The sequence below is a fragment of the Brucella sp. genome (assembly GCF_032066345.1).
GTDB lineage: Bacteria > Pseudomonadota > Alphaproteobacteria > Rhizobiales > Rhizobiaceae > Brucella > Brucella pseudogrignonensis.
Window position 1 is genome coordinate 1 of the sequence record NZ_DAMBKZ010000025.1, and the last position, 46176, is coordinate 46176.

Consider the following 46176-nt stretch of genomic DNA (forward strand, 5'->3'; position numbering starts at 1 on the left):
CGGGAAAGCCGGAAGACACGCGCGTTGTCGTCGCCATGTCGGGCGGCGTCGATTCCTCTGTTGTGGCAGGCATTCTCAAACGTGAAGGCTATGATGTTGTTGGCGTAACGCTGCAGCTTTACGACCATGGTGCGGCAGTGCATCGCGCCGGTTCTTGCTGCGCTGGCCAGGACATTGAAGATGCCCGCCGCGTTTCAGAAAGCCTCGGCATTCCTCATTATGTATTGGATTATGAAGCACGCTTCCGTGAAGCTGTGATCGATCCATTTGCAAATTCCTATGTGAGCGGTGAAACGCCGATTCCATGCGTATCCTGCAACCAGACTGTAAAGTTTGCCGATCTTCTGCAGACTGCGCGTGAGCTTGGTGCCGATGCGCTGGCTACCGGCCACTATATTCGCAGCAGTCAGAATGGCGACCATCGTGCGATGTTCCGCCCTGTCGATTCGGACCGTGATCAGAGCTACTTCCTGTTTGCGACCACGCAGGACCAGATCGATTATCTGCGTTTCCCGCTGGGCCATCTGCCAAAGGCACAGGTTCGCGAAATCGCCGAAGAAATGGGCCTGACGGTCGCCAAGAAACAGGATAGCCAGGACATCTGCTTTGTTCCGCAGGGCAAATATTCCGACATCATTTCCAAGCTGAAGCCTGAAGCGGCAACGCCGGGCGATATCGTTCATATTGATGGTCGCGTGCTCGGTCGCCATGATGGCATTGTTCATTATACGGTCGGCCAGCGCCGCGGCATTGGTGTTGCAACCGGTGAACCGCTTTATGTGGTGCATCTTGATGCTGCCAATACGCGTGTGATTGTCGGCCCGCGTGAAGCCCTTGAAACCCATAAGGTTTTCCTGCGCGATGTTAACTGGCTCGGCGATGGTGCGCTGGACGCGCTGCCAAAGGGCGGTATTGAAGTCTTCGCAAAGGTTCGCTCCACACGTCCGCCACGTCCAGCTGTTCTGCATCATGCAGATGGCAAGACCTGGGTGGAGCTGGTCGACGGGGAAAGCGGTATCGCACCCGGACAGGCGTGCGTTCTCTATTCAGATGATTCGAACACTGCGCGTGTGTTTGGCGGCGGTTTCATCGGTCGCTCCGAACGTGAACCGCAGGCAGAAGAAATGCTGCGTCGTCTGGTTGCCAATACCTCAAAGGTATCTGCAGCTTAGAGCGCGACATATGCGTTTACAGCGGTCCAGTTAAGAAAGAATCGTTGGAACCGCTGTAACTGTTTGTTTTTACGCATTATCCGACGCAAAACCGCTTCGCACTTTTGCTGGAAATGCTATAAAATCAAAAGCCTCCGACATTGTTCGGAGGCTTTTTCATTTGAATAGTTATTGTTAATCGAAACGACTGAAGCGGGATAATGCTATGCCCGACGCCGTTGCCACGTTGAGGCTATCGAACTCTTTGGACATCGGTATGCGTGCCGTTGCTAATCGCTGTAATAGGTGAGGGGGCAAACCTTCGCCTTCCGTACCTAACAGCAAAGCCTGTTTTTTATGGTCCGGCGCCTTGAAGATGCTTGTTTCAGAAGAAGGGCTTAGTGCCAATATGTTGAAGTTGGCAGCTTGCAGCGCTGCAATGATCTCTTCGATAGAGGCACCGTGGAAATATGGCATTTTCAGCGTGGCACCAACAGAAACGCGAATGGCTTTTCGGTAAAGTGGATCGCAGCAGGTCTCATCCATAAGAACGCAATCTGCTTCAAATGCTGCCGCATTGCGGAAGATCGAGCCGACATTGTCGTGATTGGAAATGCCACACAGCACAACAACCAGAGCACTCTCTGGTAGCTGGCCGACCATTTCTTCAAGGGTTGGCTGAGTTTTGCGTCGTCCGACTGCGAGAATGCCGCGATGGACATGAAATCCCGCAACTTCATCCATAACAGATTGAGGCACAGAATAGACAGCGACGCCATCGGGACGCTGTTTTAATTGCTCCTCAAGCCCGTTCAGGCGATTTTCCAGAACGAGCAAGGATTCTGTTTGAAAGCGTGCATGAGAGGAGAACAGGACGTTAACGACCACTTTTCCCTCAGCGATGAAACGCTGCTGGCGGCCGACAAGATCTTTTTCGCGAATGTTCGTGTAGGGGGATAAACGAGCATCGGCAGAATCAGAGATGCTTACGACAAAGTCGTGCGATCCGGTTTGTTCCTTCATCGCACGACTTATGCCTCATATAGGTGCGTTATTGGTGAACGACCGCAGCAATCTCACGTCGACGCGGTGCAGGACTCATATAGAGACTTGAAAGCGTAGACAACATCAACTCGATGTGTGGTGAAGATACCATGTAATATATGGTTTGCGCGTCACGCCGCGTCGATACGAGGTCAAGTGCCCGTAGTTTTGCGAGGTGCTGGGATAGCGCGGATTGGCTAAGATCAATTGCTTTTGCTAAAGCACCAACAGACATTTCATTGTGAAGTAACTTGCACAAAATGAGTAGTCTTTTGTTGTTAGCAAGAGCTGAAAGAAAATCAGCCGCTTGATCAACATTTTCTATTAAATCAAAAAAATTATCTTCATTGGTCATTTGCAGTCATACCCCCGTAAGACAGCATTCGGTTAAAAAAATGCCTGTGGTTCATTGGCCGCAGACACCCCGAAATTAATACTATACCGAGAAATTGAAAAGGGCTTGCTTATATTAACCAGCTCAAAAAATCATCGATTTGTCCCAAAAATAGCAGGGTTTTGTTTCAGCGCTCGGCTTTGAACAAGCCTTGCAGCATTTTCATTGCGTTCTCACCAGAATCGGCCCGAGCGGAAAAATCAGAGCGGATGATGTGGTCACCACTCGACATATTGAAGCCGTCGGGATCGAAACTCGTTATCTTCCAGTTTTTTGCCACGTCTTTGTGACGGGCGGCGTGAAGATTGATTTCGTTACCATATTTGTTGTTGAGATCATCAATCGTGTCCTGTTCGGAAACCGCGATTGCGCCGACGCTCTCAGGCGGGTTTATGAGGTCGTTATCGGTCAGATTAAATGCCTTGCCGAAGCCGCCATTCAGGCTGGCAGACTCAATTGTCAGTCGGAAAAAGGCAAAGTCTCCCAGGTCGACATATAAAGCGCCCTTGGGATTATGGTTGAGATAACGCCGTCTTACACGAGGATACTCGCTAGAGCTTCGTTCAATTTTGTTGGCATTACAGTGAAGGGTGATGCGCGGATGGGCGAGCGGATCTCCCTTTCCTGCCTCACCAAGCAGCAGCGAGCAGGCGGGATTGGCGATTAACCCGGGGGTATGTGCTGCCAGTGCCGAAATGAGAATAATTGGCGTTCCGTCGATGTCCGTGGCGACAGCCACTCGGCTTGCAAGCGGTCTGCCCGTCTTGGGATCAAGAACTGCGATTGCGCCATAACGGGACGTGCGCAGCAAGGCTTTGGCCAACTGGATCGCTTCTGGCGTGGTGGGCCGAATAGGGCTTTTTTCTTCGGGCATGGAAAGCAGCTCAAATGTGAGTGAATTTATCCAGTTAATAGCTCATCCGCATATTGGAGTATAGAAGCGGATCAATTTTTGCTTATCGAAGAGTGATAGCCTGTAGCAATATCCAATCTTTTGCTAAATTATGTTTGGAGTACGAATGCATAATGTGCCGAACAGTACACCTCTGACGGGATGTCAGGTGGCTGTTGTCGCACATATTTTAGATGCGAAGATTATTATAATTCCATGCCGTTTAGCGCAATTTTCTAAAACCCAACGCTGTCATGGAATAAAAATCTAATAAAACTGGGTAAAATCGGTTGAGAATATGACGCGATTCTAAAAATTGCGCTTGCATTGTGGCAAGCCAAGCGTTTCGATAAGGTCCAATTGCGTGCTTAGGGTGCGCGCAATATTATTTTCCGTGGAGGCGGGCACTACAATGAAATTCTACCAGAAACTTTTGGCGGCAACTGCAGTTGTCGCTCTAATGAGCGGTGCTGCATCGGCTAAGACCTTTGTATATTGCTCGCCAGCATCGCCTGAGGGCTTTGATCCGGCAGCTTACACAGGTGGTGACACGTTTGATGCGTCGGCGCATCCGGTCTACAACCGCCTTGCAGAGTTCAAGAACGGCACGACCGAAGTCGTACCGGGTCTGGCAGAAAGCTGGGAAGTTTCGGAAGACGGTAAGGAATATACGTTCCATCTGCGTAAGGGCGTAAAGTTCCATTCGAGCGATTACTTCACGCCAACCCGTGATTTCAACGCCGACGACGTGATCCTTTCCTTCGACCGTATGGGTAACAAGGAAAACCCTTGGCACGAATATACGGCTGGCATTTCCTACGAATATTTCGATTCGATGGAAATGGGCTCGCTGATCAAGGAAATTCAGAAGATCGACGACAACACCGTCAAGTTCGTTCTGAACCGTTCGGAAGCTGCTTTCCTCGCCAATATCTCGATGCCTTTCGCTTCGATCATCTCGAAGGAATATACCGACAAGCTCGCAGCTGACGGTAAGAAGGACGATCTCAATCAGGTTCCTGTCGGCACTGGTCCTTTCCAGTTCGTAGCCTACCAGAAGGACGCTGTTGTTCGCTTCAAGGCTAACAAGGATTATTGGGGTGATAAGCCAAAGATCGACGATCTGGTTTTCGCAATCACGACCGATCCTGCAGTCCGCGCGCAGAAGCTCAAGGCTGGCGAATGCCACCTGATGTCTTATCCTGCTCCAGCAGACATCAAGGACCTTCAGGCTGATTCCAACCTTAAGGTTGACGAACAGGCTGGTCTGAACATTGCTTACTTCGCTTACAACACGACTGTCGCTCCATACGACAAGCCGGAAGTTCGTAAGGCACTCAACCAGGCTGTTAACAAGCAGGCTATCGTTGATGCAGTGTTCCAGGGTCAGGGACAGGTTGCTAAGAACCCGATTCCACCGACAATGTGGAGCTACAACGACAAGATCGAGGACGACAAGTACGATCCGGAAGCTGCCAAGAAGGCTCTCGAAGCTGCTGGCGTCAAGGATCTTAAGATGAAGCTCTGGGCAATGCCTGTGAGCCGCCCTTACATGCCAAACGCACGTCGTACTGCTGAACTCATGCAGTCCGATCTTGCCAAGGTTGGCGTAAGCGCTGAAATTGTTTCGATGGAATGGGGTGAATATCTCAAGAAGTCCGGCGAAAAGGACCGCGACGGTGCCGTCATCCTCGGCTGGACCGGTGACAATGGTGATCCGGATAACTTCCTCGGCACGCTTCTGGGCTGCGCCGGCGTTGGTTCGAACAACCGTGCACAGTGGTGCTACCAGCCGTTCGAAGACCTGATCCAGAAGGCAAAGGTCTCGACCAACCATGAAGAACGCGTCAAGCTTTATGAAGAAGCTCAGGTGATCTTCAAGGAGCAGGCTCCATGGAACACCATCGCTCACTCGACCGTATTCGTGCCGATGTCGGCCAAGGTTACGGGCTTCAAGCAGAGCCCGCTTGGTGATTATCGCTTCGAAGATGTCGATATCTCCGAGTAAAATCTAACAACACCAGCGGCCGGGTGTGGAGGTTTCCTCCGCACCCGGTCGGAGTTTTTGTATGTTTCGTTTTATATTAAACAAACTCATCTATCTGGTGCCGACTTTCATTGGCATCACGATCGTTGCTTTCGCATTCGTCCGCGTTCTACCGGGCGATCCCGTGCTGTTGATGGCAGGCGAACGCGGCGTCAGTCCTGAGCGCCATGCACAGCTGCTGGCTCAGCTCGGCTTTGACCGCCCGTTGTGGGAGCAATATATCAACTATGTCTGGAACCTTCTCAATGGTGACTTCGGCCAGTCTCTGGTCACGAAAAAGCCGGTTCTGACGGAATTCTTCGCCCTGTTCCCTGCAACTGTCGAGCTTTCAATCTGCGCGATTATCGTGGCTATCCTGGTTGGTATTCCTGCAGGTGTCATCGCAGCTGTTAAGCGCGGTTCATGGTTCGATCAGGGTCTGATGGGCATCTCGCTCGTTGGTTATTCGATGCCGATCTTTTGGTGGGCTTTGCTGCTCATCATCTTTTTCTCGGGCATGATGCAGTGGACGCCGGTTTCTGGCCGTATCTCATTGCTGTATTTCTTCCCGCCAGTAACGGGCTTCATGCTGATTGACAGCCTGCTGTCGGGTCAGAAGGGCGCTTTCGCTTCTGCGGCTTCGCATCTCATCCTGCCGACCATCGTGCTTGCAACGATCCCGCTTGCGGTGATTGCGCGCCAGACACGTTCGGCAATGCTGGAAGTGCTGGGTGAAGATTATGTGCGTACTGCTCGTGCAAAAGGCCTGCCGGTTCGCCGCGTTATCGGTCTTCATGCGCTGCGTAACGCAATGATCCCGGTCATCACCACCATCGGCCTTCAGGTCGGTGTGCTTATGGCGGGTGCTATCCTGACTGAGACGATCTTCTCATGGCCCGGAATTGGCAAATGGATGCTCGATTCCATTTCGCGTCGCGACTATCCGGTTGTGCAGAGCGGACTCCTGATTATCGCTTTCATCATCATGATCGTGAATCTGGTTGTCGATCTGCTTTACGGCCTGATCAATCCGCGTATCCGGCACAAGTGAGGGTATCATGACACACTCAGCAATTCAGCCGGAAGCCGTAAACGAAGTCGGAAAAATCCGTGCTTTGAAAGATTTCTGGTTCTATTTCAGCGTCAATCGCGGCGCTGTCATCGGTCTTTTCGTATTTCTGGCGCTTGTTATCGTTGCGATCTTTGCGCCGGTTCTCGCTCCACACAATCCTTCGGAACAGTTCCGTGACTTCATGCTGGCTCCTCCTTTCTGGGAACAGGGCGGCACAACGCAGTTCCTGCTTGGCACGGATGCTGTCGGTCGCGATATGCTGTCGCGTTTGATCTATGGCGCTCAGTATTCGCTGCTGGTCGGCTTTGTCATCGTCATCATTTCGATGTGCCTTGGCATCACCATCGGCCTTCTCTCCGGCTATTTTGGCGGCGGTGTCGATACGATCTTCATGCGTATCATGGACGTCATTCTGGCGTTTCCGTCACTGTTGCTCGCACTGGTTCTGGTGGCGATTCTGGGGCCAGGCCTCATCAACGCCGTTCTCGCGATCACGCTGGTTCTGCTTCCGCACTTCTCACGTCTGACCCGCGCCGCAGTCATGGCCGAAAAAGAACGTGAATATGTGACCGCAGCCAAGCTTGCCGGTGCAAGCAAACTGCGTCTGATGTTCAAGACCATTCTGCCAAACTGCCTTGCACCTCTGGTTGTTCAGGCAACCATGTCGTTCTCCAACGCCATTCTCGACGTTGCAGCGCTTGGCTTCCTTGGCATGGGGGCGCAGCCGCCGACACCGGAATGGGGCACAATGCTTGCAGAAGCGCGTGAATTCATCATGCGTGCATGGTGGGTTGTGACTTTCCCGGGTCTAGCGATCCTGATCACCGTTCTCGCGATCAATCTGGTCGGCGATGGTCTGCGCGATGCGCTTGACCCGAAACTGAAGAGGAGCTGATCGATGGCTCTGCTTGAAATCAAGAACCTTACGGTTTCGTTTGATACCTCGACTGGTCCGTTCAAGGCGGTCGACGGCATCGATATCTCGGTGGACAAGGGCGAAGTTCTTGCCATCGTGGGTGAGTCAGGCTCTGGTAAATCCGTTGGTATGCTTGCTGTCATGGGCTTGTTGCCCAAGACTGCAACCGTAACCGCCGACAGCATGACGTTTGACGGACAAGACCTGAAAGGGATGTCCGACAAGGAACGCCGCAAGATTATCGGGCGCGATATTTCGATGATCTTTCAGGAGCCGGTTGCAAGCCTCAATCCGTGTTTCACGGTGGGCTATCAGCTTGAAGAAGTGCTTAAGCGCCATATGGGGCTTAAAGGTTCTGCAAGCCGTGCCCGTGCGATTGAGCTGCTGGAACTCGTTGGCATCCGTGATGCTGCCGAGCGCCTGTCCAGCTTCCCGCATCAGATGTCTGGCGGTCAGTGCCAGCGCGTTATGATCGCGATTGCAATTGCCTGTAACCCGAAGCTGTTGATTGCCGACGAGCCGACAACCGCGCTTGACGTGACGATCCAGAAGCAGATCCTCGATCTGCTGATGCGTCTTCAGGTGGAGCACGGCATGGGCCTCATCATGATTACCCATGATATGGGCGTGGTTGCCGAAACTGCTGATCGAGTGATCGTGCAGTATAAGGGCCACAAGATGGAAGACGCTGACGTGTTGTCGTTGTTTTCCGCGCCAAAGCACCCATATACGCGTGCGTTGCTTTCGGCTTTGCCGGAAAATGCGACCGGCGACCGTCTGCCGACGGTTTCCGATTTCGTCTTTGCAAACAATGCCGCAGGAGAAGCGTGATGAGCGAGATCGTTCTCGAAGCGCGCGATATCAAGCGCGACTACCATGTTGGCGGCGGTCTTTTTGGCAAGCCCAAGGTTGTTCATGCCGTCAAGGGCGTGAGCTTCAAGCTTGAAAAAGGCAAGACGCTCGCAATCGTCGGTGAATCAGGTTGCGGCAAGTCAACGCTCGCCCGCATCCTGACCATGATCGACCCGCAGACCTCTGGCGATCTGATGATCGGCGGCAAGGATGTGAATATTGCCCGTGATGGTCTGACAGCCGAAATGCGCCAGAAGGTGCAGATCGTTTTCCAGAACCCTTACGGTTCGCTCAATCCGCGCCAGAAGATTGGTGATGTGCTGGCTGAGCCTCTGCTGCTCAACACCAATATGTCTGCCAAGGAACGTCGTGAAAAGTCGATGGAAATGCTGCTCAAGGTTGGTCTTGGCAAGGAGCATTTCAATCGCTACCCGCATATGTTCTCGGGCGGCCAGCGTCAGCGTATCGCTATTGCACGCGCATTGATGCTCAATCCTAAGCTGCTCATTCTTGATGAGCCGGTTTCGGCGCTCGATCTTTCCGTGCAGGCGCAGGTGCTCAATATTCTTGCTGATCTGCAGGAAGAATTTGGCCTGACCTACGTATTCATCAGCCACGATCTGTCGGTTGTCCGTTACATCGCTGATGATGTGATGGTGATGTATTTCGGTGAAGTTGTTGAATATGGCTCGCGTGACGACGTGTTTAACAACCCGCAGCATGACTATACGAAGAAGCTTTTTGCAGCCACGCCGCGTGCGGATGTGGATGCGATCCGCGCCCGTGTTGAAGCGCGTGCCGCTGCACGCGAGGCCGCACAGGCTTAAAGCCTTCAATCGATAATAAAAAACGCCGCCCTTTGAGGCGGCGTTTTTGTTTGAAGCCCTTGTTGTAGAGCGACTTTGTGCGCCCACAAGGGCGCACGGTACTCTATCCATTTGTTTTTACGCGCATCTTGTTCCAAAAACCGCTTCGCACTTTTCGGGATGCGCTCTAATGCTGACCACGTTGCTGGTGCCAGGCAAGGGCGCGCACAATGTCATCGGCGGCAATTTTGCCGATGATGGCGCCATTCTCGACAATCCCCACATCACCGCTGCTATCCGCAACTGCGCCCATCAGGTCGCGAATAAGGGTTTCGCGTCGAGCGGTTGCGGCAAAGGGGCGAGGTGCGGCAGTGCGGTCAAATGGCGTCATGATATCGCCTGCACACAAAACGCCGAGCGGGTTCATATGCGCTACGAAATCGGCGACATATTGATCCGCCGGCTGCAGAAGAATTTCCTGCGGCGTACCACATTGAACGATGCGACCGCCTTCCATGATGGCGATACGATTGCCGATTTTCATAGCTTCGTCGAGATCGTGGCTCACGAAAACGATTGTCTTCTTGAGCCGTGACTGGAAAGCCAGCAGTTCATCCTGCAAACGCGTGCGGATCAACGGATCGAGCGCGGAAAACGGCTCATCCATGAGCAGAATCGGTGCCCCGGTTGCAAAGGCACGCGCCAGACCAACGCGCTGCTGCATACCGCCGGAAAGTTCGCCCACCTTGCGCTTGGCCCAGTCCTGCAAGCCCACCAGTTCAAGCTGCTTGCGCGCTTGTGCCAGCCGCTCGTCCTTGCGCATACCGGAGATTTCCAGTCCAAACGCGACGTTCTCTTCAACCGTGCGCCATGGCAGCAGACCAAACTGCTGAAACACCATTGAAACGAGTTCCGTGCGCAGATGGCGAAGCGTTCCCCGATCTGCTTTGCCGACATCGATAGTTCGCTCACCATCACGCACCAGTACGCGGCCGCGTGAAATCGGGTTGAGCCGGTTGATGGCACGCAGGAGTGTTGATTTTCCAGAACCCGAGAGCCCCATCAGGACGAGAATCTCGCCTTCCTGAATGTTGAGCGCGCAGTCATGCACGCCCAGAACGAGATCGGTTTCAGCCTGAATCTCCGAACGTGAAGCGCCCCGGTCCGCGAGTTCCAGCGCGTTATCGACATTCTTACCGAAAATGATGCTGACATCTTCCAGTGCAATGATTGTCATGATCGGCTCCTATTTCTCGCGTCCGGCGCGGAAGATGCGGTCGAGCACGATAGCGACCACGACAATGACAAAGCCCGATTCAAAGCCCAGTGCGGTATTGACCGAGTTCAGGGCTCGAACGACCGGCACACCGAGGCCGTCAGCACCGACAAGCGCCGCAATCACCACCATGGAAAGCGACAGCATGATTGTCTGTGTCAGGCCAGCCAGAATTTGCGGCATGGCGTAAGGCAGCTCGATTTTCCAGAGAAGCTGTGTACGGGATGCGCCGAAAGCTTCACCGGCTTCGATCAATGACGAAGGTGTCGATGAAATACCGAGATGGGTCAGTCGTACCGGCGCGGGCAGCACAAAGATCGCGGTTGCCAGCAGGCCGGGCACCATGCCGATGCCGAAGAAGACGATGGCCGGGATCAGATAGACGAAGGTTGGCAACGTCTGCATCAGATCGAGAATCGGTCGCAGGACTGCATAAAGGGTGGGGCGGTGCGCTGCGGCGATGCCGAGCGGGACGCCAATTGCCATACAGAGGAAACAGGCCGACAGAACCAGCGTCAGTGTCTTGAGTGTGCCATCCCAATAGCCCTGATTGATGATGAACAGAAAACCCACGATGGTGAGGATCACCACCGAGATGCGGCGCTGGATAAACCAGGCGATCACTGCAAAAATGGCGATCAGGACGAGCGGATGCGGCAGTTGTAACAGATACAACAGGCCGTCGATAAGCCACTGCATAACCGCAGCCAGCCCATCGAAAAAGCCACCCATATTGTCCGTGAGCCAATCGACCACCGACTTTGCGGTGGGTCCGACCGGAATTTTATAGTCCGTCAGCCAGTTCAACGATTATGTCTCCTGCCGCGTTCTTTCAGTCGTGGAGCGTGGTGCGGCCTGTTTTATCAGATCGCTCGCTGCTCCAGCTGTTTATCTTAACGCGCATCCTGTCCGAAAACCGCTTCACCCTTTTCGGGATGCGCTTCGATAGTTTACCTACAAAAGAGTAGGCCGCGGTAATCCGCGGCCTGACTTTCTAAGGATTACAGGCCCAGTTCCGACTTAACGGCTGGCAGACCTTCCTTGCCGTCAACGGTGGTCACACCGTCAAGCCACTTGTCGAGCACAGCAGGATTTGCCTTGAGCCAGGCAGTTGCGGCCTTTGCCGGATCTTCGCCATCGTCGAGAATCTTGCCCATGATCTCGTTTTCCATTTCAAGCTGGAACTCAAGATTGGTCAGGAACTTGCCGACATTCGTGCATTCCTGCGTATAGCCAGCACGGACATTTGTTTCGACCTTCGCGCCACCAAGGTTAGGACCGAAGAAGTCGTCGCCGCCGGTCAGATAAGCGATCTCAAAGCGCTTGTTCATCGGATGCGGTTCCCAGGCGAGGAAGACGACCGGGTCTTTGCTTTTGATGCTGCGGGCAACCTGCGCCAGCATTCCCTGTTCAGACGATTCTGCCAGTTCGAACGACTTGAGGCCGAACGCATCCTTGCTGATCATGTCGAGAATCAGACGATTGCCGTCATTGCCCGGTTCAATGCCGTAAATCTTGCCGCCGAGCTTGTCCTTGAAAGTGGCGATGTCTTTGAAGTCCTTCAGGCCTTCGTCATAGGCATATTTCGGCACGGCGAGGGTGTATTTTGCGCCCGTCAGGTTGGTGCGGAGGGTTTCGACGCTCTTGTCATCCAGATAAGGCTTGAGATCAGCGCTCATCGATGGGTTCCAATAGCCGAGGAAAACGTCAATGTCCTTCTTGCTGAGCGACGCATAGGTCACTGGCACGGAAAGAACCTTGATGTCGGTCTTGTAGCCAAGACCCTTGAGGATCTCGGTGGCTACTGCCGTGGTGGAGGTGATGTCGGTCCAGCCCACATCGGAAAAGCGGACAGTCGAGCAGCTTGCAGGCTCCGCAGCCGAGGCGGTTGCGGGCAGCGCAAAGATCGCTGTCGTGATGGCTAACATACTCAAGGCATATTTGAGCGTAGGCGTCGAAGTGGACTTCATTTTTCTCTCCATTAACCGGGCCGCTTTAACGGTTGATTGTTTTTCCGGTTCCGGCTTTTAGCAAACACCAAAGATTTCGCCGATCAAGTACCATTGCGGCGAAAATATTTCTGATTGCGACTTTGGGGTGTGTTGTACTCGTTTTTCTGGACCGTCAGACAAAAGGTTCTGCAGATAAAGCGTTAAAAGCCGAAGCAGTGCGAAGTGGCGCCATGTTACGCACAGCCCGTCTTGTTTCAACCCATGAAGGCTTGAAAACACCCAATAAAGTCCGAACCTGTCTGGTTGATGGTTGTCGAAAAGCCTGACGCACTCTATTTGAGAAGTGTGAAACTTATCAGCATATGCTGCTTGGTAATCGGCAATTTTCCGGGTCTGTGATCCGGATGGGTAAAAGTGTCGGAGAGCCTGCAATTGCAGGTAACAGGAAGGATTCGTTACAGTGTGGAATGCAGTTCGGGGCGTTTTCTCCTTCCTTGGTCGTTTTATCGCGGCATTGGCCCGCGTGATTGCAGTGCCACTCGGCGGTCTGTGGGGACTTTTTCTCAAGTTGGGAAATTTGTGGAAAGTTGCGATTGCGGTGATCGTGATCGGACTTGGCGGCCTTTATGTCTATTTTATCTGGCAAACGCAGGTCTGGACCAACTTCAATCCTGATTATCCCGCCAAGTATAGCTACCAGAATGCTGTGACGCCTGGTGAAGTGGTGCAGACGACACCTCAGCCCCTGACCTCAACACCAGAGTCTGGAACGCCGGAGCCTGCAACCCCAACGCCTTCCGAAAACAGTGCGAGCGGGACAGACACCACGCCTGCAACGGGTGATGGTGACACGTCAACGCAGACACCGCCCATGCAGGCAGCGCAAATTCCGTCGACAGCGCGCAAGTGTTCTCCTTCCGCGATTGCTGAAGTCGCCGCTGATCTTACCGATTTCAATGTGAACCAGAACGCGTGGATTTCTTCCATGCTGCTCTACAAGGTTGGCTTCTTCGGCGTTGACTGGGATCGCACACCTTTCCTCGACAACAAGGCGTCGTTCCAGCGCGGTATCAATGCAGCTGTGCGCCGCACGGCAATCGAACTGGTGGACAATATCGGCCGTCTGCGCGGCACTTCGCAAATTGATGGCGACCTGCAGAAAGCACGCGGCAATCTGCAGTTTGCAGAAGACGCCTGGTATTTTGGCCTGAGCCCGTTTGGTCCAAAGACACCGACGCCGAGCTATTATCGTTCGGCGATCAAGGATCTGCGCTCGTTCAACACCCGTCTTGAAAACTGTCAGGCAACCTTTGATGCACGCGCCGATAATCTGATCCAGTTTGTTGATCGTATTGCAAGCGATCTGGGTTCGACCTCTGCAATCCTCAAGGATCGTGCCGAAAACTATCATGCCGGCTGGTTCGATACGCGTGCCGATGATCGCTTCTGGTTCGCCTATGGCCAGCTCTATGCCTATTACGGCCTGCTGCGTGCGTCGCATTCGGATTTCCGTAATGTATTGGCGGAAAAGCATCTTGATGGCGTTTGGGACGAAATGGAGCGGCAGCTGCGCTCGGCGCTCGATATGCAGCCATTCATCGTTTCCAATGGTAGCCCGGATGCTTGGTTTACGCCGTCACATCTGACGACCATGGGCTTTTACATCCTGCGCGTTCGCTCCAATCTGGTGGACGTGAAGCAGGTTCTGGAGCGCTAATTTCTAATGGAACTGCCATCACTATTGCGTCAGGCTGTGGACGCGTCGCTTGAAGGGGTGGCTCTGGCTGACCTCAAGCGTGCGTCTGAGGTTCTTTCGCGGCGCTATCGCGCGGAAACGCGCGATGGTCGTCTGCATATTTCGGATGAACTCGCCGCAAAAGCCTATCTGGCTGCGCGACTGCCTGCGACCTATGCGGCTGTGCGCGCAAGCCTTGAGAGTGTTGCTGAAATGTGCCCGGATTTTACCCCTGCCACCATGCTTGATGTTGGCTGTGGACCGGGGACCGCACTCTGGGCGGCACGCGGATGCTGGTCTGACTTGCAATCAGCCACGATGATCGAAGCAAGCCCGGCAATCCGGGCCGTGGGAAGCAAGCTTGCAGAAAATGTTGGGCTTCAAACCGAGTGGCGTGCAGGCGATCTGGTCAAGGAAAAGATCGATTTTCCGCAAGCCGATCTCGTGACGATTGCCTATGTTCTGGACGAACTCGCTCCCCTTGATCGCAAGGAACTTGTCGAGCGGCTTTGGGCCTCGGCTCGCCATCTATTTGTGATTGTGGAGCCGGGAACACCTGCCGGTTGGCAACGCATTCTTGATGCCAGGTCAGCACTGATTGCGCAAGGTGCGCATATCGCAGCGCCATGCACGCATCAGCACGACTGTCCGTTGATTGCACCTGACTGGTGCCATTTTTCGCGTCGTGTTGCCCGTTCCCGTATCCATCGTCTGACGAAGGATGCTGAAGTGCCGTGGGAAGACGAGAAGTTCATCTATCTGGCTGCAACGCGTGATCCGTCGATGAGTGCAATGGCGCGCGTGATCGCGCCTACGCGCGTTGGCGGGGGCAAGGTTTCACTGAAGCTGTGCAACGATGATGGCAGCGCCGAAGAGCGTCTTGTCACCAAGCGGGATGGCGAATTTTTCCGTTGGGCGCGTCGTGCCGATTGGGGCGACGCAGCACTGGGAAACTAAGCGATGAAGATCAGTCTCGTGCAGCTGCGTTTGCTTGAAGCGGTAGCCGAAACCGGCAGTGTCGGTGCTGCAGCGCGCAAGCTTGGCCTCACCCAGTCAGGTGCCAGTCAGGCGCTGGCGACATTGGAGAAAATCCTCGGGCTGGATCTGCTTGCGCGCAAACGCGACGGTGCGATGCTGACTGCTTTCGCACAGACCATTCTCGATGATGCACGCAGCGCTTTATCGGCGGTTGATCGGATCGAAGAGCAGGCACGCAAGATGGTCACGAATGCGCCCGACAGGTTGCGTGTGGCGGCTATTCCCAGCCAGCTCGAATATGTGGTGCCGGAGCTGCGCAAAAGCTTTTTGCGGCTTCATCCGCGTGTTGAGTTCAGCACCTTTGAAGGTGGCCATGACGATGTGAGCCTTTGGGTCAGCGAAGGTATTGCCGATCTGGGCATTACCTCATTGCCGGCTTCTGGCCTTGAAGCAGACGAAGTTGGGCAGGAAGAGCTGGTCGTCGTGGGGCGTCGTGACGATCCGTTCATGCGCCGCGATCTCATCTCTCCCGGTGATTTGCGTGATCGACAGCTTATCGCGGCTGCTGGCTGTGAGCTGATTATCGACCGCATCATTCATGCAGATGGCGGCGCACGCAGCGAGCAGGTCAGAACGCGGGACGTTGCGACCGTGCTTGAAATGGTACGCCATGGGGTCGGCTTGACGCTGCTATCGGAAATCAGCCTTCCGGGGTCCAATCTGCACGATCTCAGGGCGATCAAGCTGGATCCACCGACTTTCAGGACGGTTTATGTCGTGTATCGTTCAGATAGTCCGGTCAGGCATTTGATCGACAGTTTCTGCGCGATTGCCAAACAGGCAAATGTCAAAGCGGCATAAGAATTTCTAATATCTCATATCTGATTTATCCGTGCCGTATGCATTCATGGTTTCTGTAATAGTCGCCTGACTATTCACGAAGCAGAGCACAGCAGATATGACGGCGACCACCGATACGACCATTCCCGTTTCAACCTCCGATACAGTGAAAGGCCTTGTTTGGGGCCTCTCAGGCGTTCTCGTCTGGTCTGGTTCATTCGTTTTGACCCGCTTTGGATTCAAGACGGCGCTTATGCCTTCCGACATCATCGCATTGCGATTTGGGGTGGCCGGGCTGGTTCTGCTGCCGGTTGTATTCGCCAAAGGGTTTGGCTTCCGGCAATTGGGGCTGCTTGGCTTCGTGCTACTCGCATCTGGTGCCGGATTTCCCTATGCGCTTCTGACGGTTTATGGGCTGCAATTCGCGCCTGCATCGCACGCGGCAGCGCTTATCCCCGGCCTGATGACAGCACTTGTTGCGGTCCTTGGCGTGTTGCTGCTTCAGGAGCGATTGGCGCTGTCGCGCTGGGTCGGGGTGATACTGATCCTGATCGGCAGTGGATTAATCGCAGGCCTGTCACAACTGGGCGGGCAGGAGATGATGGGTCATCTCTCGTTTTTTGCAGCCGCGCTGGTTTGGTCGATCTACGTGATGGTCTTTCGCCGGAAAGGCATGGACGGCCTTCATGCCACCGCGATTGCAGCGGTTGCCTCTGCGCTGGTGTTTCTGCCGATTTACATCCTGTTGCTCGACAAAGGCATCGGACAGACTTCGTGGGGTGATATTGCCTTGCAGGGCTTTTATCAGGGTGTGCTGACGTCGGCTTTCGGTGTTTTTGCCTTTAATCGTGCTGTTGTGCTGTTGGGAACAGCCGCAGGAGCGGCCTTATCCGCACTCATACCGGTTGCGACACTGGTTTTGGGGCTCTTGCTGCTTGGTGAGGTGCCGGGATGGACCGACACCGCCGCTGCCCTTCTGATCAGCTTGGGTGTGCTGGCGCTGAACAGAAAGGGCAGGAAGCGTTGAGTATTATGATGCCTGCAAAGCGGGTCTTGGAGCTGGTCTGCTGATGATGAACACCATGGCGGCTGCTGCGAAACACATCGCCCCTGCCAGAATGAGCGCCGGTGTATAGCTGTCATAATCGGTGCGGACGAAGCCTGCAAAAGCTGCGGCTGCTGCGGCACCCACCTGGTGGCCGGTGAACACCCATCCGAACACCATGCCAGCCTTTTCTGGACCGAAACGTTCTGCGGCAAGCTTGACCGTTGGCGGTACGGTTGCAACCCAGTCGAGACCATAGAAGACGGCAAAGAGTGCAAGTTCATAGAGCGTGAAATCGGTAAAGGTCAGGTAGATCAGTGACAAGCCGCGCAGGCTGTAGAACCAGAACAGGAGCCAGCGATTGTCGAAGCGGTCGGAAAGCCAGCCTGCGCCGATGGTGCCGATCAGATCGAAAGCACCGATGACGGCCAGAATGCCTGCTGCACCCACAGGTACGATGCCGAAATCGCCGCACAATGCGATCCAGTGGGTCTGGATCAGACCGTTGGTGGAAAAGCCGCAGACGAAGAAGGTGACGAACAGCACCCAGAAGGTTGATGTGGACGATACTTCGCGCAAGGTAATCAGCGGGGAAGCGAGCAGCGAAGCAAAGCTCTTCTTGGGCTCTGCGGCAGGGAGAGGGGCGGTTCGGCCATAAGGCTTCAGCCCGATATCTGCGGGATGATCGCGCATCAGGGCAAGCACCAGCACGAGTGCTGCTATAAGAAAGCCGACGACAATGGTTAGCGACGTGCGCCAACCGATATTCTGGCTCACACTGGCGAGGATCGGCATGAAAACAAGCTGGCCGGTTGCATTGCTGGCCGTCATGAGGCCAACCACGAGACCCCGGCGCTTTTCAAACCAGCGAGCAGCAACGGTCGCACCCAGGACAAGTGCGGTCATGCCGGTGCCAAGGCCGATTACGATGCCCCAAAGCCCGACCATCTGCCATTCTTCAGTCATGAAGATCGAGCCGACCAGTCCGCAGGCGATCATGACGAGTGCTGCGGACACAACGCGTCGCAGGCCAAACTGGTTCATGAAAGCAGCAGCAAAAGGCCCCATCAAACCAAACAGCACCAGACGCAGAGCCATGGCGAAGGAAATATTGGCATTGGTCCAGCCGAATTCCTTCTGCAATGGCTCGATCAGGATGCCTGCCGAGCCCATGGCTGCAGCGGTTGCAAGCATGGTCAGAAACGTGATGGCAGCAACAACCCATCCATAATGGATGTTTCGCTTTTGAAGAAAGCTTGCAAGGCTGGCAGAAATCATCTTCGGCGCTTTCGGAGACTGGCTGATTTTTGAACAGCCGCAAAGTTGAAGGTCACCCCAGTTGGCCAGTTACAGGCTCAATGGGCTTTGGTCATTGTTTTCAGTCAAAGGCGCGGAGAAGGGTAAGCAATTGTTCCACGCCTTCGCTGCCAAGTTTTGCTTCTATTTCATCTTGTGCCTGATCCCAGAGCGGCCCACCGCGCTCGACAAGGTCGCGGCCTGTCGACGTCAAAGCGATGTGCGTCTCACGATGATCTTCGCCCGGCGTCTGTTCGATAAGGTCCATACGCTGCAACACCTTCGCATTGCGGCCCATTGTTGATCGATCAAGGTCGGCAAGCCGGGCAAGCTCGGTCAATGAGATGGATTGCGCACGCGCAATTTTTCGCAGCAGACTGAACTGCGCGACATTGATGCCGAGCGGCGCCAGCGCCCTGTCGTAAACGCTGGATGATTTTCTCGCGGCCTGCCGCAGAAGGATGCAGAAACATGGATTAGACATAATGCGGGTATATACCCGTAAATAATTATTGGCAAGCCTGTATCGGCAATAAGCCAATCTATATTGTCATCACGCTGGCAATAAATTCAGGTCGATAGCCGACGATAGCGACGTCACACAGCGATGTGTGACGTTTCCTTGACCTCTTCCATTACGGCGTAGGTGTGGGATTCCCTTACGCCCGGCAGGGATAGAAGTGCTTCCGAGAGAAAACGGCGATAGTGATCCATATCGGAGACGCGTGCCTTGATCAGATAATCGAAGCCGCCTGCAACCATATGACATTCGAGAATATCGGGATTGCCGCGCGTGAAGGCGGAGAAGGTTTCAAAGACCTCTGGCGTGGTGCGATCAAGCTTGATTTCAATGAAAACCAGCATCGATCGATCAAGCATCTTTGGCGACAGATGGGCAGAATAGCCGAGAATATAGCCTTCGCGTGTGAGGCGTTTGACGCGTTCTGCGGTGGCGGTCTGAGACAGATTAATACGATCGGCAAGTTCAGTATTGGTCAGTCGCCCGTTCTCTTGAAGGGCGTGCAGAATACTCCTGTCCATTACATCAAGATTCTTCATTGGTGTCCCCACTCGACCGCCTGCGATGGCGGCTTTTTATTGTTAGTTTATAAATGATTTGCTTGCGAAATGAATCCGAAATCCGTCTCGCACGCAAGGCAAAATTTTTGAAACATACTTAAATTACAGCTGCATTACACGGTTTGGTAGAAGGCTACGACGATAGACTTGACAGTTGCGGAAATGTGCAATCCATAGTAGTAAAGATGTGTACTTAAAGTGATATTGCACGCATAGAGTTAAGACTTTTGGCAGGTGTTATACCCACGGCGGGCCGGAAAAGGTACTCCAACCTTTAGTCAGTTTGTCCTTATCAAGGACTAGGGAGAATCCGGACTATTTAAAGCAGTCCGGATTTTCTTTTTGTGCGGGATAAAACATTCTAAAAAATTTGCACCGCTGAAATACGGTCAATTCTGACAAGTCTACATCAGTGAATTGAGGCTTTGAATTTTCCAGTTGCAAGCGATGCGAGGGAAGGCTAACAGTATCGCCATGAACATTTCGCGCATTGACACAAAAATCTGGTGGTGGGCTCGCTAAAAGCGGCCACGCAGGCGTTTGTGCATTTGCGTTTTAGTTAAGGCCGCTGGGATTATCCGGGCGGCCTTTTTGTTTGGCTGTTTGAATAATGCACCGCATGTTGCCCAAGAGCGGAAGCCAGTTTTGGGCAACATGCGAGAATAAAAAGCCGAAGCACGATGCGCTTTGGTTGAGGGGCCTGAGCTTTGGAAGTGCTCGATAACGAATAACACTTGGGAATTGCCAGTCATGAATGCGAAGATTGCGGATAGCGAGATATTCACGCACGAGACAGCGGGCGGCATTGTTGTCGAACGTGTGCGCCATTTGACTGCTTATAAAGGAGCTATCGAGACTTATATCGATGCTCTCAATGAGCGGCGAGGCGCGGTCTTTTCTTCCAACTACGAATATCCCGGCCGCTACACGCGATGGGACACGGCAATTGTCGATCCGCCAGTCGTGATTACCTCCCGCAATCGCCAGATGCGCATTGAAGCGCTGAACAAGCGCGGAACGATCCTGCTGCGCCCGATCCTCAAGACGGTTCAGGCGCTTGCCGAAGTGAAGGTCGATAAGGCCAGTGAAGATCTTATCGAGCTGACGATTGCTGAACCGACCGGCACATTCACCGAAGAAGAACGCTCGCGTATGCCTTCGGTCTTCACCGTGCTGCGCGCGATTGTGGGCCTTTTCTTCTCCGAGGAAGATGCAAATCTCGGCCTTTACGGTGCGTTTGGCTACGACCTGGCATTCCAGTTCGATCCAATCCAGTACAAGTTGAAGCGCCCGGATGATCAGCGTGATCTGGTGCTTTTCATCCCGGACGAAATTTTCGTGGCCGACCACTATTCGGCGCGCGCATGGGTGGATCGCTACGAATTTGTCTGCGGCGGCTCTTCAACGCATGATCTTGCACGGGCGACACCGGTGCAGCCATTCAAGCCCGCAGAGTGCGATCTGCCGCGTGGCGATCATAATCCGGGCGAATATGCCAAGCTGGTCGAACGCGCGAAGGAAAGCTTCAAGCGCGGCGATCTGTTTGAAGTCGTGCCGGGGCAGACTTTCTATGAGCGCTGCCACACAGCCCCTTCGGAAATCTTCCGCCGTCTGAAGTCGATCAATCCATCGCCTTATTCGTTCTTCATCAATCTGGGTGAAAACGAATATCTGGTGGGCGCTTCGCCGGAAATGTTCGTGCGCGTCAATGGTCGCCGTATTGAGACCTGTCCGATTTCCGGCACCATCAAGCGTGGTGAAGATGCAATTTCAGACTCTGAACAGATTCTGAAACTGCTCAATTCCAAGAAAGACGAGTCCGAGCTGACCATGTGTTCGGACGTTGATCGCAATGACAAAAGCCGGGTTTGTGAGCCAGGTTCGGTGCGGGTGATCGGTCGTCGTCAGATCGAGATGTACTCGCGTCTGATCCACACTGTTGACCATATCGAAGGCCGTCTACGTGATGGTATGGATGCCTTTGACGGCTTTCTCAGTCATGCATGGGCTGTAACCGTAACCGGTGCACCAAAACTTTGGGCTATGCGCTTCCTCGAAGAAAACGAGCGTAGCCCACGCGCATGGTATGGCGGTGCCATCGGCATGATGCACTTCAACGGCGACATGAACACTGGCCTCACGCTGCGCACGATCCGCGTCAAGGATGGTGTGGCACAGATCCGCGCCGGTGCGACGCTGCTGTTTGATTCCAATCCTGAAGAGGAGGAAGCAGAAACCGAACTGAAGGCATCCGCGATGATCGCTGCTGTGCGTGAAGCACAGAAGAGCAATCAGGTTGCTGAAGAACGTGTTGCTGCAAAGGTGGGCGAGGGGATTTCGATCTTGCTGGTCGATCACGAAGATTCTTTCGTGCACACGCTCGCCAATTACTTCCGCCAGACGGGTGCTACGGTTTCGACGGTACGTTCGCCGGTCGCCGAAGAAGTGTTCGACCGCATTAATCCTGATCTTGTTGTGCTGTCACCCGGACCGGGTACACCGCAGGACTTTGATTGCAAAGCGACCATCGATAAGGCGCGTAAGCGTCAGCTGCCGATCTTCGGTGTCTGCCTTGGGCTTCAGGCTTTGGCAGAAGCCTATGGCGGCACGCTGCGTCAGCTGCGTATTCCGATGCATGGCAAGCCGTCGCGTATCCGGGTTTCAAAACCTGAACGCATCTTCTCAGGTCTGCCGAAGGAAGTAACGGTTGGCCGCTATCACTCGATCTTTGCTGATCCTGAACGTCTGCCGGATGATTTTCTGGTTACGGCGGAGACGGAGGACGGCGTCATCATGGCTTTTGAACATACAAAAGAGCCTGTGGCAGCTGTTCAGTTCCACCCCGAATCCATCATGACGCTTGGTCATAATGCGGGGATGCGAATGATCGAAAATGTCGTGGTGCATTTTGCAGCAAAGCACAAAGCGCGTCGCAGCAATTACTAGAGCATTTCCTGTTTTGATTGAGTCATTGGAAATGCTCTATCTATTTTTTGCGCGCATCTTGTTCCGAAAACCGCTTCGCACTTTTCGGGATGCGCTCTAATTGATTTTCTCAGTTGCAAAATAATGAGCCGGCCGTGGTGAAAACTGCGGCCGGTTTTTTGTTTATGGCCTTATAAAATCATGGTTTTTCAGAGCTGCTCTGGCGAACCATTTGCAACAGTAATGCATTGCATTCGCAAGAGAAAATTAAATGCGCGAAGTAAAAAAACAGGGTTTCGAAATTTGGATTTTATGGGCTATAGAACGGCTATCGAAATGCTGCTTACCGGCCACGCCGGAGTGAATGCGCAATAGGCTTCTTGTTAGCCTGAGCCCGCCTGTCGGGATAAGAATTAAAGTATCTGAAGGTTTGTGATGGACGCGAGTGTAAAAGTTCGGCGGCTCGCCGCTTGGTCGATTCCTGTTGCGCTGGGCGTAATGGGGCTGAAATATCTGGCCTATGCGGTGACCGGCTCCGTGGCACTCTATTCGGATGCTCTGGAATCCATCGTCAATGTGATTGCGGCACTTGGCGCCTGGTGGGCGATCAGTGTCAGCTATAAGCCAGCGGATGAAAACCACCCGTTTGGCCATCATAAAGCAGAGTATATTTCGGCAGTTGTCGAAGGCGTACTGATTACGATTGCGGCGCTTTTGATTGCAAAAGAAGCATGGTCTGCGCTTGAGAATCCGCGTCAGCTTGATGAGCCGTGGCTGGGTCTTGCGATCAATACGGGCGCTGCTGTGATAAATGCTTTCTGGGCCATGCTGCTTATTCGCACGGGTCGCAGTGCGCGTTCGCCAGCGCTGGAAGCAGATGGTCAGCATATTATGACTGACGTGTTTACATCGGTCGGTGTTCTGGTTGGTCTTGTTGGAGCTGTCATAACAGGCTGGGCGATCCTCGATCCGCTACTTGCCATTCTGGTTGCGATCAACATTCTTTGGCAGGGCTGGGGTGTTATCAATAAATCCGTACAGGGCTTGATGGATATCGGTGTCGAACCCTCTGAGGAAATGCGCATTCGCGATGTGATTTCGGCCAATGCCGGTGGCGCGATTGAGGTTCATGATCTCAAGACCCGCATTGCAGGCCGTGTAACTTTCATCGAGTTTCATCTGGTTGTGGCTGCCGAAATGAGCGTGGGCGACGCGCATGTCATATGCGACCGAATCGAAGACGCACTGAAGACGCAGATCGAGAGCGCGCGCGTTGTGATCCATGTTGAGCCGGAAGATGAGGCAAAACTGCCGATTGGCACGAGTTCTGTGCCTTTCGCCTAGAGCGCGTTTCGATCTGATTTTATCAGATCGGCGCTCTAATCTTTATATTTGATGCGCATCCTATCCGAAAACCGCTACGCACTTTTCGGGGTGCGCATGAAACAAATAGCGGCTTGCGCGTTTTGAACCTCGAGTGTAAAAGCGTTGCCATGGTTATGAAGAACGCAACATCTATGGAACATTCCGCAGCCGCTTCCAGCGCGCGCGTGAACGTTTGCGTTCTAAACTCGCTTCTTACCCTCGGCCTTAGCGGCGATCGCCGGGCTCGTTGAAAGGAGCGTCCGGCGGTCGATTGAAGTCCCGCTGACGCATGCTCCTTTCTCAAAATCCACATTTGAATTTTAAGACGAGATATCCGTGTCGTTACAGCAGTACAGAACTGCTTAGTACGCCGGGAGGATGAGATGACCATGAATCAGAACGTAAACACGCCGAATTCCGCCGCTAAGCATAAGGGTATGCCAGACGCGGCTGTGAAATATTCGCCGTTTCCTTACCCAAAACTCGACGACCGCACCTGGCCTGCAAAGCGCATCGAAAAGGCACCAATCTGGTGTTCGGTCGATTTGCGCGACGGTAATCAGGCACTGATCGACCCAATGGGTCACGACCGTAAGGAACGTATGTTCCGCTTGCTGGTCGATATGGGTTTCCCTGAAATTGAAATCGGCTTCCCATCGGCTTCGCAGACCGATTTTGACTTCTGCCGCTGGGCAATTGAGCAGGGCGACACGCCTGACGAAGTTGATCTGCAGGTGCTGGTGCAGTGCCGCCCAGAATTGATTACGCGTACGTTTGAAGCGCTGGAAGGTGCTAAGACGCCAATCATCCACTTCTACAATTCGACCAGTGAATTGCAGCGCCGCGTTGTTTTCAACAAGGACGTTAAGGGCATCAAGCAGATTGCGACCGATGCCGCAAAGATGATCATGGATATGGCTGCGAAAGCAGGCGGTGGTTATCGTTTCCAGTATTCGCCAGAAAGCTTCACCGGCACCGAGCTGGAAGTGGCGCTGGAAATCTGCAATGCGGTGACGGAAATCGTCAAGCCGACAGCAGAGCACAAGCTGATCCTCAACCTGCCATCCACTGTCGAAATGAACACGCCAAATGTTTACGCCGACCAGATCGAATGGATGTGCCGCAATCTCGACAATCGCGAAAACCTGATCATTTCGCTGCACCCGCACAATGATCGTGGAACGGGCATCGCTGCAACGGAACTCGGCCTGATGGCGGGGGCTGATCGCGTTGAAGGCACGCTGTTCGGCAATGGCGAACGCACTGGCAATGTTGATGTGGTGACGCTGGCGCTCAACATGTACACGCAGGGCATTGATCCAGAGCTGGATTGCACGGACATCAATCGCATGAAGGATGTCTACGAATATTCAAACCAGCTGAAGATTGCCGAGCGTCATCCCTATGTGGGCGAGCTGGTCTATACGGCTTTCTCGGGTTCGCATCAGGATGCGATCAACAAGGGTATGAAGGTTCGCAAGACCGCCAATTCGCCGGTCTGGGAAGTGCCTTATCTGCCAATCGATCCACAGGATGTTGGCCGTTCCTATGAAGCGATCATCCGCATTAATTCGCAGTCTGGTAAGGGCGGTATCGCCTATATTCTGCAGGCTGATTACGGTTTGAACCTGCCGCGCAATCTGCAGGTCGAGTTCCGCGAAATCATCCAGAACATCACGGATGATGAAGGCAAGGAACTGCCATCAAAGCGCATTCATGAAGAGTTCCAGAAGCTCTATGTCGAACAGGCAGAAGGCCGCATCAAGTTCGTGGATCACCACACCTATCCAGATCCTGAACAGAAGGGTCGTCGTATTCTGACCGCTGAAATCACCGATAACGGCGTGACCAAGAATATCGAAGGCAAGGGTACAGGCCCGATTGATGGCTTCATCGATGCGCTGTCGAAATATCTGGGCGTCAAGATGTCGGTTATCGATTACTCCGAGCATTCGCTAAAGCAAGGTTCGGACGCGGCTGCTATTTCCTATGTTGAAGTTGCATACCCGGACGGCAAATTGTTCGGCGCCGGTATCAACGACAACATCGTGAGCGCCTCGCTCGAAGCAATTGTTTCGGCAGCCAATCGCGTAATCGGAAAATAATACGGGCAATTTATTCTATTAAAGGCGGCGCTATGCGTCGCCTTTAATTTACGTATCTATTATATGTGCCTTTATGTTTATTTATAGTTTGGGATTGTCATCATATATTCATATTTATAAATATAAGGCCCAGTGAATTATTTTATTTATTGGGTATGTTTATGAAGAATATTCTAATGTTAGTAGTATTTTTATCTGTTATTGCAGGTTGTGCATCGCGCTCCAGTAATATTTCGGCGAGTTATGTATCTTCTTCGGCTTACAGCTCGCTTTCATGTGCCGCTCTGAAAGAAGAGGCCGTGCGTGTTTCGTATGGTGCAGCCGCGGCTTCAGGGCGCCAAGATTCAGCGGCGACCGGAGACGCAGTAAAAACAGGGGTTGGTCTCGTCCTGTTCTGGCCCGTACTTTTCTTCAATGAAGGTAACGGCGCAAAAGCTGCCGATGTTGCCCGCCTGAAAGGTGAAATGCAGGCATTGGAGGTCGCTGCAGCCCAGAAGAACTGCAATATCACGTTTCGCTCTCGCTGAACTTTAATGATGTAATGAGTGGTTTGAATTTAGCGTTTGATATCGTCGGTTGAAACACTGCGTCAGACGTTACAGCGGTTCCAGTTAAGACTGAATCCTTGGAGCCGCTGTAACTATTTGTTTTACGCATTATCCGACGCAAAACCGGTTCCCACTTTTGCTGGAAATGCTATAAATTCGAAACATCCATTAATCGTAGTGTTGAACTATGGAATTTTCAGCTCTTGCCGGCTGAGTTCGATTATTCTTTCGCTTTCATCTTCAATGCCGTGCTGTTCCCACTGGCATAGCCAGCCGCCTTCCGGCTTCCGGTCGATGTTGAAGATGTTGTAGCGTGCAGGCGGCTTATGCCCGCCGAAATTCTGGCTGGCAGATGGCACGCAGATAACCGGCACTTTTCCGTTCAGCCCGTCAATATCGTAGCGCGTTGCCAGATGCGTGTGGCCATGAATGACCAGCTCGGCACCATGCTTGCGAATAACTTTCTGAAATCTGCGAATACCGTAAAGCCGCTTATGCGTGGGCGTTGCGCCGTGGATCGGCGGATGGTGGATCATCACCACACGGAAAAGTCCGCGTGCACCCGCTTCATCTAGTGCTAAGGCCAAACGTTTGGCCTGTGCGGATTTAAAGTCACCACTGGCCATGAAGGGAGCCGTCGCGCGTGCAGACGAGACGCCGATTATCGCTACCGGCCCGCGTTCGCGCATATAAGGAAACTGAGGCCGCTTGCCTTCATTGTTGACGCCATCGCCACGCATCCATGGCTCCCATTTGCGGCAGGATTTATCCAGCGCACCGGGAACATAAGCATCATGATTGCCGGGGACGACAGATACGTTATCCGGATTGCCAAGCTTCAACAGCCAGTCATGGGCGATGTCGATTTCCAGATTGAGGGCAAGGTTCACCAGATCGCCCGTGACTGAGATATGATCAGGCTTTTGTGCCAGCATATCGGCAATCAGACTGTCCAGCACTGTGCCGTGCATGGCGTTTTTACGATTACGCAGCCAGTTGATGTAACCTGTGATACGTTTCGACGCCAATTCGCGATAGCGAATGCGGGGCAGAGGTGACAGGTGGATGTCGGAAATATGGGCGAGGCGAAACATATAGTCGGTGTACTGTATTATTTTTTAAATCGAAACCGTGTTTAGCGACTTTTTATTGATGTGCCTGTAGCAATGATGCTGCAAAGAAATTTGTTCAGGATCGACGGTATGCGCTTCCGCCATTTTTTATTTCATACCTATTTTCTATTACGACGCCCGATGACCCTCGGGGTAAGGGCAATTGTACTTGATGAGCAGAAAAATTCAGTTTTTCTGGTGAAGCATACTTACGTACCCGGCTGGCAATTGCCGGGCGGTGGCGTGGATAGTGGCGAGACATTCGGACAGGCTCTTGAAAAGGAATTGCGTGAGGAAGGTAATATTTTCCTCACCGGAAGGCCCGAGCTTTTCGCGCTTTACAAAAATGCTCATGCCTCAAAGCGGGATCATGTGGCGCTTTATGTCTGTCGGGCGTTTGAGCAGACAGAGCCGAAACAGCGAGACAGGGAAATAGCGGAAGCTGGTTTCTTCCCGCTCGATAACCTGCCTGACGGGACGACGCCTTCAACCAAGCGCCGCCTGCAGGAAGCGCTTCACGATCTTGATCCGCTACCAAACTGGTAAAAGGAAGGGCGCTTTCGCGCCCTTATATTCAGATATTAGAAGCGGTAGGTGATACCCGTACCGATCAGCCAAGGGTTAAGCTTGGCCTTACCGCTAACCTGTGTGCCACCAGCCAGAGTCGCGTCAAACTTGGGTTCGAGGAACAGCTTCTTCACATCGAAGTTGATACCCCAATGTTCATCGATCATGTAGTCGAAGCCGACCTGAAGCGCGCCGCCAAACGTGTTCTTGACCTTGAGATAGTCAACGCCGGCTGCATCCTGATTGTAGAAGATGGTGTAGTTCACGCCCGCACCGACATAAGGCTTGAAAGCACCGAAGTTGGTGAAGTGGTACTGCATGGTGAGCGTTGGAGGCAGCATCCATACCTTGCCGACTTTGCCCAGACCTTCAATCGAACCAGTGCCATTGATATTGGCATAAGTGGTGCCGAGGATGAGTTCAGCGGCCAGATTGTCAGTGAAGTAGTAGGTGATGTCGAGTTCTGGCGTGATCGACTTCGAGTAATCAAGACCAGAGCCATCGACGCCGTTCACATAACCTTTATTCTCGGCAATAACGCCAAGCGCACGCACGCGGATCTGCCATGGCGACAAGGTCTGTGGCACGGCAACGATCTCGGTTGCTGGCTGCGCAACAATCGCATCAGCAGCAAAAGCTGCAGGTGCTGCGAATGTCAGTGCGGTTGCGGCGAGAAGCCCTTTGGCAAAGCGGTTCATCAGTCTCTCCTAAAAGTCTTGGTCTAACAGTCCTGATCCCGGTAGTCTGGGGTAGTGATGCGCGCACTCTGGACCGCACAGCAAAGCGCCCCATTGATCAGGATCAAAGAGGCGCTCAAGATTTTAGAAAGTAAGGATGTTCTGATGGGACTGTTGTAGGAAAAGCTCAGTTGCTGAGACGGTCCCGGTCATGTGGTGCTGAGAAGTCGATTTCCGGTCCAAGCGGAACAATGCCTGTTGGGTTGATCGTCTTGTGGCTGCAATAATAATGGCCCTTGATGTGTTCCATATTGACGGTCGAAGCCACGCCCGGCACCTGATAAAGCTCTTTCGTGTAATTCCACAGGTTCGGATAATCGGCGATGCGCCGCAGGTTGCATTTAAAATGCCCAACATAGACCGGATCAAAACGCAACAGCGTGGTGAACAGCCGCCAATCGGCTTCTGTCAGGCTGGAGCCTGCCAGATAGCGGTTCTTTGAAAGTTTTTCCTCCAGCGTATCGAGCGCTGCGAAGACCTGTCCGAAGGCTTCCTCATAGGCTTCCTGTGAGGTCGCAAAGCCAGCCCGGTAAACACCATTATTGATGTTTGGATAGACAAACTCATTGAGTGCGTCGATCTCGCCGCGCAGGGCTTCCGGATAAAGATCAAGCGACGCATCGCCGAACGCATCGAAAGCCGAATTGAGCATTCTGATAATCTCAGATGACTCATTTGAAACAATCGTCTCGCGCTGCTTGTCCCAAAGAACCGGTACGGTTACGCGACCGGAATAGGTTGGATCGGCGCGGGTATAAATCTCATGCAGGCGTTTAGAGCCGTAGAGAGCGTCACCCGTACTGCCGGTTGTGCCGTAGAAGGTCCAGCCTTCTTCGACCATGAGATAATCGACAACCGAGATGTAAATCACATCTTCAAGCTTCTTCAATGCACGGAATATCAGCGTGCGGTGTGCCCATGGGCAGGCGTAGGAGACATAGAGGTGATAGCGGCCGGGCTCGGCCTTGAAGCCGCCTTCGCCAGTCGGGCCTGCGCTTCCATCTGCTGTGACCCAGTTTCTGAACTGCGATTTTGAACGCTCGAAACGGCCTTTGGTGGCTTTCGTGTCATACCAGACATCCTGCCATTTGCCGTCAACCAGAAGTCCCATGTGATTTCTCCTTTTGATAAGGAAAATAGCCGCAAAACTGCCGTTTGACAGCCTATCAACGCGTGAACAGTGCGTAACGGTGCCAAAAAGCTAAATTTGAACCGCCGTTTTGAAAGATTTTGTTTTACCTGTGATCATTTTGGTGATACGCAGCTTCCAAATTGCGGTTGGATAATTCCGACCAATCAGGAGAGCCGTGTAATGGAAATGCTTTTCATCCTCCGACGATGAAATCTGGACTGCGTAAAATGCGCGGTATGCATTCCATTGACCATCGAACGGTCACCGACATCTCCTATTGCGATCAAAGCCCCATGCAGCAGCTTGAACTGACATACGCGCAGGAAAACCCGGCGCACGACATCGAAATCGAAGCCATCAATGCCGAGGCTTTCGGTCCTGCCCGTTTTACCAAAGCAGCGCATTTCATTCGTGAAGGTGGCCCTCACGATCTGAACCTGTCCTTCGTCGCACTGATGGGTGGCATCGTTGTCGGATCAGTCCGGCAGACGCCTGTTATGGTTGGCAAGAAACCGGCTTTGCTGCTCGGACCGCTCGCTGTAAGGCCGGAATGGAAGAAGCGCGGCATCGGTGGCACCTTGATGCGGATGTCGATCGAGGCGGCTCAGAATGCCGGTCACAAGCTAATCGTTCTGGTGGGTGACGAGCCTTATTATGCGCCTTTTGGCTTCAAGATGGTCCAGCCGGGTTCGATGATCATGCCAGCGCCAGTTGATCCGCGCAGGATGCTCGCCTGTGAGCTTGCGCCCAATGCGCTGAACGGCGCAACCGGCATAGTGCGTCACGCAAGCAGAGTTTAAAAGTTAAAAAGAGGGGAAGCGAGGGGCGGTTTACCGCCCTTCGCGATACCACATGCCGCCGAAGACAAAGAGCAGGGCGGCCAGTGCAAACAATCCTGAAAACAGTGGCAGACGATTGACGCTTTTCAGCTGTGTATCCGTCGTTTCACGCAGGCCGATCCAGTCATTGCCTGCGGCTGTACGATTGGCTGCAACGGCGGTGATTGCTGGCACCTGAACCGAACTATCGGCACTTTCATGAACGCGGTGAACTGAGCCACCCGTTGCATCGGCCAGTGGCTTCAGGCGATCAGCTGTCGAAATGCTGTCTGCAAATTCCGGCGCATCGACAGGGCCGACATGCGCAAGTGTTTCCAGATCGCCATTCTTCACACGGAAAATGCCAATTTCATCGGTTTGCAGCGAACCCTCGAACAGGCCAGGTTTTCCCTGTGCAAGATTAACCTGCAATTGCTTGCCGGATGGTGATGTGACGGTGGCAATGCCCGGATTATCGCCCATCGTCTGACGCCGGATTGAGAGGGTGCGGCCGTTGCCGCTTGCGGTCAGTGCTTCTTCTTCCAGTTCCGGTTCCTGCATTAGCCAATGTGCGATGCGGCGATAAAGCGAGGCGTATGGGCCTCCACCTTCAAAACCACGCGCCCAAAGCCAGCCCTGATCAGAAAGGAACATGCCAACGCGACCTTTGCCAACGCGATTGAGTACCAGTAGCGGCTTGTTGTCGGCACCGCTCATCACGGTTTCGCCTTGCGGCTGACCGATATCGATGGTGCGGAACCAGCGGCTCCAATGCGGCGGCTCCTGTTCGGCTCCATCAAGACCGCGCGTGACTGGATGGCGTTTGCCAAGGTCGGTCAGTCGCGGATAGAAAGCCTTCTCGGTGATCGTGCCGGTCGGCATGGCTGGTAGCGCGCTATAAAGCGGCGTGCGGGCAATCGACATATCGCCTGCATATTCCGGACCAGCTGCAATCAGCAATGCGCCGCCATTCTCCACATATTGAGCGATATAATCGTAATAGAGCAGTGGCAGCACATCGCGGTGCTGGTAGCGATCAAGAATGATGAGATCGAACTCGTTGACCTTGTCGACAAAGAGTTCGCGCGTCGGAAAGGCAATCAGTGACAGCTCGTTGATCGGCGTTCCGTCCTGTTTTTCAGGCGGACGCAGAATCGTGAAATGGACGAGATCCACAGCGGCGTCGGATTTCAGAAGATTGCGCCAAGTGCGTTCGCCATTATGCGGCTCGCCGGAAACCAGAAGCACGCGCAGGTTTTCGCGAATGCCGTCAATGGTTGCGACTGCGCGGTTATTGGCGTCCGTCACTTCGCCCGGAAGTGTAGGCGTTGTTATCTCGACGATATTCACGCCAGCGCGGGGCAGGTTGATGCTGGTCGTTGTTTCCTGTCCAACCTGCGCTTCTTCTTCGCTGACGACTTCGCCATTAACACTGATCTGAACCTGTGCGGGATTTCCGAGGCTTTTGCCTTCGTCCATCACCGTAAAGGACATTTCCAGCGGCTTACCGCTGATGCCATAGCGCGGCGCCTTGTTGAATTTGATCCGACGGTCGAATTCGTCGGGCTTTCCGGTGATAAGACCATGGACCGGTGCATCGAAGCCAAGTGCATTTTCATTGGCCGGAATATCATGGATCTGACCATCGGTGATCATGATCGCGCCAGCTACACGCGACGGCGGTACGTCGAGAAGTGTGCGTGCAAGCGGACCAAACAGGCGCGTTGCATAACCGTCTTCATTGTCATCAGGCTTGCCAGCTTCAACTACGCGCGTTTCAAACTGCGGCATTGCTGACAACTGATCCTGAACGGCTTTCAGTGCGGCATCCGTATCGCTGCTGCGTTCGCCCAGCTCCTGGCTCTGGCTGCGATCAACCACGACAGCCACGACACTCTTTAACGGTTCACGCTCTTCATTGATGATGACCGGATTGAACAGGGCCAGTGCGAGAGCGGCTGCGGCAGCCAGACGAATAAGACCGCCACGCATACGAAGCGCAATAGTTGCCAAAATGAGAAGCGCCAATGGCACGAGAATACCAATGAGCCAAGGCAGAGAGAGGAACGGTTCGAATTCAACATTCATGCCGATCTCCTTTCCGCATATGTTTTACCGGAAAGCCGGTTTTCACTTTTCCGAAACATGCCTTAATTCCCCAGCCTTTCAAGCAGGGCCGGGACGTGGACCTGATCGGATTTGTAATTGCCGGTGAGCATATACATCACAATATTGACACCGCCACGGATGGCATAGATGCGCTGCATTGGATCGTTCGGAACGGTTGGCAACAGAGGATTGCCCTGTTCATCGACTGCCCATGCGCCCGCAAAGTCATTTGCGGTGATCATGATTGGTGTCACACCATCGCCGGTGCGAACGGGGCGATCCTGTGTGGCATTGTTGGGTGTGGTGGCTTCGACCCAGAGCGGGCTTCCCTCATAACGACCTGGAAAATCTGGCATGATGAAGAAGGACTTGGTCAGGACATGGTCGTCCGGAACGGGTTCCAGAGGTGGCACGTTCATGTTGTCGAGGATCGCCCGTAGCCGCTGATTTGCAGGTGACGCAGATGCATCAAGGCTTGCGCCTGCCTGAAGCTGGTCGCGGGTATCGAAAAGCACTGTTCCGCCCTGCTGCATATAGGCATCGACCTTGGCGATGGCCTCAGCGCTTGGCATGGCCGCATTTGGATCAATCGGCCAGTAAATCAACGGATAGAAAGCCAGTTCATCCTTGGCAGGATCAACGCCAATCGGATCGCCCGGCTCAAGCGCAGTCTTGTCGTTGAGAGCGAAGGTAAGGCCACGCAGACCTGCCTTGCTGATATCGTCGGTCTCGGCATTGCCGGTGATGATATAGGCAAGGTGGGTTTGCGAAACCGAGTTGATGATCGCTTCATCGCCGGGTTTGCTGTCGTCGTGGGTTTGTTGTCGCTCTTGGGCTCGTGCATGATTGACAGTTGAGGGGGCAAAACTGAATGCCAGTCCACCTGCCAATAGCAGGGCGATGCTTGCAGCCTTGGCCCGTGTCTTCATGCGACGACGGAAGGCGCCGCGCAGCCAGAGCATCAACAATGTATCGAGTGCCAAAAGCATAGCTGCGAAGCCAAGAAATGGTCCTGCGAGCGAGATCGATTCATCCGACGTGTAGGATGCTTCGGTGACGCCTGTGGAAAATGTTGGCTGCTCGATTGGGTGCAATTTGATATTGCTGCCATCAAAAATATTGAGTGCTTTCAAGCCATCCTCATTGCCGTAGAAACCGGGCGGCGTGTTGATGCTGACACTGGCCTGCTTGTTTTTCTCAACGATCAAAGGCTTGGCCTCCGATGTCGGCGGCACAAGGGCTCCAGAAGCAGAAAGAAGCTGGAACGGCGGCAGCGAAACTGCGTCCTGATTGTCCTGTCCGCCTGCGCGGTTGGACAATGAGACGATGCGGCGAAGCATGTCGACAAATGAGCCGGAAATAGGCAGCGTCGACCATGTTGCGTCAGGCGAAATATGGAACAACACGATATTTCCGCGTCCGCGTTTTTCGCCTGTTACGAGTGGAGTTCCGTCCTGAAGCACGGCATAGGTCTTGTCATTCAGATCAAAAGACGGTTCAGCCAGCACCTGTCGCGAGACATTCACATCGTCGGGAATAGTCAGACCAGCAAATGGGCCTTGCTGCGGAAAGGTACGGAGTTTCTGCGGTTCCGACCATGACAGCGTACCACCCAAAGCACGTTCGCCTTTGCGCAGTTTAACCGGAAGCAGCGGATCGTTGTCATTTGCACCGGCAAGGCGTGGACCCGCAAAACGCACAAGTGTGCCGCCATCTTCCACCCATTTTGAAAGCTGTTCGATGACCGGCTGCGGCATCGTACCGATGTCGGCCATGATGAGCAGGGAAGGCTTGCCATCGAGCAATTCCGGTACGGATTGCAGAAGGTCGGCAGAGCGCGGCTCAACCAGATTTGCGTAAGGGGAAAGGGCGCGCGAAATATAATGCAGCGGTGACAGCAGTGGCTGGGCGAGATCGCCATCACCACTTGCAAGAAGCCCAATGGTACGGCGCTCTGAACCGGCATCGATCAGATGGGTTGCGCCTGCCTGTTCAACGCCATCAACGCGGATCAGGCGGAAATCATTGCGCAATTCCACCGGCAGATTGAAACGCGCTGTACCCTCGACGCTGCCGAGCGCAAAGGTAAGTGGTGCTTCGGCAATGCGGCGTCCCTTGTCGTCATAAGCTGCGGCAGTCAACGAACGCGGTGCCTGCACCCCTTCCGGACGGATTGCAATCGCATCCAGACTGTCGGCTTTGTTGTCGATGCCGGTGAGGGCAAAGGTGCGACCGAGGCTCGCCCTATACCAGAGGATCGAACCCAGATGGCCGGTCTTGTCGAGCGCGCTGAAGCTTTCGGCGTCGTTCTCGCTGGCAAGGCCGTCATTCAGGAAAGCGAGGCGAATTTTTATGCCTTCAGGCAGGGCTGAAAAGAGGCGTTCAGTTGCGGCTTTGCGGTCTACAGGAAATGGGCGTGCCTGCAACGCCTGCAAACGTTCGGTTGCTCCAGTACGATCATAAGGTCCGATTGCAGCATTGGCAGGTTCTGCGGTGCCGATAATATAAATCTGCGTGTTGGTTTCATCTGCATCGGAAATGAGTTTTTCCGCAGCAGCCACACGTTGCGACCAGTCTTCAGCCGAGGCCCAACCGTTATCGATCATGATTGCAAGTGGCTCATCGCCTGCAATCGCGGTGGCACGCGGGTTCCAGACAGGAGAGGCCAGAGCCAGAATAACCAGTGCTGCGATCAGCAGGCGTAGCAGCGTCATCCACCAGGGGCTTTTTGACGGCACTTCCTCGCGTTTGAAAACTTGCGCCAGAATACGCAAAGGCGGGAAGCTTTCTTCCTGCGGGCGCGGTGGCGTCATACGCAGCAGCCACCAGATAACCGGCAAGGCGAGAAGGCCTGCGAGGATCAGCGGTGATCCAAAGGCGAGAGGCAGAAAATTCATGCGCGTGCTCCACTAAGAGAGGACGCGCTTAAAGAACTATGCAATCGTGATAGCGCTTCGGTCGCTGGTCGATCTGTACGATGCACCGTATAGCTCCAGCCAAGTCGTTTGCAGAAATCAGATAATGTTTCCCGGCGCGCGATATATAAGCGTCGGTAGTCCTCTGCATAGGTTTCGGCGCGACCGGCAACAATGGTGCTGCCCGTCTCAGGGTCGCGAAACTCTGTACGTCCCGCATAGGGGAATGTTTCTTCTGCAGGGTCTGCCACTTCGACAAGATGCGCGCGGACGCCGCGACGTGCAAGCTGATCGAGTAAATCGGTCAGTTCATCGAACGGATGCAGAAAGTCTGAAACAAGTACCACTTCGGAAAACCGGCGGATCTGGTTGATGTCCGGCAAAGCGCTTTCGGATGCTTCATGCATCATTGAACCCATCAGGGCTCCTGCAAGGCGTTCGGCACCATTGCGGGCGGAGAAAGGTGGCAGCAGGGCCGGAAAGGCGATGCGTTCGCCTGATCTTGAGAGAAGCTCGGCCATAGCCAGCGTCAGGACCAACGCGCGTGCTTCCTTGGAGATCGGCGTCAGATTGGAGCGATAGAGCATGGATGGCGAGAAATCGCACCACAGCCAGACCGTATGGGCTGATTCCCATTCCCGGTCGCGAACATAGGTATGGTCGTCGCGGGCCGAACGTCGCCAGTCGATGCGTGCAAGTGCATCGCCTTCAACATAAGGGCGGAACTGCCAGAAGTTTTCTCCGGGGCCGCGTTTGCGCCGTCCGTGCCAGCCATTCATGACGGTGTTGACGACGCGCCGGGCCTCGACCAGCAGATCGGGAATGCTTGCAGCTCGCGCCCGAGCACGAGCGAGCGTATCCTTGCGGTCTGTAGCTGAAACCTGTGCGCCAACCGCCATCAGGCTGCTGCCTTCACCAGATTGGCAATGACATCACGGACATGCATACCATCGGCGCGCGCTGCGAAATTGAGCGCCATGCGGTGTTGAAGAACAGGCTCGGCCAGCGCTTTGACATCGTCAACAGATGGAGCAAGGCGGCCTTCGTAAAGTGCGCGCGCACGGGCGCAGAGCATCAGCGCCTGACTGGCACGCGGGCCCGGGCCCCAGGCAATATGCTTTTTCGCATGTTCATTATCAGCGTCAGGTCGCGCCGAACGAACCAGCTTGAGAATTGCATCCACCACACTTTCAGAAACAGGCATACGGCGCACCAGCGCCTGCATCTGACGCAGACGCTCGGCATCGAGAATTTCATAGGCCTTTGCTTCCGCAACGCCGGTGGTTTCCAGAAGAATACGACGTTCGGCGTCGAGTTCCGGATAGAGAATATCGATCTGCATGAGGAAGCGGTCGAGCTGGGCTTCTGGCAGCGGATAGGTGCCTTCCTGTTCCAGCGGGTTTTGTGTTGCAAGCACATGAAAGGGCGCAGGCAGATCATAACGCTGACCGGCGACCGTGACGTGGTATTCCTGCATGGCCTGCAAAAGGGCTGATTGCGTGCGCGGCGAAGCACGGTTGATTTCGTCGGCCATCAGAAGCTGTGCGAAGATCGGACCTTTGAGGTAACGGAAAGAACGGCGACCATCGGCATCCTGCTCCATCACTTCCGAACCGATGATGTCGGATGGCATCAGGTCGGGCGTGAACTGGATGCGCTGGCCCGAAAGGCCAAGCACCGTTCCCAGTGTTTCGACCAGCTTGGTTTTTGCAAGGCCGGGTAAGCCGACAAGCAGAGCATGACCGCCAGCCAGAACCGCTACGAGCGTGCGCTCAATAACGCTTTCCTGTCCGAAGATAACGGTGCCGATGCTTTCCTTGATCCGCGCAATATCTGCAAGTGCACGTTCAGCTTCGGCGACGATCTGATCGGGGTTGACGGCTTCGGGCGTAACAACAACACTCATAAGAACCTCGCAAAAATATCCGCACCTGCATGTGATCGGTTAAATCACTATATATACTGACAAGCCGTGAAACGGTGACTATTTCATGACTTTAGAGCATTTCCTGTTTTGATTGAGTCATTGGAAATGCTCTATCAATTTGTTTTTACGCGCATCTTGCTCCGAAAACCGCTTCGCACTTTTCGGGATGCGCTCTACGAGTTAAATTCACATTCAGACAGGGATAACCGAGTCGGATGACAAAAAGCACCCCTGAAGGCAATGAAACGCCGCAAAGCGCAAAGCCGGGCACTGAAGGAATGGGCGGACTGGAGGCCCTGATTGCACGCGCTCATGCGGACGCGCAAAGCGGACCGGCTACGAAAGAACGTGGAATTCCGCCGGTAGAGCGCTGGAATCCGGAATTTTGTGGCGCGCTTGATATCGACATCAAGGCCGATGGAACATGGTTTTACATGGGCACGCCTATCGGGCGTAAACAGCTGGTGCGCTTGTTTTCAACCGTGTTGCGCAAGGATGAAGACGGTAAAACCTATCTCGTAACGCCGGTGGAGAAGATTGAAATCAGTGTCGAAGACGCGCATTTCATAGCCGTTGAAATGCAGGTTTCAGGTGAAGGTGACGATCAGAAATTGACCTTCCGCACCAATGTTGGCGATGTGGTTGACGCCGACGCCGAGCATCCATTGCGCTTTGTCGTTGAGGATGAAAGCGGTGGGTTGAAGCCCTATATCAACGTGCGTGGACGGCTTGAGGCGCTGGTTGGGCGTTCAGTTATGTATGATCTTGTGGCATTGGGCGAAGAAATCGAAGTGAATGGCGTTGTGATGTTTGCAATACGCTCTGGCGGCACAGTTTTCCCTATCATGCCAGCGGAAGCTCTTGAGGCTTCGCTGAAATGATGGACCGTGCATTGCATCTAAACACCCGATTTTCGGCCGGTGATTTTGCTGAGCGTGTTCGCCACTGGCAGCCTGATCAAGATGATCTGACCGGCGATCATTCGCTTAATCCGGATTTCACACAAGCCATGGTGACGGCGAAGATGCGCGATGCCGCCGTGCTCGTGCCGGTGGTTGATCGCGGTTCGGAAGCAACCCTTTTGCTGACGCGTCGCACGGACACTTTGCGTAAACATTCGGGTCAGATCGCTTTCCCGGGCGGTGCAATCGACCCGGAGGATGGGACGGCGGAAAATGCCGCTTTGCGCGAAGCCAATGAAGAGATTGGCCTTGTGTCGGAACGCGCCGAAATTCTCGGCAGTCTGCCGCGTTATCTCACCGGTAGCGGCTTTTCGATTACGCCGGTTCTGGCGGTCGTCAACACACCTTTCGATGTGCATCCGAACCCTGATGAGGTTGCGGATATTTTTGAAGTGCCGTTGTCCTTTCTGATGAACCCGGACAATCACCGGCGCGAAAGCAGGCTGTTCAATGGCACGGAACGCTTTTATTACGCGATGCCTTATCACGAGCGATTCATCTGGGGCGTGACCGCAGGCATTATTCGCGGACTTTATGAAAGGCTCTACCGTTGAGCGATACAGTGAATATTTCAGATCGGGCCAACTGGCTTCGCTCCAAGCCGTTACAGGCGCTGTTTGCGGCACTCAACCGCGATGGTGGCGAGGTACGTGTGGTGGGCGGTGCAGTTCGCAATACCCTGCTTGGCACGAAAGTCAGCGATGTCGATCTGGCGACCACGCATTTGCCGGAAGAAACGGTTCGGCTTGCCAAGGAAGCTGGCTTCAAGCCGGTGCCGACCGGGATTGAGCATGGCACGATTACCGTTGTGGTGCAGGGGCAGCCTTTTGAAGTCACGACCTTGCGCAAGGATATTGAGACCAACGGTCGCCACGCCAAGGTTGCTTTTGGCACCGACTGGAAGACGGATGCCGAGCGGCGTGATTTCACCATCAATGCGCTTTATGCGACTGCTGATGGCGATGTGATCGATTATGTCGGCGGTCTCGCCGATATTGAAACTAAGACGCTGCGTTTTATTGGCGATGCTGAAGAACGTATCCGCGAGGATTATTTGCGCATTCTGCGCTTTTTCCGCTTCTTTGCCTGGTATGGTTCGGGTCGGCCCGAGGCCAACGGATTGCGGGCGAGCGCTCGTTTGAAAGACGGGTTGAACCAGCTTTCAGCCGAGCGCGTCTGGTCGGAGCTCAAGAAGCTGCTATCTGCGCCTGATCCTTCTCGTGCGATGCTGTGGATGCGGCAATCGGGTGTGCTGAATATCATTCTGCCTGAAAGCGAGAAATGGGGCATTGATGCCATTCACGGCCTCGTTCGTGCAGAAACTGATCTCGACTGGCAGGTGGATGCGCTTTTACGTCTTGAGAGCATTGTGCCACCCGATGCTGCCCGTATGACAGAACTTGGCAAGCGGCTGAAAATGTCGAATGCCGAGCGCGCTCGTCTTGAAGCATGGGCGCGGGCCGATGCCATCAAGTCGGAAACGTCTGAACAGGCATTGAAGAAGCTCATCTATCGCGGCAGTTCGCAGGCAGTCGCGGACCGTATTCGTCTTGCCTATGCGTCTGCTCGACAGGAAGCGGCTGCCAGTGATGAAGCGATGATCCGCGCTGGCGGATATTCACGTCTTCTGGATGCGGTTGAGAAATATGAACCGCTGGTCTTTCCAGTGACTGGCGGAGACCTTCTGTCGCTTGGTGTCGAGAAGGGGCCGGGGCTTGGTGAAGCACTGCGTGATCTCGAAACTCTATGGATTGACTCCGGTTTTAGTCTTGACCGCGAAGCGCTTCTGGACAAACTTGATCGCAATAAAATGAACGGCTGATAGCTTGCAAAATTCAGCCATAGTTTCATTAACTTATGATCGAATGTTTTTAGTTTTGTTTTGAAAGCGTCTTGGCATGTCCAATCCTGATACATCAACTTCGCAGAATGCCAGCTCAGATCCCAAGCAGAATTTTGGCACCAGCGGTATCGCGCCGATGGAGCGTCCAGGTGCTGTAACGCGCTTCTTCATGGGGATTGTTGCCTGGGCAGAGAGCCTTAATCTGAAATATGCGAAGCTCGGCAATCCGCCTGTTTATGACAATGCCACGTTCCCATGGGCAGCAGAGGTTGAGAAGGCCTATCCGGCTATTCGCAAGGAACTTGAAAAGGTTCTGCTGCGTCAGAGCGAGCTTCCTTCGTTTCAGGATATTTCGTCCGACGTGAAGACGATATCGACAGATAATCATTGGAAGACATTCTTCCTGCTGGGCTTTGGTGTGAAGTCGGAGCAGAACATTAAAGCCTGTCCCAACACATGGAATGCGGTGCAGCATATTCCGGGGCTGACGACCGCCATGTTCTCGATCTTCGAGCCGGGCAAGCATCTGCCACCGCATCGCGGCCCTTATAATGGCGTGCTGCGTCTGCATATGGGCATGATCGTGCCGGAACCTGCCGATAAGCTTGCGATCCGCGTGGATAAGCAGGTTTGCCACTGGCAGGAAGGCAAGGTTCTGATTTTCGACGATGCTTATGAGCATGAAGCATGGAACCACACCGAGCATACGCGCGTAGTGCTGTTCGTTGATTTTGTGAAGCCACTGAAATTCCCTGCCCGTTTTGTGAACTGGGCACTGATGAATCTCGCGATCTTCACGCCCTTCATCAAGGAAGGGCTGGATAACCACAATGAGTGGGAAAAGAAGTTCTATGCGCAAGCTGAACAGCTTCGCAACCAGCCAAAAGCCTGAGGATTTGACTTCAAGCCTCGCCGCTTTTAAATAATCTTCTGGAGGGCTTTTCAGCCCTCCAGTTGTTTGTGCCCCAAATGAGTGGGCCGCATACTTTTCGAGTGTGCTCCAGAAGGAATTGTTGATGCCGGAGATTGTAGGAAGCCTCTGATCGTTCCGAACGATTGCTGCGCCTTAAGTAGAGCGCAGATGTTCAGGGACGGAAATGGCATTGGCCGTGGACAGGTATTGGCTGTCCGCGTGCGCTGATGCTTGTCATGGTTTCCATCCAGGCATAACAACAATGAATATCTCACGTATTGAACAGCGCGTGCTTCACGTGCTGGCGCAGGGCGGCTACATTCGCCATCTGCGCGAAGACGGACGCATCTGCGAAATCGAATGCTATACGCGTGAAGGCTATCTGCTTTCCGATTGCACGATGGTTGTTTTCCAGCAATTGCGACGAAAACGGCTGATCGAATCGCGTGCAGGAAGTGCGTATCTCATCTCGCTCAAAGGACGCATCAACGTCCGGGCGCAAGCCAACAATCGATGAGGAGTGCATGATGCATATCCGCAAGGAACAACTGAAGGATATTTCCTCAATCCGGCATTTGACGAATGAGGCCTTTCGTACGGTGCCCTATAGCAACCAGAAAGAGGCGGCAATTGTCGACGCTCTTCGTTCGGCATCGGCCTTGACCTTATCACTGGTTGCCGAAGAGAGAGAGGCTCTTGTCGGGCATGTGGCATTCTCGCCGGTTCTCATCAATGGTGTTGATTGTGGTTGGTACGGGCTTGGCCCCGTCTCAGTGCGGCCGGACAGGCAGGGTGAGGGCATTGGCAATGCGCTCATCCGGCAAGGTCTAACGTGCTTGCATGAAGTGGGCGCCAAAGGTTGCGTGCTGCTCGGTGACCCGGGCTATTATCAACGGTTTGGTTTTAAAGCCGATGAAAGGCTAACACTTGACGGTGTTCCGGCTGAGTATTTCCAATGCCTTGTGATTGAGGGTGAAATGCCGAAAGGCAAAGTGACCTATCACTCAGCATTTGATGCATAAAGAAAGGGCGGGAAATTCCCGCCCTTTTGTTTGGTTCATACTATCTGTTACGGCCACTTCACTACGGGTGGCATCGACGACAGAATGGAATTCACATTGCCGCCGGTCTTGAGACCAAAGATCGTACCGCGATCATAAAGCAGGTTGAATTCGACATAGCGTCCGCGACGGATCAGCTGTTCCTCGCGCTGTTCTGGTGTCCATTCCTTGTTGAAGTTCTGGCGCACGAGATGCGGGTAGACCACCGAGAAACCACGACCGACATCGCGGGTAAAAGCGAAATCCTTATCCCAGCCGCCCTGTTCTTCGGTTGAATGCAGCCAGTCATAGAAGATGCCACCGATGCCGCGGGCTTCATTGCGGTGTGGCAGGTAGAAATATTCGTCGCACCATTCTTTCAGACGCTGATAATCGACAATGTCCTTATGCTTTTCACAGATGAAGCGGAACGCCTTGTGGAAGGCGAGGGTGTCCGGATCTTCCTGTGTGCGGCGGTCATCGAGAACGGGCGTAAGGTCAGCGCCACCACCGAACCATTGGCGTGTGGTCACGACCATGCGGGTGTTCATGTGGACGGCTGGCACATTCGGGTTCTGCGGATGCGCGATCAGTGAAATGCCGCTTGCCCAATAGCGTGGGTCTTCCTCGGCGCCCGGTATCTGCTTGCGGAACTCAGGAGAAAATTCGCCATAGACGGTCGAGACATGCACGCCGACTTTTTCAAAGACACGGCCATGCATGATGGACATGACACCGCCACCACCGTTGCCTTCATCCTTCTGCCATGGGGTGCGAACAAAGCGTCCTGGCTCCTGATCGGAAAGCTGGCCCTGCAAATCGTCTTCGAGCTGTTCAAAGCTCGAGCAGATACGGTCGCGCAGTTCTTCAAACCAGTTCTGGGCGGCTTGCTTTTTCTCTTCGATATCTTGCGGGATGATTGCCGGAATTTCGTCGCGCTGCATTTTGGATATCCTCTCACGCAATGTACCGAGCGACCGAAAGGCCGCAAAAATTCAAACGTCTATCTTCTTGACTTAGCAAAGTCCTGCAGTCTGGCAAAGCGCGAAGAGTGCGCGGCTTGCGGGTGCGAATTCCTCTCCCCAAGAAAAGACTCGTCATGAAGTCGTTGCTTCCCTATCTTAAGCTTCCAAGGGATTGGAAGTTTCGAGTTTTCCCTTGTTTCGGGAGGCAATTGCATGACCGCATCTTCGCCCCGCCCACCACTTGAAGGCTTGCGCAAGCAGCTAGAAAAAGGTCGTGCCAAGAAGAGCCGTATGCCACGCGACGGGTTTGTCCGCGAGACATTCACCCTACCGCGACAGGCCGCACGCGATAAAGCGCGGGAATGGTTTGAGGCTTTCCCCAAGGCTGCCTATTGGACTGAAATCGAAAGCTGGTGTGAACGGCCTGATGATGTCATCGAGTTTACGATGCGTCGTCTGCCGACATCGGATTAGAGATCTGAGTCAACGAGACGCTTTAAGCCATTGAAACCAGATTCAAATCAGGCATTTGTGAAAACGCCCTCCGGTTTTGCCGAAGGGCGTTTTCATTTCTGAGTCGTTATAGCGTTACAGCGTTATTTCGCTTCCGTCTGAGGGGCCTGCTCCCACGACTTCCAATCCTTGATGATGCTGTCAGCATATGCCTTGCCAACGCGATAGGCATTGGTCGTTGCCAGAGGGAAACCGCCCGACTTCGCAGCAAGGGATTCTGCCGCCGTCTGGTCTTTGCCCTGACGGTCGAAGTTGGAAGACGTACGCAGCAGCGCAATACGGTCATAATCGAGCTTGCCTGCATCGGCTGCGCGCTTGAGCGAGGTCAGCGTTGCATTGTCTTCCATCTGTGACGTGCAGTAGTTCGCTTTGCCATCGGTCAGGAGCTTTGCCCACTGTTCCATGGCTTCGCCGAGCTTGGTGCCGTGCCAGTATGTGTCGCCCGATGCGGTATCGCAGATTGTGACCTGAGGCGCGCTGGTGGCTGCTTCTTCCGTGTAATGCTTGCGATATTCCTTGGCATCGTCGCTGTCGAGAAGTTCAACGCCCTTGGTTGTTTTAAGAGCGTAATCGGCAAGCTTGCCATTGAGTTCGAACACTTCCGTACCAGCAGCCCATTTTGGCTTTTCACCCGGCTTTTCAGCGCCGAGGCCGAAGAAGTCGGTCGCCCAGCCTTCAGGTGCTTCGCGGATATCAATGCGATGGTTGAGGTTGGCGTCGATTGCGTATTTTGCCCAATGCGCAGAACCGAGTGTGCCATGCTTTGGATCAACGCCTGCGATACCGGCGATGAGGAAATAGGTGTGGCTCAGATCAAGCTTGTCGCTCAGCGCCATTGCCGAGACCGCACTGGCTGCATTGGCAAAACCCATGGCCGTGGTCATGTGGCAGAGGCCTTCAGCCGTACAATCGATTTCAGGATATTCAGGGCTCAAGCCCGCAAGCTTCAGCTTCTGCGTGAACTTTTCACCTTCCAGCCAAGGCTTTGCTTCCTCACCGAACATGGTGATGACCATGACCTTTGGCGAAATGGTTTCAGCAGTCTGTGCAAATGCAGGAGCGGCAACTGCGGTTGCCAGAAGCGAGGCCGTAAGAACAGAAGTGCGGAACGATGGCTTCATCGGAGAAGAACCTTTTCTGACTGAATATTAAATCTGCTTCGGGAACTGATTCCGTTTGTCCGTCTATGCGGTTGAAACGGAATCGCTTTTTAAATTTTGCTGGCGCAGAGCTTCGCCTGCCGTGATCGCAACAGAAACCGCAAGATTGAGGGATCTGGCACCCGGCACCATGGGGATAATCAGTCGCGCATCCGCGATGTCCTGAATGCTGTCAGGGACACCTGCGGACTCCCGCCCGAACAACAGGATGTCATTTTCCTGAAACGCGTATTTCGTATAGGGGATTGCGGCCTTGGTCGACAGCAACACGAGGCGCTTGCCTGCCTGGCTGCGCCAATCGTTGAAATGCTCCCAGTCCGCATGGCGGGTGAGGGCGGCCTGTTCGAGATAATCCATGCCTGCGCGTTTCAATGATCTGTCGGAAACGTCGAAGCCTGCAGGCTCGATCAGGTCCACCGCGAAGCCGAGGCAGGCGGCCATGCGCAGAATGGTTCCCGTGTTGCCGGGAATGTCGGGCTGGTAAAGGGCGATACGCAGATCCATATAAGGCGGGTAGCTCACAAATCCGATGGCTGCAAGTGTTCAGATTGGGTGTGTCGCACACGTCAACACATCAATTCGCGGGATGGTGCCTGCAAGAATAAAATCATTCTCGCATCACGAAAATATTCCCTTTTTGTTCCTGTTCCGACTTGGAAATTTTGCAAGGTGCCCGTAAAAGGATCGCCATGTTCAAATGGTTTGAAAAACGACTCGAAGCTTATCCCGAAGAACCGCCGCGCGAGCCTCCGCGCGGGCTGGTAGCCTTTTGCCTTTATTACACCCGTGGCGCATGGCCATGGATTATCGGCATGGCAATTTTCACGACACTGATCGCTATTATCGAAGTGTCGCTTTTTGCCTTCATGGGCAATATCGTCGACTGGCTTTCGCACCAGTCGCGTGAGACATTCCTGAGCAATGAAGGCTGGCGACTTGCGCTGATCGCGGGCGTCGTTCTGGTCGGTTTGCCGGGCGTGGTTCTCATCCACTCGCTGCTTATTCACCAGACGTTGCTCGGCAACTATCCGATGCGTGTGCGTTGGCTGATGCATCGCTATCTGATCCGTCAGTCCATGTCGTTCTTTCAGGACGAGTTTGCCGGACGTATCTCAACCAAGCTGATGCAGACTGCTCTCGCCGTGCGTGAAACGGTGATGAAGCT

At 53.8% G+C, this 46176-nt stretch carries 42 protein-coding genes and 1 pseudogene; 24 read left to right on the plus strand and 19 right to left on the minus strand.

Features of this window, described 5'->3' with window-relative positions; translation table 11 throughout:
* Positions 1-1172, plus strand: a 1172-nt coding sequence (gene mnmA / locus RT142_RS21325) for a tRNA 2-thiouridine(34) synthase MnmA (RefSeq protein WP_313031332.1), incomplete at its 5' end; no start/stop codon positions are given.
* A 174-nt stretch (positions 1173-1346) separates the two neighbouring features.
* On the opposite strand, the gene RT142_RS21330 is transcribed toward mnmA, so the two are convergent.
* From RT142_RS21330 to RT142_RS21340, 3 genes are all read right to left on the minus strand, one after another.
* Positions 1347-2174, minus strand: coding sequence for a TrmH family RNA methyltransferase (locus tag RT142_RS21330; RefSeq protein WP_105518801.1), 828 nt, complete (start codon positions 2172-2174; stop codon positions 1347-1349).
* 28 nt (positions 2175-2202) lie between these two features.
* Positions 2203-2550: an ArsR/SmtB family transcription factor gene (locus RT142_RS21335; RefSeq protein ID WP_113485325.1), complete on the minus strand. Its 348-nt coding sequence runs from the start codon at positions 2548-2550 to the stop codon at positions 2203-2205.
* A gap of 166 nt (positions 2551-2716) precedes the next feature.
* Positions 2717-3463, minus strand: a complete 747-nt coding sequence (locus RT142_RS21340; RefSeq protein ID WP_113485326.1) for a HugZ family protein — start codon at positions 3461-3463, stop codon at positions 2717-2719.
* Positions 3464-3893: 430 nt separating this feature from the next.
* On the opposite strand from RT142_RS21340, the gene RT142_RS21345 reads away from it, so the two are divergent.
* From RT142_RS21345 to RT142_RS21365, 5 genes are all read left to right on the plus strand, one after another.
* Positions 3894-5489, plus strand: coding sequence for an ABC transporter substrate-binding protein (locus RT142_RS21345; protein ID WP_007876103.1), 1596 nt, complete (start codon positions 3894-3896; stop codon positions 5487-5489).
* Between the two features lie 61 nt (positions 5490-5550).
* A complete protein-coding gene (locus tag RT142_RS21350; RefSeq protein WP_007876101.1) occupies positions 5551-6558 on the plus strand; it encodes an ABC transporter permease subunit in 1008 nt (335 codons plus the stop codon).
* A 7-nt stretch (positions 6559-6565) separates the two neighbouring features.
* Positions 6566-7474: an ABC transporter permease subunit gene (locus RT142_RS21355; RefSeq protein WP_112805572.1), complete on the plus strand. Its 909-nt coding sequence runs from the start codon at positions 6566-6568 to the stop codon at positions 7472-7474.
* Positions 7475-7477: 3 nt separating this feature from the next.
* The gene (locus RT142_RS21360) at positions 7478-8326 is read left to right on the plus strand and encodes an ABC transporter ATP-binding protein (protein WP_007876094.1); all 849 of its coding nucleotides are present in this window, start codon (positions 7478-7480) and stop codon (positions 8324-8326) included.
* A complete protein-coding gene (locus RT142_RS21365; protein WP_064320898.1) occupies positions 8326-9174 on the plus strand; it encodes a dipeptide ABC transporter ATP-binding protein in 849 nt (282 codons plus the stop codon). The genes RT142_RS21360 and RT142_RS21365 overlap by 1 nt, the downstream gene beginning before the upstream one ends.
* Positions 9175-9340: 166 nt before the next feature.
* On the opposite strand, the gene choV is transcribed toward RT142_RS21365, so the two are convergent.
* The 3 genes from choV to RT142_RS21380 all read right to left on the minus strand — a co-directional run bounded on the left by choV (position 9341) and on the right by RT142_RS21380 (position 12399).
* Entirely contained in the window at positions 9341-10390 is a 1050-nt protein-coding gene (choV, locus tag RT142_RS21370) for a choline ABC transporter ATP-binding protein (protein ID WP_007876090.1), read from the minus strand.
* Between the two features lie 9 nt (positions 10391-10399).
* Positions 10400-11236, minus strand: coding sequence for a choline ABC transporter permease subunit (choW, locus tag RT142_RS21375; RefSeq protein WP_313031339.1), 837 nt, complete (start codon positions 11234-11236; stop codon positions 10400-10402).
* Positions 11237-11430: 194 nt separating this feature from the next.
* On the minus strand, positions 11431-12399 hold the full coding sequence (locus RT142_RS21380; RefSeq protein WP_064320896.1) for a choline ABC transporter substrate-binding protein: 969 nt from the start codon (positions 12397-12399) through the stop codon (positions 11431-11433).
* Between the two features lie 442 nt (positions 12400-12841).
* Between RT142_RS21380 and RT142_RS21385 the strand changes: the two genes are divergently transcribed.
* The 4 genes from RT142_RS21385 (at position 12842) to RT142_RS21400 (ending at position 16961) form a co-directional block, all read left to right on the plus strand.
* A complete protein-coding gene (locus RT142_RS21385; RefSeq protein WP_064320895.1) occupies positions 12842-14098 on the plus strand; it encodes a DUF2333 family protein in 1257 nt (418 codons plus the stop codon).
* 6 nt (positions 14099-14104) lie between these two features.
* A complete protein-coding gene (locus RT142_RS21390; protein ID WP_313031343.1) occupies positions 14105-15073 on the plus strand; it encodes a small ribosomal subunit Rsm22 family protein in 969 nt (322 codons plus the stop codon).
* 3 nt (positions 15074-15076) lie between these two features.
* Positions 15077-15955 (plus strand): LysR family transcriptional regulator, encoded by an 879-nt coding sequence (locus tag RT142_RS21395; protein WP_313031346.1) that lies wholly within the window; start codon positions 15077-15079, stop codon positions 15953-15955.
* 97 nt (positions 15956-16052) lie between these two features.
* A complete protein-coding gene (locus RT142_RS21400) occupies positions 16053-16961 on the plus strand; it encodes a DMT family transporter (RefSeq protein WP_113485331.1) in 909 nt (302 codons plus the stop codon).
* A 3-nt stretch (positions 16962-16964) separates the two neighbouring features.
* Here the strand turns inward: RT142_RS21400 and RT142_RS21405 are convergent, their stop codons facing one another.
* From RT142_RS21405 to RT142_RS21415, 3 genes are all read right to left on the minus strand, one after another.
* The gene (locus RT142_RS21405) at positions 16965-18257 is read right to left on the minus strand and encodes an MFS transporter (protein ID WP_064320891.1); all 1293 of its coding nucleotides are present in this window, start codon (positions 18255-18257) and stop codon (positions 16965-16967) included.
* 100 nt (positions 18258-18357) lie between these two features.
* Entirely contained in the window at positions 18358-18759 is a 402-nt protein-coding gene (locus RT142_RS21410; protein ID WP_215775583.1) for a MarR family winged helix-turn-helix transcriptional regulator, read from the minus strand.
* A 113-nt stretch (positions 18760-18872) separates the two neighbouring features.
* Entirely contained in the window at positions 18873-19334 is a 462-nt protein-coding gene (locus RT142_RS21415) for an Lrp/AsnC ligand binding domain-containing protein (RefSeq protein ID WP_007876078.1), read from the minus strand.
* Positions 19335-20105: 771 nt separating this feature from the next.
* Between RT142_RS21415 and RT142_RS21420 the strand changes: the two genes are divergently transcribed.
* From RT142_RS21420 to RT142_RS21435, 4 genes are all read left to right on the plus strand, one after another.
* Positions 20106-22301, plus strand: a complete 2196-nt coding sequence (locus RT142_RS21420; RefSeq protein ID WP_112805582.1) for an anthranilate synthase component I — start codon at positions 20106-20108, stop codon at positions 22299-22301.
* A 414-nt stretch (positions 22302-22715) separates the two neighbouring features.
* A complete protein-coding gene (locus RT142_RS21425; RefSeq protein WP_007876074.1) occupies positions 22716-23624 on the plus strand; it encodes a cation diffusion facilitator family transporter in 909 nt (302 codons plus the stop codon).
* Positions 23625-24034: 410 nt separating this feature from the next.
* Entirely contained in the window at positions 24035-25750 is a 1716-nt protein-coding gene (gene leuA / locus RT142_RS21430; RefSeq protein WP_094543200.1) for a 2-isopropylmalate synthase, read from the plus strand.
* A 161-nt stretch (positions 25751-25911) separates the two neighbouring features.
* Positions 25912-26277, plus strand: coding sequence for a hypothetical protein (locus RT142_RS21435; RefSeq protein ID WP_113160211.1), 366 nt, complete (start codon positions 25912-25914; stop codon positions 26275-26277).
* A 206-nt stretch (positions 26278-26483) separates the two neighbouring features.
* Here RT142_RS21435 and RT142_RS21445 read toward each other — a convergent pair whose 3' ends face one another.
* Positions 26484-27392, minus strand: coding sequence for a metallophosphoesterase (locus tag RT142_RS21445; RefSeq protein WP_313031354.1), 909 nt, complete (start codon positions 27390-27392; stop codon positions 26484-26486).
* A 108-nt stretch (positions 27393-27500) separates the two neighbouring features.
* On the opposite strand from RT142_RS21445, the gene RT142_RS21450 reads away from it, so the two are divergent.
* Positions 27501-27956: an NUDIX domain-containing protein gene (locus RT142_RS21450; protein WP_079212149.1), complete on the plus strand. Its 456-nt coding sequence runs from the start codon at positions 27501-27503 to the stop codon at positions 27954-27956.
* 35 nt (positions 27957-27991) lie between these two features.
* Here RT142_RS21450 and RT142_RS21455 read toward each other — a convergent pair whose 3' ends face one another.
* Positions 27992-28675, minus strand: a complete 684-nt coding sequence (locus RT142_RS21455; RefSeq protein WP_112805586.1) for an OmpW/AlkL family protein — start codon at positions 28673-28675, stop codon at positions 27992-27994.
* A 166-nt stretch (positions 28676-28841) separates the two neighbouring features.
* Positions 28842-29825 (minus strand): glutathione S-transferase family protein, encoded by a 984-nt coding sequence (locus RT142_RS21460; RefSeq protein WP_313031357.1) that lies wholly within the window; start codon positions 29823-29825, stop codon positions 28842-28844.
* Positions 29826-30139: 314 nt separating this feature from the next.
* Between RT142_RS21460 and RT142_RS21465 the strand changes: the two genes are divergently transcribed.
* Positions 30140-30646 carry a GNAT family N-acetyltransferase gene (locus tag RT142_RS21465; protein WP_285534717.1) on the plus strand — a complete coding sequence of 169 codons (507 nt, stop codon included), beginning with the start codon at positions 30140-30142 and terminating at the stop codon, positions 30644-30646.
* Positions 30647-30676: 30 nt separating this feature from the next.
* Here the strand turns inward: RT142_RS21465 and RT142_RS21470 are convergent, their stop codons facing one another.
* From RT142_RS21470 to RT142_RS21485, 4 genes are all read right to left on the minus strand, one after another.
* Entirely contained in the window at positions 30677-32752 is a 2076-nt protein-coding gene (locus RT142_RS21470) for a hypothetical protein (RefSeq protein WP_313031360.1), read from the minus strand.
* A gap of 62 nt (positions 32753-32814) precedes the next feature.
* The gene (locus tag RT142_RS21475; protein WP_313031362.1) at positions 32815-35670 is read right to left on the minus strand and encodes a DUF4159 domain-containing protein; all 2856 of its coding nucleotides are present in this window, start codon (positions 35668-35670) and stop codon (positions 32815-32817) included.
* Positions 35667-36587: a DUF58 domain-containing protein gene (locus RT142_RS21480; RefSeq protein ID WP_313031365.1), complete on the minus strand. Its 921-nt coding sequence runs from the start codon at positions 36585-36587 to the stop codon at positions 35667-35669. The genes RT142_RS21475 and RT142_RS21480 overlap by 4 nt, the downstream gene beginning before the upstream one ends.
* Positions 36587-37594: a MoxR family ATPase gene (locus RT142_RS21485; protein ID WP_313031368.1), complete on the minus strand. Its 1008-nt coding sequence runs from the start codon at positions 37592-37594 to the stop codon at positions 36587-36589. The genes RT142_RS21480 and RT142_RS21485 overlap by 1 nt, the downstream gene beginning before the upstream one ends.
* Before the next feature lie 236 nt (positions 37595-37830).
* Here RT142_RS21485 and RT142_RS21490 point away from each other — a divergent pair, with 236 nt between their 5' ends.
* The 6 genes from RT142_RS21490 (at position 37831) to RT142_RS21515 (ending at position 42355) form a co-directional block, all read left to right on the plus strand.
* The gene (locus RT142_RS21490; RefSeq protein ID WP_007876046.1) at positions 37831-38496 is read left to right on the plus strand and encodes a DUF1285 domain-containing protein; all 666 of its coding nucleotides are present in this window, start codon (positions 37831-37833) and stop codon (positions 38494-38496) included.
* The gene (locus RT142_RS21495) at positions 38496-39131 is read left to right on the plus strand and encodes a CoA pyrophosphatase (RefSeq protein WP_039860001.1); all 636 of its coding nucleotides are present in this window, start codon (positions 38496-38498) and stop codon (positions 39129-39131) included. Before RT142_RS21490 ends, RT142_RS21495 begins: the two co-directional genes overlap by 1 nt.
* Positions 39128-40399: a CCA tRNA nucleotidyltransferase gene (locus tag RT142_RS21500; protein ID WP_313031372.1), complete on the plus strand. Its 1272-nt coding sequence runs from the start codon at positions 39128-39130 to the stop codon at positions 40397-40399. The genes RT142_RS21495 and RT142_RS21500 overlap by 4 nt, the downstream gene beginning before the upstream one ends.
* 76 nt (positions 40400-40475) lie before the next feature.
* A complete protein-coding gene (locus RT142_RS21505; RefSeq protein WP_079212142.1) occupies positions 40476-41312 on the plus strand; it encodes an aspartyl/asparaginyl beta-hydroxylase domain-containing protein in 837 nt (278 codons plus the stop codon).
* A gap of 283 nt (positions 41313-41595) precedes the next feature.
* A complete protein-coding gene (locus RT142_RS21510; protein ID WP_313031374.1) occupies positions 41596-41850 on the plus strand; it encodes a YjhX family toxin in 255 nt (84 codons plus the stop codon).
* A gap of 10 nt (positions 41851-41860) precedes the next feature.
* Positions 41861-42355 (plus strand): N-acetyltransferase, encoded by a 495-nt coding sequence (locus RT142_RS21515; protein ID WP_313031403.1) that lies wholly within the window; start codon positions 41861-41863, stop codon positions 42353-42355.
* 47 nt (positions 42356-42402) lie between these two features.
* Here the strand turns inward: RT142_RS21515 and hemF are convergent, their stop codons facing one another.
* Positions 42403-43317 carry an oxygen-dependent coproporphyrinogen oxidase gene (gene hemF, locus RT142_RS21520; RefSeq protein ID WP_313031377.1) on the minus strand — a complete coding sequence of 305 codons (915 nt, stop codon included), beginning with the start codon at positions 43315-43317 and terminating at the stop codon, positions 42403-42405.
* Between the two features lie 234 nt (positions 43318-43551).
* On the opposite strand from hemF, the gene RT142_RS21525 reads away from it, so the two are divergent.
* Positions 43552-43812, plus strand: coding sequence for a hypothetical protein (locus tag RT142_RS21525; RefSeq protein WP_007876038.1), 261 nt, complete (start codon positions 43552-43554; stop codon positions 43810-43812).
* 122 nt (positions 43813-43934) lie between these two features.
* Here the strand turns inward: RT142_RS21525 and RT142_RS21530 are convergent, their stop codons facing one another.
* Both RT142_RS21530 and RT142_RS21535 read right to left on the minus strand, forming a co-directional pair.
* On the minus strand, positions 43935-44972 hold the full coding sequence (locus RT142_RS21530) for a purine-nucleoside phosphorylase (RefSeq protein WP_113160071.1): 1038 nt from the start codon (positions 44970-44972) through the stop codon (positions 43935-43937).
* A 63-nt stretch (positions 44973-45035) separates the two neighbouring features.
* Positions 45036-45515, minus strand: a complete 480-nt coding sequence (locus RT142_RS21535; protein WP_113160070.1) for a tRNA (cytidine(34)-2'-O)-methyltransferase — start codon at positions 45513-45515, stop codon at positions 45036-45038.
* Positions 45516-45700: 185 nt separating this feature from the next.
* Between RT142_RS21535 and RT142_RS21540 the strand changes: the two are divergent.
* A pseudogene (locus RT142_RS21540) lies at positions 45701-46176 on the plus strand (ABC transporter ATP-binding protein); the annotation flags it as partial.

Excerpts from the sequence above, each read along its gene's own strand:
- RT142_RS21330 (WP_105518801.1), bottom strand. The coding sequence starts at position 2,174 with ATGAAGGAACAAACCGGATCGCACGACTTTGTCGTAAGCATCTCTGAT.
- RT142_RS21335 (WP_113485325.1), bottom strand. The coding sequence starts at position 2,550 with ATGACCAATGAAGATAATTTTTTTGATTTAATAGAAAATGTTGATCAA.
- RT142_RS21340 (WP_113485326.1), bottom strand. The coding sequence starts at position 3,463 with ATGCCCGAAGAAAAAAGCCCTATTCGGCCCACCACGCCAGAAGCGATC.
- RT142_RS21345 (WP_007876103.1), top strand. The coding sequence starts at position 3,894 with ATGAAATTCTACCAGAAACTTTTGGCGGCAACTGCAGTTGTCGCTCTA.
- RT142_RS21350 (WP_007876101.1), top strand. The coding sequence starts at position 5,551 with ATGTTTCGTTTTATATTAAACAAACTCATCTATCTGGTGCCGACTTTC.
- RT142_RS21355 (WP_112805572.1), top strand. The coding sequence starts at position 6,566 with ATGACACACTCAGCAATTCAGCCGGAAGCCGTAAACGAAGTCGGAAAA.
- RT142_RS21360 (WP_007876094.1), top strand. The coding sequence starts at position 7,478 with ATGGCTCTGCTTGAAATCAAGAACCTTACGGTTTCGTTTGATACCTCG.
- RT142_RS21365 (WP_064320898.1), top strand. The coding sequence starts at position 8,326 with ATGAGCGAGATCGTTCTCGAAGCGCGCGATATCAAGCGCGACTACCAT.
- choV (WP_007876090.1), bottom strand. The coding sequence starts at position 10,390 with ATGACAATCATTGCACTGGAAGATGTCAGCATCATTTTCGGTAAGAAT.
- RT142_RS21380 (WP_064320896.1), bottom strand. The coding sequence starts at position 12,399 with ATGAAGTCCACTTCGACGCCTACGCTCAAATATGCCTTGAGTATGTTA.
- RT142_RS21390 (WP_313031343.1), top strand. The coding sequence starts at position 14,105 with ATGGAACTGCCATCACTATTGCGTCAGGCTGTGGACGCGTCGCTTGAA.
- RT142_RS21395 (WP_313031346.1), top strand. The coding sequence starts at position 15,077 with ATGAAGATCAGTCTCGTGCAGCTGCGTTTGCTTGAAGCGGTAGCCGAA.
- RT142_RS21400 (WP_113485331.1), top strand. The coding sequence starts at position 16,053 with ATGACGGCGACCACCGATACGACCATTCCCGTTTCAACCTCCGATACA.
- RT142_RS21405 (WP_064320891.1), bottom strand. The coding sequence starts at position 18,257 with ATGATTTCTGCCAGCCTTGCAAGCTTTCTTCAAAAGCGAAACATCCAT.
- RT142_RS21410 (WP_215775583.1), bottom strand. The coding sequence starts at position 18,759 with ATGTCTAATCCATGTTTCTGCATCCTTCTGCGGCAGGCCGCGAGAAAA.
- RT142_RS21415 (WP_007876078.1), bottom strand. The coding sequence starts at position 19,334 with ATGAAGAATCTTGATGTAATGGACAGGAGTATTCTGCACGCCCTTCAA.
- RT142_RS21420 (WP_112805582.1), top strand. The coding sequence starts at position 20,106 with ATGAATGCGAAGATTGCGGATAGCGAGATATTCACGCACGAGACAGCG.
- RT142_RS21425 (WP_007876074.1), top strand. The coding sequence starts at position 22,716 with ATGGACGCGAGTGTAAAAGTTCGGCGGCTCGCCGCTTGGTCGATTCCT.
- leuA (WP_094543200.1), top strand. The coding sequence starts at position 24,035 with ATGAATCAGAACGTAAACACGCCGAATTCCGCCGCTAAGCATAAGGGT.
- RT142_RS21435 (WP_113160211.1), top strand. The coding sequence starts at position 25,912 with ATGAAGAATATTCTAATGTTAGTAGTATTTTTATCTGTTATTGCAGGT.
- RT142_RS21445 (WP_313031354.1), bottom strand. The coding sequence starts at position 27,392 with ATGTTTCGCCTCGCCCATATTTCCGACATCCACCTGTCACCTCTGCCC.
- RT142_RS21450 (WP_079212149.1), top strand. The coding sequence starts at position 27,501 with ATGCGCTTCCGCCATTTTTTATTTCATACCTATTTTCTATTACGACGC.
- RT142_RS21455 (WP_112805586.1), bottom strand. The coding sequence starts at position 28,675 with ATGAACCGCTTTGCCAAAGGGCTTCTCGCCGCAACCGCACTGACATTC.
- RT142_RS21460 (WP_313031357.1), bottom strand. The coding sequence starts at position 29,825 with ATGGGACTTCTGGTTGACGGCAAATGGCAGGATGTCTGGTATGACACG.
- RT142_RS21465 (WP_285534717.1), top strand. The coding sequence starts at position 30,140 with ATGCAGCAGCTTGAACTGACATACGCGCAGGAAAACCCGGCGCACGAC.
- RT142_RS21470 (WP_313031360.1), bottom strand. The coding sequence starts at position 32,752 with ATGAATGTTGAATTCGAACCGTTCCTCTCTCTGCCTTGGCTCATTGGT.
- RT142_RS21475 (WP_313031362.1), bottom strand. The coding sequence starts at position 35,670 with ATGAATTTTCTGCCTCTCGCCTTTGGATCACCGCTGATCCTCGCAGGC.
- RT142_RS21480 (WP_313031365.1), bottom strand. The coding sequence starts at position 36,587 with ATGGCGGTTGGCGCACAGGTTTCAGCTACAGACCGCAAGGATACGCTC.
- RT142_RS21485 (WP_313031368.1), bottom strand. The coding sequence starts at position 37,594 with ATGAGTGTTGTTGTTACGCCCGAAGCCGTCAACCCCGATCAGATCGTC.
- RT142_RS21490 (WP_007876046.1), top strand. The coding sequence starts at position 37,831 with ATGACAAAAAGCACCCCTGAAGGCAATGAAACGCCGCAAAGCGCAAAG.
- RT142_RS21495 (WP_039860001.1), top strand. The coding sequence starts at position 38,496 with ATGGACCGTGCATTGCATCTAAACACCCGATTTTCGGCCGGTGATTTT.
- RT142_RS21505 (WP_079212142.1), top strand. The coding sequence starts at position 40,476 with ATGTCCAATCCTGATACATCAACTTCGCAGAATGCCAGCTCAGATCCC.
- RT142_RS21510 (WP_313031374.1), top strand. The coding sequence starts at position 41,596 with ATGAATATCTCACGTATTGAACAGCGCGTGCTTCACGTGCTGGCGCAG.
- RT142_RS21515 (WP_313031403.1), top strand. The coding sequence starts at position 41,861 with ATGCATATCCGCAAGGAACAACTGAAGGATATTTCCTCAATCCGGCAT.
- hemF (WP_313031377.1), bottom strand. The coding sequence starts at position 43,317 with ATGCAGCGCGACGAAATTCCGGCAATCATCCCGCAAGATATCGAAGAG.
- RT142_RS21525 (WP_007876038.1), top strand. The coding sequence starts at position 43,552 with ATGACCGCATCTTCGCCCCGCCCACCACTTGAAGGCTTGCGCAAGCAG.
- RT142_RS21530 (WP_113160071.1), bottom strand. The coding sequence starts at position 44,972 with ATGAAGCCATCGTTCCGCACTTCTGTTCTTACGGCCTCGCTTCTGGCA.
- RT142_RS21535 (WP_113160070.1), bottom strand. The coding sequence starts at position 45,515 with ATGGATCTGCGTATCGCCCTTTACCAGCCCGACATTCCCGGCAACACG.